Annotated in this window: 55 protein-coding genes and 1 tRNA gene; 40 read left to right on the forward strand and 16 right to left on the reverse strand. The window is 70.9% G+C overall.

Annotated features, from left to right (window positions below):
- Positions 1-98: 98 nt before the first annotated feature.
- Entirely contained in the window at positions 99-1,280 is a 1,182-nt protein-coding gene (locus tag N538_RS0120295) for a lytic transglycosylase domain-containing protein (RefSeq protein WP_028638821.1), read from the reverse strand.
- Between the two features lie 254 nt (positions 1,281-1,534).
- On the opposite strand from N538_RS0120295, the gene hemL reads away from it, so the two are divergent.
- Genes hemL through ccsB form a run of 6 tightly spaced genes read left to right on the forward strand, consistent with a single transcriptional unit; the run spans position 1,535 to position 7,516 of the window.
- Positions 1,535-2,875, forward strand: coding sequence for a glutamate-1-semialdehyde 2,1-aminomutase (gene hemL / locus N538_RS0120300; protein ID WP_028638822.1), 1,341 nt, complete (start codon positions 1,535-1,537; stop codon positions 2,873-2,875).
- Complete coding sequence (locus N538_RS0120305; protein WP_028638823.1) at positions 2,872-3,552, forward strand: histidine phosphatase family protein; 681 nt, start codon at positions 2,872-2,874, stop codon at positions 3,550-3,552. Before hemL ends, N538_RS0120305 begins: the two co-directional genes overlap by 4 nt.
- 2 nt (positions 3,553-3,554) lie before the next feature.
- Entirely contained in the window at positions 3,555-4,142 is a 588-nt protein-coding gene (locus tag N538_RS26470; RefSeq protein WP_036571397.1) for a TlpA family protein disulfide reductase, read from the forward strand.
- Positions 4,135-4,896, forward strand: a complete 762-nt coding sequence (locus N538_RS0120315; protein WP_028638824.1) for a cytochrome c biogenesis CcdA family protein — start codon at positions 4,135-4,137, stop codon at positions 4,894-4,896. Before N538_RS26470 ends, N538_RS0120315 begins: the two co-directional genes overlap by 8 nt.
- Positions 4,893-6,494: a cytochrome c biogenesis protein ResB gene (gene resB / locus N538_RS0120320; RefSeq protein WP_028638825.1), complete on the forward strand. Its 1,602-nt coding sequence runs from the start codon at positions 4,893-4,895 to the stop codon at positions 6,492-6,494. The genes N538_RS0120315 and resB overlap by 4 nt, the downstream gene beginning before the upstream one ends.
- Entirely contained in the window at positions 6,491-7,516 is a 1,026-nt protein-coding gene (gene ccsB, locus N538_RS26475) for a c-type cytochrome biogenesis protein CcsB (RefSeq protein ID WP_051549473.1), read from the forward strand. The genes resB and ccsB overlap by 4 nt, the downstream gene beginning before the upstream one ends.
- Here ccsB and N538_RS0120330 read toward each other — a convergent pair.
- Positions 7,513-7,719, reverse strand: a complete 207-nt coding sequence (locus N538_RS0120330; protein ID WP_155992290.1) for a hypothetical protein — start codon at positions 7,717-7,719, stop codon at positions 7,513-7,515. The genes ccsB and N538_RS0120330 overlap by 4 nt on opposite strands.
- A 43-nt stretch (positions 7,720-7,762) precedes the next feature.
- Between N538_RS0120330 and N538_RS0120335 the strand changes: the two genes are divergently transcribed.
- Positions 7,763-8,056 (forward strand): DUF4229 domain-containing protein, encoded by a 294-nt coding sequence (locus N538_RS0120335; RefSeq protein ID WP_028638827.1) that lies wholly within the window; start codon positions 7,763-7,765, stop codon positions 8,054-8,056.
- An 8-nt stretch (positions 8,057-8,064) separates the two neighbouring features.
- On the opposite strand, the gene N538_RS29560 is transcribed toward N538_RS0120335, so the two are convergent.
- The 3 genes from N538_RS29560 to N538_RS0120350 form a co-directional block, all read right to left on the reverse strand.
- Positions 8,065-8,196 carry a hypothetical protein gene (locus tag N538_RS29560; protein ID WP_269320363.1) on the reverse strand — a complete coding sequence of 44 codons (132 nt, stop codon included), beginning with the start codon at positions 8,194-8,196 and terminating at the stop codon, positions 8,065-8,067.
- Between the two features lie 62 nt (positions 8,197-8,258).
- The gene (locus N538_RS0120345; RefSeq protein ID WP_028638828.1) at positions 8,259-9,134 is read right to left on the reverse strand and encodes a 1,4-dihydroxy-2-naphthoate polyprenyltransferase; all 876 of its coding nucleotides are present in this window, start codon (positions 9,132-9,134) and stop codon (positions 8,259-8,261) included.
- A 10-nt stretch (positions 9,135-9,144) separates the two neighbouring features.
- A complete protein-coding gene (locus N538_RS0120350; RefSeq protein ID WP_028638829.1) occupies positions 9,145-10,389 on the reverse strand; it encodes an MFS transporter in 1,245 nt (414 codons plus the stop codon).
- Between the two features lie 36 nt (positions 10,390-10,425).
- Here N538_RS0120350 and N538_RS0120355 point away from each other — a divergent pair, with 36 nt between their 5' ends.
- The 4 genes from N538_RS0120355 to N538_RS0120370 all read left to right on the forward strand — a co-directional run bounded on the left by N538_RS0120355 (position 10,426) and on the right by N538_RS0120370 (position 15,855).
- A complete protein-coding gene (locus N538_RS0120355) occupies positions 10,426-11,406 on the forward strand; it encodes an AMP-binding protein (RefSeq protein WP_028638830.1) in 981 nt (326 codons plus the stop codon).
- Positions 11,403-12,344 carry an o-succinylbenzoate synthase gene (locus N538_RS0120360; protein WP_028638831.1) on the forward strand — a complete coding sequence of 314 codons (942 nt, stop codon included), beginning with the start codon at positions 11,403-11,405 and terminating at the stop codon, positions 12,342-12,344. The genes N538_RS0120355 and N538_RS0120360 overlap by 4 nt, the downstream gene beginning before the upstream one ends.
- Positions 12,341-13,912 carry a 2-succinyl-5-enolpyruvyl-6-hydroxy-3-cyclohexene-1-carboxylic-acid synthase gene (menD, locus tag N538_RS0120365; protein ID WP_028638832.1) on the forward strand — a complete coding sequence of 524 codons (1,572 nt, stop codon included), beginning with the start codon at positions 12,341-12,343 and terminating at the stop codon, positions 13,910-13,912. Before N538_RS0120360 ends, menD begins: the two co-directional genes overlap by 4 nt.
- A 77-nt stretch (positions 13,913-13,989) precedes the next feature.
- Positions 13,990-15,855, forward strand: a complete 1,866-nt coding sequence (locus tag N538_RS0120370; RefSeq protein ID WP_028638833.1) for a Na+/H+ antiporter — start codon at positions 13,990-13,992, stop codon at positions 15,853-15,855.
- Here N538_RS0120370 and N538_RS26480 read toward each other — a convergent pair.
- Positions 15,852-16,352, reverse strand: a complete 501-nt coding sequence (locus N538_RS26480; protein ID WP_051549475.1) for a GNAT family N-acetyltransferase — start codon at positions 16,350-16,352, stop codon at positions 15,852-15,854. The genes N538_RS0120370 and N538_RS26480 overlap by 4 nt on opposite strands.
- A 37-nt stretch (positions 16,353-16,389) precedes the next feature.
- Here N538_RS26480 and N538_RS0120380 point away from each other — a divergent pair, with 37 nt between their 5' ends.
- Positions 16,390-17,025 (forward strand): MBL fold metallo-hydrolase, encoded by a 636-nt coding sequence (locus N538_RS0120380; protein ID WP_028638834.1) that lies wholly within the window; start codon positions 16,390-16,392, stop codon positions 17,023-17,025.
- Between the two features lie 17 nt (positions 17,026-17,042).
- Here N538_RS0120380 and N538_RS0120385 read toward each other — a convergent pair whose 3' ends face one another.
- Positions 17,043-18,260 (reverse strand): isochorismate synthase, encoded by a 1,218-nt coding sequence (locus N538_RS0120385; RefSeq protein ID WP_051549511.1) that lies wholly within the window; start codon positions 18,258-18,260, stop codon positions 17,043-17,045.
- Between the two features lie 71 nt (positions 18,261-18,331).
- On the opposite strand from N538_RS0120385, the gene N538_RS0120390 reads away from it, so the two are divergent.
- Positions 18,332-18,979: a hypothetical protein gene (locus N538_RS0120390; protein WP_028638836.1), complete on the forward strand. Its 648-nt coding sequence runs from the start codon at positions 18,332-18,334 to the stop codon at positions 18,977-18,979.
- On the opposite strand, the gene N538_RS0120395 is transcribed toward N538_RS0120390, so the two are convergent.
- Positions 18,967-19,839 carry a L,D-transpeptidase family protein gene (locus tag N538_RS0120395; RefSeq protein WP_028638837.1) on the reverse strand — a complete coding sequence of 291 codons (873 nt, stop codon included), beginning with the start codon at positions 19,837-19,839 and terminating at the stop codon, positions 18,967-18,969. The genes N538_RS0120390 and N538_RS0120395 overlap by 13 nt on opposite strands.
- 126 nt (positions 19,840-19,965) lie before the next feature.
- Between N538_RS0120395 and N538_RS0120400 the strand changes: the two genes are divergently transcribed.
- The 17 genes from N538_RS0120400 to N538_RS0120480 all read left to right on the forward strand — a co-directional run bounded on the left by N538_RS0120400 (position 19,966) and on the right by N538_RS0120480 (position 37,812).
- A complete protein-coding gene (locus tag N538_RS0120400; RefSeq protein WP_028638838.1) occupies positions 19,966-20,655 on the forward strand; it encodes a demethylmenaquinone methyltransferase in 690 nt (229 codons plus the stop codon).
- A 210-nt stretch (positions 20,656-20,865) separates the two neighbouring features.
- Positions 20,866-21,225 (forward strand): NADH-quinone oxidoreductase subunit A, encoded by a 360-nt coding sequence (locus N538_RS0120405; RefSeq protein ID WP_028638839.1) that lies wholly within the window; start codon positions 20,866-20,868, stop codon positions 21,223-21,225.
- 15 nt (positions 21,226-21,240) lie between these two features.
- Complete coding sequence (locus N538_RS0120410; RefSeq protein ID WP_028638840.1) at positions 21,241-21,795, forward strand: NuoB/complex I 20 kDa subunit family protein; 555 nt, start codon at positions 21,241-21,243, stop codon at positions 21,793-21,795.
- A complete protein-coding gene (locus N538_RS0120415; protein ID WP_028638841.1) occupies positions 21,792-22,520 on the forward strand; it encodes an NADH-quinone oxidoreductase subunit C in 729 nt (242 codons plus the stop codon). The genes N538_RS0120410 and N538_RS0120415 overlap by 4 nt, the downstream gene beginning before the upstream one ends.
- Entirely contained in the window at positions 22,520-23,854 is a 1,335-nt protein-coding gene (locus tag N538_RS0120420; protein WP_036571405.1) for an NADH-quinone oxidoreductase subunit D, read from the forward strand. Before N538_RS0120415 ends, N538_RS0120420 begins: the two co-directional genes overlap by 1 nt.
- On the forward strand, positions 23,854-24,600 hold the full coding sequence (nuoE, locus tag N538_RS26485; RefSeq protein ID WP_036571407.1) for an NADH-quinone oxidoreductase subunit NuoE: 747 nt from the start codon (positions 23,854-23,856) through the stop codon (positions 24,598-24,600). Before N538_RS0120420 ends, nuoE begins: the two co-directional genes overlap by 1 nt.
- Positions 24,597-25,907 (forward strand): NADH-quinone oxidoreductase subunit NuoF, encoded by a 1,311-nt coding sequence (gene nuoF / locus N538_RS0120430; RefSeq protein WP_028638843.1) that lies wholly within the window; start codon positions 24,597-24,599, stop codon positions 25,905-25,907. Before nuoE ends, nuoF begins: the two co-directional genes overlap by 4 nt.
- Positions 25,908-25,974: 67 nt before the next feature.
- Positions 25,975-28,371 carry an NADH-quinone oxidoreductase subunit G gene (locus N538_RS0120435; RefSeq protein WP_028638844.1) on the forward strand — a complete coding sequence of 799 codons (2,397 nt, stop codon included), beginning with the start codon at positions 25,975-25,977 and terminating at the stop codon, positions 28,369-28,371.
- Between the two features lie 5 nt (positions 28,372-28,376).
- Positions 28,377-29,651, forward strand: coding sequence for an NADH-quinone oxidoreductase subunit NuoH (gene nuoH, locus N538_RS26490; RefSeq protein ID WP_051549512.1), 1,275 nt, complete (start codon positions 28,377-28,379; stop codon positions 29,649-29,651).
- The gene (nuoI, locus tag N538_RS0120445) at positions 29,651-30,220 is read left to right on the forward strand and encodes an NADH-quinone oxidoreductase subunit NuoI (protein WP_028638845.1); all 570 of its coding nucleotides are present in this window, start codon (positions 29,651-29,653) and stop codon (positions 30,218-30,220) included. Before nuoH ends, nuoI begins: the two co-directional genes overlap by 1 nt.
- Positions 30,217-31,044, forward strand: coding sequence for an NADH-quinone oxidoreductase subunit J (locus tag N538_RS26495; RefSeq protein ID WP_036571409.1), 828 nt, complete (start codon positions 30,217-30,219; stop codon positions 31,042-31,044). The genes nuoI and N538_RS26495 overlap by 4 nt, the downstream gene beginning before the upstream one ends.
- Positions 31,041-31,340, forward strand: coding sequence for an NADH-quinone oxidoreductase subunit NuoK (nuoK, locus tag N538_RS0120455; RefSeq protein ID WP_028638846.1), 300 nt, complete (start codon positions 31,041-31,043; stop codon positions 31,338-31,340). Before N538_RS26495 ends, nuoK begins: the two co-directional genes overlap by 4 nt.
- Positions 31,341-31,353: 13 nt before the next feature.
- Positions 31,354-33,285: an NADH-quinone oxidoreductase subunit L gene (nuoL, locus tag N538_RS0120460; protein ID WP_028638847.1), complete on the forward strand. Its 1,932-nt coding sequence runs from the start codon at positions 31,354-31,356 to the stop codon at positions 33,283-33,285.
- Positions 33,282-34,811, forward strand: coding sequence for an NADH-quinone oxidoreductase subunit M (locus N538_RS0120465; RefSeq protein WP_028638848.1), 1,530 nt, complete (start codon positions 33,282-33,284; stop codon positions 34,809-34,811). Before nuoL ends, N538_RS0120465 begins: the two co-directional genes overlap by 4 nt.
- Positions 34,811-36,409: an NADH-quinone oxidoreductase subunit NuoN gene (nuoN, locus tag N538_RS0120470; protein WP_028638849.1), complete on the forward strand. Its 1,599-nt coding sequence runs from the start codon at positions 34,811-34,813 to the stop codon at positions 36,407-36,409. The genes N538_RS0120465 and nuoN overlap by 1 nt, the downstream gene beginning before the upstream one ends.
- 68 nt (positions 36,410-36,477) lie before the next feature.
- Complete coding sequence (locus N538_RS0120475) at positions 36,478-37,410, forward strand: polyprenyl synthetase family protein (RefSeq protein ID WP_081790606.1); 933 nt, start codon at positions 36,478-36,480, stop codon at positions 37,408-37,410.
- A 42-nt stretch (positions 37,411-37,452) separates the two neighbouring features.
- On the forward strand, positions 37,453-37,812 hold the full coding sequence (locus N538_RS0120480; RefSeq protein ID WP_155992292.1) for a hypothetical protein: 360 nt from the start codon (positions 37,453-37,455) through the stop codon (positions 37,810-37,812).
- 4 nt (positions 37,813-37,816) lie between these two features.
- Here the strand turns inward: N538_RS0120480 and N538_RS0120485 are convergent, their stop codons facing one another.
- The 4 genes from N538_RS0120485 to N538_RS0120500 all read right to left on the reverse strand — a co-directional run bounded on the left by N538_RS0120485 (position 37,817) and on the right by N538_RS0120500 (position 42,981).
- The gene (locus tag N538_RS0120485) at positions 37,817-38,860 is read right to left on the reverse strand and encodes an LLM class flavin-dependent oxidoreductase (protein WP_028638852.1); all 1,044 of its coding nucleotides are present in this window, start codon (positions 38,858-38,860) and stop codon (positions 37,817-37,819) included.
- 40 nt (positions 38,861-38,900) lie between these two features.
- On the reverse strand, positions 38,901-39,812 hold the full coding sequence (rarD, locus tag N538_RS26500; RefSeq protein ID WP_036571626.1) for an EamA family transporter RarD: 912 nt from the start codon (positions 39,810-39,812) through the stop codon (positions 38,901-38,903).
- A 146-nt stretch (positions 39,813-39,958) separates the two neighbouring features.
- Positions 39,959-41,059, reverse strand: a complete 1,101-nt coding sequence (locus tag N538_RS0120495; protein WP_028638853.1) for a 2-oxoacid:ferredoxin oxidoreductase subunit beta — start codon at positions 41,057-41,059, stop codon at positions 39,959-39,961.
- Positions 41,056-42,981: a 2-oxoacid:acceptor oxidoreductase subunit alpha gene (locus N538_RS0120500; RefSeq protein ID WP_028638854.1), complete on the reverse strand. Its 1,926-nt coding sequence runs from the start codon at positions 42,979-42,981 to the stop codon at positions 41,056-41,058. The genes N538_RS0120495 and N538_RS0120500 overlap by 4 nt, the downstream gene beginning before the upstream one ends.
- A 287-nt stretch (positions 42,982-43,268) precedes the next feature.
- Here N538_RS0120500 and N538_RS0120505 point away from each other — a divergent pair, with 287 nt between their 5' ends.
- Genes N538_RS0120505 through N538_RS0120520 form a run of 4 tightly spaced genes read left to right on the forward strand, consistent with a single transcriptional unit; the run spans position 43,269 to position 46,969 of the window.
- Positions 43,269-44,294 (forward strand): sulfate ABC transporter substrate-binding protein, encoded by a 1,026-nt coding sequence (locus tag N538_RS0120505; RefSeq protein WP_028638855.1) that lies wholly within the window; start codon positions 43,269-43,271, stop codon positions 44,292-44,294.
- A 2-nt stretch (positions 44,295-44,296) separates the two neighbouring features.
- On the forward strand, positions 44,297-45,160 hold the full coding sequence (gene cysT / locus N538_RS0120510) for a sulfate ABC transporter permease subunit CysT (protein ID WP_028638856.1): 864 nt from the start codon (positions 44,297-44,299) through the stop codon (positions 45,158-45,160).
- Complete coding sequence (locus N538_RS0120515; protein WP_231496282.1) at positions 45,153-45,992, forward strand: sulfate ABC transporter permease; 840 nt, start codon at positions 45,153-45,155, stop codon at positions 45,990-45,992. Before cysT ends, N538_RS0120515 begins: the two co-directional genes overlap by 8 nt.
- A complete protein-coding gene (locus N538_RS0120520) occupies positions 45,989-46,969 on the forward strand; it encodes a sulfate/molybdate ABC transporter ATP-binding protein (protein WP_028638858.1) in 981 nt (326 codons plus the stop codon). Before N538_RS0120515 ends, N538_RS0120520 begins: the two co-directional genes overlap by 4 nt.
- Before the next feature lie 216 nt (positions 46,970-47,185).
- Here N538_RS0120520 and N538_RS0120525 read toward each other — a convergent pair whose 3' ends face one another.
- Both N538_RS0120525 and N538_RS0120535 read right to left on the reverse strand, forming a co-directional pair.
- Positions 47,186-47,659 (reverse strand): hypothetical protein, encoded by a 474-nt coding sequence (locus tag N538_RS0120525; protein ID WP_155992294.1) that lies wholly within the window; start codon positions 47,657-47,659, stop codon positions 47,186-47,188.
- A gap of 276 nt (positions 47,660-47,935) precedes the next feature.
- Positions 47,936-48,427, reverse strand: a complete 492-nt coding sequence (locus tag N538_RS0120535; protein ID WP_028638860.1) for a YajQ family cyclic di-GMP-binding protein — start codon at positions 48,425-48,427, stop codon at positions 47,936-47,938.
- A 95-nt stretch (positions 48,428-48,522) separates the two neighbouring features.
- Between N538_RS0120535 and N538_RS0120540 the strand changes: the two genes are divergently transcribed.
- The 4 genes from N538_RS0120540 (at position 48,523) to N538_RS28120 (ending at position 52,018) form a co-directional block, all read left to right on the forward strand.
- Positions 48,523-48,604 (forward strand) — tRNA-Tyr (locus N538_RS0120540).
- 350 nt (positions 48,605-48,954) lie between these two features.
- Positions 48,955-49,371: a hypothetical protein gene (locus N538_RS0120545; protein WP_028638861.1), complete on the forward strand. Its 417-nt coding sequence runs from the start codon at positions 48,955-48,957 to the stop codon at positions 49,369-49,371.
- Positions 49,368-51,563: a site-specific integrase gene (locus N538_RS0120550; protein ID WP_028638862.1), complete on the forward strand. Its 2,196-nt coding sequence runs from the start codon at positions 49,368-49,370 to the stop codon at positions 51,561-51,563. Before N538_RS0120545 ends, N538_RS0120550 begins: the two co-directional genes overlap by 4 nt.
- Before the next feature lie 128 nt (positions 51,564-51,691).
- The gene (locus N538_RS28120; RefSeq protein ID WP_197025408.1) at positions 51,692-52,018 is read left to right on the forward strand and encodes a TA system antitoxin ParD family protein; all 327 of its coding nucleotides are present in this window, start codon (positions 51,692-51,694) and stop codon (positions 52,016-52,018) included.
- A 50-nt stretch (positions 52,019-52,068) separates the two neighbouring features.
- Here N538_RS28120 and N538_RS0120560 read toward each other — a convergent pair whose 3' ends face one another.
- Complete coding sequence (locus N538_RS0120560; protein WP_155992296.1) at positions 52,069-52,707, reverse strand: HAD domain-containing protein; 639 nt, start codon at positions 52,705-52,707, stop codon at positions 52,069-52,071.
- Between the two features lie 151 nt (positions 52,708-52,858).
- Positions 52,859-53,317, reverse strand: a complete 459-nt coding sequence (locus N538_RS0120565; RefSeq protein WP_028638865.1) for a hypothetical protein — start codon at positions 53,315-53,317, stop codon at positions 52,859-52,861.
- An 817-nt stretch (positions 53,318-54,134) separates the two neighbouring features.
- Between N538_RS0120565 and N538_RS26510 the strand changes: the two genes are divergently transcribed.
- Positions 54,135-55,478: a 3'-5' exonuclease gene (locus N538_RS26510; RefSeq protein WP_051549476.1), complete on the forward strand. Its 1,344-nt coding sequence runs from the start codon at positions 54,135-54,137 to the stop codon at positions 55,476-55,478.
- 323 nt (positions 55,479-55,801) lie between these two features.
- Positions 55,802-56,302, forward strand: a complete 501-nt coding sequence (locus N538_RS0120580; protein WP_155992298.1) for a hypothetical protein — start codon at positions 55,802-55,804, stop codon at positions 56,300-56,302.
- Positions 56,303-56,410: the final 108 nt, after the last annotated feature.

The following is a 56,410-nucleotide window of genomic DNA, read 5'->3' on the forward strand; positions in this document are numbered from 1 at the left end:
GGTTGGCCGGGCCTCGTTGGCGCTCGCTACTCGACCACCGAGCGGTTGGCCGGGCCTCGCTGGCGCTCGCTACTCGACCACCGGTTTCGCCGGGGCGGTCAGTTGTGCGTGTAGTCGTACACGCACTGGTCGAACGGGTCGTCGTCGCGCAGGATGTTGTCGACGAACCCGTCGAGCGTGCACTGGACGACGGCCTGGGCGTGGGTGAGCAGGTCGTCCACCGGCGGGATCGAGGTCGAGGGCAGCGGCGGGACGCTCGGGGTGGGCACCTGGACGCCACCGCCACCGGTGCCGCCCGTGCCGCCGCCGGTGCCCGGTGCGGCGGGCGTGGTCGGCTGCTCGCTCGGCTGCTCGGCCGGGGTGCTGCTCGGGCCGGACCCGCCGTTCTGCTGGCCGTGCGCGTGGCTGGTGTGGTGGTGCTTCTTCGGGCCGTGCTCGGCCGGCTGGTGCTCGGCCGGGACCAGGTAGCCCGCGGACGTGGTGCCGTTGGGGACCGACGTGAACTCGCCCTGCAGGTAGGCGTTCATGATCGAGAGGACCAGGTCGACGTACGACGTCGAGTGGTTGTAGCGGTAGACCGCGGAGTGCTGCCCGGCCGCGCTCGACAGGTCGTCGTCGCCGGAGCACAGGTAGACCGCCGTGGCGAGCGCCGCGTCGTCGATGTCCTGCGGGTTGCGCTGGCCGTCGCCGTCGGCGTCCACGCCGACCACGGACCAGGTCGAGGGGATGAACTGCATCGGTCCGATCGCGCGGTCGAACTTCGCGTCGTCGTCGTACTGCCCGGCGTCGGTGTCGGCGATCCGGGTGGTGCCGTCGGTGCCGTCGAGCGCGGGGCCGTAGATGCCCGGCTGGGCGACGCCGTCCGCGTCGAGGCTGTTGCCGTTGGTCCGGCCGTGGTCGGACTCGACCCGGCCGATCGCCGCGATCAGCTGCCAGGAGAGGTGGCAGCTCTTGTCCGCGGAGTTGATGACGGTCTCGGCGCGCTGGTACGCCGCCAGCGCTGCGGCCGGGATGCCCGAGGTCGATGCCGTCGCGACGACGGTGCCGGGGTCGCCGTGCACGCCGGGTGCCACGCCGCCGGAGGTGGAGACGCTCGCGGGTGCCTTGATCGCCTGGGTCGGGACGGTCGAGCCGTCCGGCAGGCGGAGCTCGGGCTGGGTGTCGGCGCTCGCGGTGCTCGCACCCACACCGGCGATGCTCGCCGTCCAGGCGGCTGACAGCACGGCCAGCGGCACCAGGGCCATGGCCTTCTGGCCGCGACCGAATCGCGCATTCGACATCGTTGCTCTCCCTGTTCCCACGACGAACGCATGTCCCTCGGCACGCGCTGCCCGATCCAACGAACGTGTTACCCACCGGTTACGGTTCGGTGCGCGTCGATGTCTCGGGCCCTCGTTCACGGGACGACCATTCCCGCAGGTCATGACGGTGAAACTCGTTCTCATCCGGTCTGGACGTGGTCCCGGCCACGTTCGACGAGCGCGGGCGGCACCCTCGGGTCGGGCCGGTTGGGCCGCTCGGGGACAATGACCCGGTGACCGCTCCGTCGTCCGCAGGGCCCGCCCGCTCCGCCGCGCTGTTCGAGCGCGCCCGCGCGGTCACGCCCGGAGGGGTGAACTCACCGGTCCGCGCATTCAACGCGGTCGGCGGCACACCCCGGTTCATCCGCTCCGCTCAGGGCGCCTGGCTGACCGACGTGGACGGCAACGAGTACGTCGACCTGATCTGCTCGTGGGGTCCGATGCTGCTGGGCCACGCGCACCCCGAGGTGCAGTCCGCGGTGCTGGAGGCGGTCCGGCGTGGGACGTCGTACGGCACGCCCACGGAGCCCGAGGTCGAGCTCGCCGAGGAGGTCGTGTCCCGAGCGCCCGTCGAGCGGGTCCGGTTCGTGTCCAGCGGCACCGAGGCGACCATGTCGGCGATCCGTCTCGCGCGCGGCTTCACCGGCCGCGACGTGGTCGTGAAGTTCGCCGGCTGCTACCACGGGCACGTGGACTCGCTGCTCGCCGCCGCCGGCTCCGGGGTCGCCACCTTCGCGCTCCCCGGGACGCCCGGTGTCCCGGAGTCCTCCACCGCGCTGACGCTGGTGCTGCCCTACAACGACCGGTCGGCGGTCGAGAAGGCCTTCGCCGAGCACGGCGACCGGATCGCGTGCCTGATCACCGAGGCCGCGCCCGGCAACATGGGCGTGGTCCCTCCCGAGCCCGGCTTCAACCAGTTCCTGGCGGAGACCTGCCGCGCGCACGGCGCGCTGTTCGTCAGTGACGAGGTGATGACCGGGTTCCGCGCCTCGCGCCTGGGCCAGTGGGGTCTGGACGGCGCCGTCGAGGGCTGGCGGCCCGACCTGGTGACCTTCGGCAAGGTGATGGGCGGCGGCTTCCCGGCCGCGGCGTTCGGCGGTCGCGCCGACGTGATGTCGCGGCTGGCGCCCGACGGCCCCGTCTACCAGGCCGGCACCCTGTCCGGGAACCCGATCGCCACCACCGCCGGCCTCGCCACGCTGCGCCTCGCGACCGAGGAGGTGTACGCCCACATCGGCTCCGTCGCCGACACCGTGAAGACGGCGGCGTCGGACGAGCTGACCAGGGCCGGGGTCCCGCACGTCGTCCAGGCCACCGGCACCATGTTCTCGGTGTTCCTGGCCGACGGCGCCGTCCGCGACTTCGACGACGCGTCGCGGACCGACCAGGCGGCGTACGCCGCGTTCTTCCACGCGATGCTCGACCGCGGTGTCTACCTGCCGCCGTCGGCGTACGAGGCGTGGTTCCTCTCCTCCGCGCACGACGACCGCGCCGTGCAGACCGTCCTCGATGCCCTGCCCCACGCCGCGCGCGCCGCGGCCGCAGCCCAGGAGACCCCGGGAGCCCAGCAGTGACCCAGACGCCCGACACGATCGTCCACCTGCTGCGCCACGGCGAGGTGCACAACCCCGACGGCGTCCTCTACGGCCGTCGCGACGGCTTCCACCTCTCCGACCTCGGCCGCCAGATGGCTGAGAAGGTCGCGGACTCGATCAAGGACCGGGACATCACCCACCTGCGGGTCTCGCCGCTCGAGCGGGCCCAGGAGACCGCACAGCCGTTGGCGACCGCCCGCGGGCTGGACATGGTCACCGACGACCGGGTCATCGAGTCGACCAACATCTTCGAGGGCAAGCGGTTCGCCGGTGGCGAGAACGCGCTGCGCGACCCGCGCACCTGGCGACACCTCTGGAACCCGGTCAAGCCGTCCTGGGGTGAGCCGTACAAGCAGGTGGTGAAGCGGATGATGGCCGCGGTGCACGACGCCCGCGAGGCCGCCGCCGGTCACGAGGCCGTGATCGTGTCGCACCAGCTGCCGATCTGGATCACGCGGTTGCACGTGGAGCACCGGTCGTTCCTCCACGACCCGCGCAAGCGCCAGTGCACCCTCTGCTCGCTGACCTCGTTCCACTTCGTCGGGGACCGGCTGACCCAGGTCAGCTACTCCGAGCCCGCCGGCGACCTGATCCCGGTGAAGGACAAGAAGGCGCCGTTCTCGGCCGGCAACGCGCCCGAGGAGAAGAGGCCCTGATCTTGCGCTCCCTCCCGGCAGCCGTCCTCGGCTGCCTGCTCCTCGCCGTCGGGGCCACCGGGTGCTCGTCGCTCTCCGGCTCCGGGGACAAGGGCTTCTACACCGGGCCCGGCGACGTGAACGTCGTCGAGGCCGGGAGCCGTGGCGACCCCGTCGACCTCCAGGGCGAGGATCTCGACGGCAAGCCGATCGACCTCGCCGACTACCGCGGTGAGCCCGTCGTCGTCGTGGTGTGGGGCTCGTGGTGCGGGCCGTGCCGCGGTGAGGCGCCGGACGTGGTGGCCGCCGCGAACCAGGTGGGCGACCGGGCGCAGTTCGTCGGCATCAACCTGCGCGACGCCTCCACGTCCACCGGTCAGGCGTTCGTGCGGCGCTTCGACGTGCCGTACCCGTCGGTGTTCTCGCCCGACGGCAAGGCGATGCTGCAGTTCCGCGGCACGCTGAGCCCGAACTCCATCCCGTCGTTCGTCGTCCTCGACGACGAGGGCCGGGTCGCCGCCAGCATCCTCGGGGCGCTGCCGTCGACGCGGACCCTGGTCGACCTCGTGGACGACACCGCGAGCGAGTCCACGGACGCCGTCGATGGGTGAGTGGTTCCACGACCAGGCCGCCTCCGGGTCGCTCGTCCTCGCCGTCCCGGTCGCGCTGGTCGCCGGCCTGGTCTCGTTCTTCTCCCCGTGCGTGATCCCGCTGCTGCCCGGCTACCTCTCGTACGCCACCGGGCTGTCCGGCGCCGACCTGGCGAACGGCGTGGCCGGCTCGCGGCGTGGCCGGATGTTCCTGGGGTCCCTGCTGTTCGTGCTCGGCTTCACGGTCGTCTTCGTGATCCTCGGTACGGCGTCCGGCGCGCTCGGCGCCTGGCTGGTGACCTGGAGCCGCCAGCTCGCCGTCACCCTGGGCATCCTGATGATCGTGCTCGGCCTGGCCTTCGGCGGCTGGCTGCCGTTCCTGAACCGGGAGTGGCGCGTGCACACCGTCCCGGCGGTCGGGCTCGCGGCCGCGCCCGTCCTGGGCTTCCTGTTCGGGCTCGGCTGGACGCCGTGCATCGGACCGACCCTGGCCGCGATCAGCACCCTCGCGATCAGCGAGGGCACCGCCGCGCGCGGCGCGTTCCTCTCGGCGGTCTATGCGCTCGGGCTCGGCCTGCCGTTCATCGCTGCCGGCCTGGCCTACGAGAAGGCGCTCTCCGCGATCGGCTGGGTCCGCCGGCACCAGGTGTGGGTGATGCGGGCCGGCGGGCTGATGCTGGTCGCGGTCGGCATCCTGCTGATCACGGGCTGGTGGGCCGAGGCGGTGAGCTGGGTGCAGGTCAGGCTCGTGCAGGACTCGGGGACGGTCGTATGAGCGCCCCGCCGCAGACGTCGCTGAGCACCCGTCCGCCGGAGGACGACCGCCGCCCCGGCGAGCTGGGCGTGCGCGAGCTGCTGCGCTGGACCTGGCGACAGGTCACGTCGATGCGGACGGCGCTGATCCTGCTGCTGCTGCTGGCGCTCGCCGCGATCCCGGGCTCGATCATCCCGCAGGAGGGCGTCGACTCCCTCAAGACCTCTAACTGGCAGTCGGCCCACCCGCAGCTGACGCCGGTCTACGAGCGGCTCGGGCTGTTCTCCGTCTACGACTCGCCCTGGTTCTCGGCGATCTACATCCTGCTGATGCTCTCGCTGGTCGGCTGCATCGTGCCGCGCACGTTCCACTACTGGCGCGGGCTGCGGGCGAAGCCGCCGGCGGCACCGCGCAACCTGACGCGGCTGCCGGAGCACGCGACGTACGTGATCTCCGAGCCGCCGGACGAGCTCCTCGAGCGGGCCCGGCGCGCGCTGAGGAAGCGCCGGTACCGCCTGACCCTCGACGGCGACGCGGTCTCCGCCGAGCGTGGCTACCTCCGGGAGGCCGGGAACCTGGTCTTCCACCTGTCCGTGCTGGTGGTGCTGGTCGGCTTCGCGCTCGGCAGCCTGTTCGGCTACAAGGGTGGCGTGATCCTGCTGGTCGGGGACCAGTACGGCTTCTCCAACAACCTCACCCAGTACGACGACTTCGATCCCGGCAGCCTCTTCCGCGCCGAGGACATGGAGCCGTTCTCGTTCAAGATCGACGACTTCGACGTCGACTGGCTGACGACCGGCCCGCGGGCGGGCATGGCCCGCGGCTTCAAGTCGCACCTGACCTACCAGGAGTCACCCGACGCGCCGGAGAAGACCTACGACCTCCAGGTGAACCACCCGCTGAGCATCGGAAACACCGAGGTGTTCCTCATCGGGCACGGGTACGCGCCGGTCATCACCATCACCGACGCCGACGGTCACCGCTCCGGGGGCCCCGCGGTCTTCCTGCCCGTGAACGAGAGCTTCCAGTCGATCGGCGTGGTGAAGGCGCCGGACGCCGAGCCCACCCAGATCGGGCTGGAGGGCGAGTTCTACCCGACCGTGGCGTTCTCCAAGCAGACTGGCAGCTACTTCTCGCTGCTCGGCAAGCCGCTGGACCCGATGATCTCGATGCTCGTCTACACCGGCGACCTGGGCATGGACACGGGGCAGCCGCAGTCGGTGTACGCGCTCGACAAGTCGCACACCACGATGCTGACCAAGAAGAACGGCGCGCCGTACCGCGTCGACCTGCGGCCGGGCCAGTCCGTCAAGCTGCCGAACGGCCTCGGCACCGTCACCTTCCAGGGGCTGAAGGAGTGGAACAAGATCCAGATCAGCCAGACGCCCGGCAAGTGGATCGCCCTGAGCGGCGTCGTGCTGGCCCTGCTCGGGCTGCTCGGCTCGCTGTTCATCCGGCCGCGAAGGGTCTGGGTTCGCGCCCGGCGCGATGGTGACGGCACACTGGTCGAGGTGGCCGCGCTCGACCGGTCCGGCGGCGGCGACATGGCCGCGGTCGTGGACGAGGTCGTGGCTGTGCTCCAGGACCATCGAGAGGGCAACCGAGAGGACGAGTCGTGACCGACGCCGCGTGGGAGAGTCTCAGCAACCAGGCCGTCGCGGCCTGCGGGCTGGTGTACTTCCTGGCCCTGCTCGCGCACCTCGTGGAGTGGGCCTCGTTGCGCAACGTGCCGGTGACCGCGGCCGCGGCGAACGCCTCGTCCGGCGGGGTCGCCGTGGCGACCGGCCCCGGTGAGTCGGTCGCGGACGAGTCGGCCGCCCGGCGTACCGCACTCTTCGGGCGGCTCGGGTTCCTGGTCACCTGGCTCGCCGTCGCGATCCACTTCGTCGGCCTCCTGGCGCGCGGCATGGCCGCGGACCCGAACCGGGTGCCCTGGGGCAACATGTACGAGTTCACGCTGACCGGCACCTTCGTGGTCGCGTTCCTGTACGTCGCGCTCCGCGGACGGCTCAAGCTCGCCTGGATGGCGCCGATCGTGCTGGCGTTCGTGCTGACCGTGCTGATGGTGGCGGTGACCTGGCTCTACGCGCCGGTCGCGCCGCTGACCGAGGCGCTGTCGTCGTACTGGCTGGTCATCCACGTCGTGTCGGCGATCATCGCCACCGGTGCGTTCACCCTCGGCGGCATCACGTCGGCGCTGTACCTGGTGAAGTCCCGCGCGCTCAGCAGACAGGGGCAGCGGACGACCGGGTACGTCGCGCGGCTGCCGAAGCCCGAGGTCCTCGACCGGGTGTCCTACCGGCTGCACGCCTTCGGGTTCCCGGTGTGGACGTTCGCGGTGCTGATCACCGGGCCGATCTGGGCGCACCAGGCCTGGTCGTCGTACTGGAACTGGGACCCGAAGGAGGTGTGGGCCTTCATCACCTGGGTCGTCTACGCGGCGTACCTGCACGCCCGCACCACGGCGGGCTGGAAGGGCCGCAACGCCGCGATCCTCGCGCTCGTGGGGGTGGCCACGCTGTGGTTCAACTTCATCGGGATCAACTACTTCTCGACCACGTCGCAGCACTCGTACGCCGGCGCTCCGGCGCTGGTGACGGCTGAGCGGTCGACGGTGCCGTCCGGCGGGACCGCCGGCTAGGCCTCGGGATCCTCGGGGTGCCGGCGCTTCCGGTCCAGGTCGCGCAGGAAGTCCGGGTCGTCGTCCGGACCGACCACGCGGGGCGGCCGCTGCGTCGGTCGCGGGCGGCGCGGGGTCGGCAGGTCGCCGCGGCGCTGGATCGCCCGCGTCGCCAGGTAGACGGCGACCGCGATCAGGATCACGACCAGCAGGAACTTCAGCACACCCCCAGAGTAGGCACCCCGTGGTCACGCCTACCCTGAATCCGTGAAGGAGTTCTGGATCTACACCGCCCTGCGCCTGGTGCTGTTCGCCGCGTCCTTCGGGATCGTCGTCGGACTGTGGTTCGTGTTCACCGACTCGGTGCCGATCCTGTGGGCCCTCGTGATCGCGCTCGTCGTCAGCGGCGTGGGCTCCTACGTCGTGCTCAACCGGCAGCGCGAGGCGCTGGCGCGGCGGGTGCAGGTCCGCGCGGAGGCGATGACCGCGAAGATCGAGGAGATGAAGGCCAAGGAGGACGCCGAGGACGACACCTCGGCCCCGCCCTCGGCCTCGTCCTAGCCCTCGTCCTAGTCCTTGCGCCGGTCGAGCTGGCGGCGTACCCGCGCCTCGTCCTGCCCGAGCACCTTCGCGAGCAGCGGGACGCGGAACCGGTAGGCGAGCACGCCCACCACCACGACCAGCAGGATGATCCACAGCATGCGGCGAGCCTACGTTGCCGCTGGCTGGGTCCCCGTGGTGAGGCACCCCGCCTTATATGGGGTCAGCGGCCGACGACCAGGCCGACGGCGACGAGGACCGCCCAGACGAGCTCGGCGAGGCCGGTGGACTGGAGGACGGGGATCAGGCCGGGCCCGACGGCTCCGGAGACGACGGTGCGGGCGGCGGGCGCGGCCAGCACCAGGAAGCCGATGCCGATCAGCACCCACCACGACGTGGCCAGGGCGACCAGCAGGACCGCGAGCGCGGCGACCGCGACCAGCGCGACGTACAGCAGCCGGGTCCGCCGGTCCCCCAGCAGTACGGCGAGGGTGCGCTTGCCGGCGAGCGTGTCGGTGGGGATGTCGCGCAGGTTGTTCGCGACCAGGATCGCGCAGGCGAGCGACCCGACGCCGATCGCGGCCCCCAGCGCCGCCCACTCCCACGTCTCGGTCTGGACGTACGTCGTGCCGATCACGGCGACCAGCCCGAAGAAGACGAACACCATCACCTCGCCCAGCCCGAGGTAGCCGTACGGGCGCGAGCCGCCGGTGTAGAACCAGGCGGCGAGCGCCGAGACCAGGCCGACGAGCACCAGCCACCAGGCCGTCGTCGCGGCCAGCGCGAGCCCGGCCACGCCGGCGACGCCGAACGCCAGGAAGGCCGCGCGCTTCACCGCGCCCGCGGACGCCGCACCGGACCCGACCAGCCGCATCGGGCCGACCCGGTCGGCGTCGGTGCCGCGGATGCCGTCGGAGTAGTCGTTCGCGTAGTTGACCGCGACCTGGAGCGCCAGCGCGACCACGAGCGCGAGCAGCGCCTTCCACCAGATGAAGGAGTCCTCGTACGCCGCGACGCCGGTGCCGGCGACCACGGGCGCGACGGCGGCCGGGAGGGTGCGCGGCCTGGCGCCGGCCAGCCACTGTGCGGGAGTTGCCACGAGGGGAGATTCAAGCAGTCACGGGTCGTCGGGCGCGCGCCAGGTACCGCTCGGCCGCCCGCGAGGTGGGTCCCATGGCGAGGACGGCGAGCACGACGATCCCGGCGATGGTCACCCAGCCGGCCGCGCCCCAGGACAGCGCGAGGAAGGTGTACGCCGCGGGTGCCCAGACGTTGCCGAGCGTGTCGCCGAGCTGGGCCACGCCCTGGTACTCCCCGCGCCGGTCCGGGTCGGACAGCTCGGCGAGGAAGCCCCACCGGCCGGCGGACTGGAACAGCTCCGCGCCGGTGACGGTGACGTGGCCGAGCCAGACCAGCAGGATCGTGGTCCACCCGAGGGTGTCGTGGGTGACCAGGACGATGCAGCACGACAGCACGAAGAACGCCGCGCTGATCCGGGCCGCGCGCAGCGACGTGCGCACCGAGTTCACGCCGCGGGCGGCCGGGACCTGGAGCAGCACCGCCATCACCGTGTTGGTGCCGACGAGCCATGCCAGCAGCACCCGCGGGGCGTCGGTCTCCTGCACGAGCCACAGCGGGATCACGATGTTGAGGAGCACCTGGTTGGTGCTCAGCACCCCGTCGAAGACGTTCAGCAGCAGGAAGCCGCGGTTCCGCAGGGGGCTCCCGCCGAGCGCCTTCTCGGCCGGCAGCTCGTCGACCTTGTCGTGGGTCGCGTCCGGGAGCCGGGTGATGAAGAGCGCGTTCACGAACAGGATCGCCGACGTCAGCCACGGCACGACGCGGACGACGTCGTTGTTGTCGAACGCCAGCGCGATGCCGCCGATCGCCGCCCCGACGGTGAACCCGATGTTGAGCGCCGCCCGCATGAACGCCATCGACCGGACCCGCTCCTCGCGGGGGAACACGTCGATCGTGTACGCGCCCCGGCCGGACCAGCCGGCGTTCGCCACGAGCTGGAGCACCACCACCATCGCGACGTACGCCGGGAAGCTCCCGATGAACGGCCACACCAGGTAGAGCGCGGCGCTCAGGAACGCGCCCGCCGCCCACTGCCGCTTGGGGCCGACCCGGTCCGCGAGCCTGCCGAGGGGGACGGCGAACGAGAACGCGAACACGCCCGCCACCGTCAGGCCGACACCGACCTGGGCGGCGGTCAGGCCGACCACCTGGGTGAAGAACACCGCCGAGCCGGTCATGAACGCGCCCTCGCCGGTCGCGAACATCACCGACTGCAGCGACAACCGTCGCGCCAGCGGGGTCGGCGGCAGGAACCGGTCGAGGCGGGAGGGCACGGAGGGATCCCATCACGCGCCACTAGGGTCGGTCGCGTGAATTCCGTGGTCCGCGAGCTCGACGCCTGGCTGGCCGCCGACGACCCCGACCCGTGGGTCGTCGAGACCTCGGGCTCGACCGGGACGCCGAAGCGGGTCCTGCTGTCCAGGCCCGCGGTCCTCGCGTCCGTGCGCGCCTCGGCGCGCCGGGTCGGCGGCTCGGGCCGCTGGCTGCTCGCGCTGCCGCCGACGTACGTCGCCGGGCTCCAGGTCGTGTGCCGCTCCCTGGTCGCCGGTCACGAGCCGGTGGTGCTCGAGGACGACTTCGGGGCCGCGACCGAGGCGCTCGGCGAGGTGGACCGCTTCGTCTCGCTGGTGCCGACGCAGCTGCACCGGCTGCTCGACACTGACGCGGACGCGCTGCGGACCTTCCACACCGTGCTGCTCGGCGGCGGCCCGATCGACGCCGCGCTGCGGCGCCGCGCGGCCGACGCCGGCGTGCGGGTCGTCGGGACCTACGGCTCGGCGGAGACCGCCGGCGGCTGCGTCTACGACGGGCTGCCCCTCGACGGCGTCGGCGTCGCGATCGGGGACGACGGCCGGGTGCGGATCGGGGGGCCGGTGCTCTTCGACGGGTACGACGGCGACCCGGCGCGCACCGCCGAGGTGCTCGTGGACGGCTGGTTCCTCACGTCCGACGCCGGTCGGCTCGACGAGGACGGCCGGCTCCAGGTGCTCGGGCGCCTCGACGACATGGTCGTGAGCGGCGGGGTGAACGTGCCCGCGGCCGCGGTCGCGGCCCGGCTGCGCGAGCACCCGGACGTCCGGGCGGCCGAGGTGCTCGGCGTACCCGACGAGGAGTGGGGCAACCGGGTCGTCGCGTTCGTCGTCGGCGAGCTGAGCGCAGCGGCGGCGCGCGCCTGGGTGGCGGAGACGCACCCGCGCTCCTGGGCGCCGCGGCAGCTGGTCCGGCTCGACGCGATCCCGCTGCTCGACAACGGCAAGCCCGACCGGCTACGGCTCCGGGGCCTCGCGTGAACGTCTTCAGCCTTCCGATGCGGACCCGCTTCCGCGGCATCACCGTGCGTGAGGGCGTGCTGCTCCGGGGCGCCGCCGGCTGGGGCGAGTGGAGCCCGTTCCTGGAGTACGACGCGGTCGTCGCCGAGCCGTGGCTGCGCTGCGCCGAGGAGGCGGCCGCGGGCGACTGGCCGGCGCCCGTGCGGTCCCGCGTGCCCGTCAACGTCACCGTGCCCGCGGTCGGGGCCGAGCACGCGCGCCGGATCGTCGCCGACGGGGGCTGCCGCACCGCCAAGGTCAAGGTCGCCGAGCCGGGCCAGTCGCTGGCCGACGACCAGGCGCGGCTGGAGGCGGTGCGTGACGCCCTCGGCCCCGACGGGCGGGTGCGGATCGACGCCAACGGCGGCTGGGACGTGGACACCGCGGTCGCGGCGATCCGGCTGCTGGACCGCGCGGCCGGTGGTCTGGAGTACGTCGAGCAGCCCTGCGCGAGCGTCGAGGAGCTCGCCGCCGTACGACGCGCGGTCGACGTGCCGGTCGCGGCCGACGAGTCGATCCGCCGGGCCGCCGATCCCTACCGGGTCCGCGAGCTCGACGCGGCGGACGTCGCCGTGCTCAAGGTGCAGCCGCTGGGCGGCGTGCGCGCGTGCCTGCGGATCGCCGAGGACATCGGGCTGCCGGTCGTCGTGTCGTCGGCACTGGAGACCAGCGTCGGGATCGCCGCCGGCGTGGCGCTGGCGGCGGCCCTGCCCGAGCTGCCCTACGCGTGCGGGCTCGCGACCGTGCAGCTGCTCGAGCGCGACGTCGTCACGGACCCGCTGCTGCCGGTCGACGGTGAGCTGCCCGTGCGGGTGCCGATCGTCGACGAGGCGCGGCCGGCGGCGGCGCCCGACCGGGTCGCGCACTGGGAGGCCCGGCTCGCCGAGGTCCGCGCGGTGCGGCAGGATCGACGCCCGTGACCTCCACCGAGCTCGCACGGTCCGTGATCGCCCGTCTCGTCGAGGCGGGCGTGACCGAGATCGTGGTCGCGCCCGGGTCGCGGAACGCGCCGCTCTCGTTCGCGGCCTACGACGCTGCCGCCGCCGGGCTGGTGCGGCTGCACACCCGGATCGACGAGCGCACGGCGGGGTTCCTCGGCCTCGGGCTGTCTCGCAACCACCGTCGCGCGGCGGTGGTCTGCACCTCCGGCACCGGTGTCGCGAACCTGCACCCCGCCGTCCTCGAGGCCGCCCATTCGGGCGTGGACGTGGTCGTCGTGACGGCGGACCGGCCGGCCCGGCTTCGCGGCACCAGCGCCAACCAGACGACCGACCAGGTCGGCATCTTCGGCCCGCTCGTGCCGACCCAGGACGCGACCGGCGACTACGACCTGCTCGTCGCGGGCCCCGTGCACCTGAACGTGCCGCTCGAGGAGCCGCTGGTGCCGGCGGACCGGTGGGTGCCCGAGGTGACGCCGGGCCCGCCCGTGCAGCGCGCCCGTCCGATGATCCACCTGACGATCCCGACCGGCCCGCGCACGGTGGTCGTGGCCGGCGACGACGCCGGCCCGCCCGCGCGGGGCCTCGCCGAGAGCGCCGGCTGGCCGCTGCTCGCCGAGCCCTCGAGCGGATCACGCACCGGCGACAACGCGATCCGCACCTACCGGCTGCTGCTCGGCTCGGACCTCGGCGACCGGATCGAGCGGGTGGTGGTCTGCGGCCACCCGACGCTGTCTCGCCCGGTCAGCCGGCTGCTCGCGCGCCCGGAGGTCCGGGTGGTCGACACCCCGGCGTACGGCGTATGGACCGATCGACCGTTCCCGGTCGACGAGCGACTGGTCGTGGTGCCAGCGGTCGCCGAGCCGGACGACCCCTCCTGGCTCGCGGAGTGGCGCGCGGCGGACCGCGACGTGTCCCGGCGGCTCGACGCGTTGCTCGCCGCCGAGCCCGAGCTGACGCCGCACGAGGTCGCCGGCGCGGTCGCCCGGCACCTGCCCGAGGGCGGCCTGCTCGTCGTCGGGGCGTCGAGTCCGATCCGCGACCTCGACCTGATGGTGCCCCGCTACGACGTCGGCCGGAGGCGCAAGGTGCTCGCCAACCGCGGCCTGTCCGGCATCGACGGCACCGTGTCGACGGCCATCGGCGCCGCGCTCGCGCGGCCCTCGAGCACCCGCGCGCTGGCGCTGATGGGCGACGTGACCTTCCTGCACGACGCCAACGGCCTGGTGATCGGGCCCGGCGAGCCGGTCCCCGACCTGACGATCGTGGTCGTCAACGACGACGGCGGCTCGATCTTCACGATGCTGGAGCAGGGGGCGGGGGAGTACGCCGAGCAGTACGAGCGGCTCTTCGGCACCCCGCACGGCGTCGACCTCGCGAGCCTCTGTGCCGCGACCCGCACCCCGCACCTGCGGGTCACCAGCCTGCCGGAGCTCGAGCAGGCGCTCGCCAGCCCGAACGGCGGGATCGAGGTGGTCGAGGTGGCCGTACGACGCGACAACCGCCGCGAGCTCGACGCGCGGATCCGGGCGCTGCGTCCACAATCCTGATCCCGCGGGCGCCAGCGGGGCGACCCAAGACCTGGGCGGCACAGCTCGTCTGACCGCTGATCGGGAAGGATGGGTGCGTGGACGTCGCCCTCTTCCTGGTCGCGCTCGCCGTCGGCGTGCTGGCGGGGGTCGTGGTCGCGCGCTGGCTCGGCGTGCCCGCGCCCCTCCTGCTCGTGGTCGCCGGCGCCGGCGCGTCGTTCCTGCCGTTCGTGCCGCAGGTGCACCTCGAGTCCGAGGTGGTGCTCCTCGGACTGCTCCCGCCGCTGCTCTACTCGGCCGCCGTCAGCTCCTCGCTCGTGGACTTCAACGCCCACCGGCGGGCGATCCTGACCCTGTCGGTGGGTGCGGTGCTCGTCACGACCGCCGGCGTCGGCTGGATCGTGCACATGATGGTGCCGGACGTCTCGTGGGCCATCGCCTTCGCCCTCGGCGCTGTCGTCGCCCCGCCCGACGCCGTCGCCGCGACGGCCATCGGTCGCAACATCGGCCTGCCGCGGCGGATCGTCACGATCCTCGAGGGCGAGTCGCTGTTCAACGACGCCACGGCGCTGGTCTCCCTGCGGACGGCGATCGCGGCCGCCGGGGTCGGCGTCGAGCTGTGGCGGGTCGGCGTCGACTTCCTCGTCGCCTCGGTCGGTGGCGTGCTGCTCGGCATCGCCGTCTTCATGCTCGTCGCCAAGCTGCGGCGGCGGATCACCGACCCGGTACTCGACGTCGGCCTCTCGTTCGTGATCCCGTTCGCCTGCTTCCTGGCGGCCGAGGAGCTGCACTCCTCGGGAGTGGTGGCCGTCGTGGTCGCCGGCCTGCTGCTCGGCCACAAGGCGCCGATCCTCCAGACGGCGCAGTCGCGGATCGCCGAGCGGATCAACTGGCGCACGATCGCCTTCCTGCTGGAGAACGCGGTGTTCGGCCTGATCGGCCTGCAGGCGCAGTGGATCTTCCAGGACCTCGCGGACAGCTCGCTGTCCGCCGTCCGCATCGTCGCCGTGTGCGCCGCCACGCTCGCGGCGTGCATCGTGCTCCGCCTGGTCTGCGTCCTCGCCTCGCGGTGGACGCTGGTCCGTCCCGGGCCGGATCCGCTGACGGGGCAGCGACAGCCGCTGGGCCAGACCTTCCTGGTCGGCTGGGCAGGCATGCGCGGCGTCGTCACCCTCGCGGCGGCGTTCCTGATCCCGAAGGACACCGAGCACCGCGAGGTGCTGCTCGTCGCCGCCTTCACCGTCGTGGCCGGGACGCTGCTGATCCAGGGCCTGTCGCTGCCGTGGTTCGCGCGCCGGCTGCACGTGCCCTCGCCGGATCCCCTCGACGACGCACTCGCCCGCGCGACCCTGCTGCAGCAGGCGTCCAAGGCCGCGCTCGACGAGCTCGAGCAGATCGAGCAGGAGGACCAGGCGGGCGTGTACGACCTGATCCGCCAGCGGCTCGACCAGCGCAACTTCGCCGCCTGGGAGCGGCTGGCCACGACGGCCGACCAGGAGTCGCCGGCCGCCACGTACTACCGGGTCCGCACCCAGCTGATCGACGCCGAACGGCGCCGGATCCTCGACATCCGCAAGTCCGGCACCGTGCCGTCCGAGGTGATCGCCGACGTGCTGGCGAGCCTCGACGTGGAGGAGTCGATGCTCGACAGCGCCGAGCAGGAGCGCGACGACACCGCCCAGTACGCGCGCCGCCGCTGGGCGGTCGGCGAGGCCTGCGCGGACCTCGAGCACTACCCGACCGTGGCCGCAGAGCCCGCGACCTTCTGCCAGGCCTGCATCGACGAGGGCACGTACTGGGTGGCCCTGCGCCGGTGCCTCGAGTGCGGCAACGTCGCCTGCTGCGACTCCTCGCCGCGGCAGCACGCGACCCGGCACTTCCACGACTCGCAGCACCCGGTCATGCAGTCGGGCGAGCCCGTCGAGGACTGGCGGTGGTGCTACGTGCACCACCTGACGGCCTAGCGACCGCGCACCATCCTGATCTCCGACGCGTCCAGCCCGGCATAGTGCTCGCGGGCCCCGTCGGGCTCGAACCCGTTGCGCCGGTAGAAGCCCTGGGCGCGCGCGTTGGCCTCCAGGACCCACAGCGAGCAGGGCTCGTCCGGGCGTACGGCGTCCCAGAGCAGCTGCCCGAGGCCGGTGCCCCAGTACGCGGCGCGGGTGTAGATCGCGTAGAGCTCCGTGGGCGTGGCCGCGTCCTCGTCACGGGTCGGGCCGACGACCGAGAAGCCGATCAGGTCGCCGCTCGTCTCGGCGAGCACCCGGGGCGGGCCGTCGACCAGGTGCCGGGTCCACGCCGCGACCCAGCGGGCGGTGTCGGCCAGCCGCTCCTCGAGCAGCGCGGCGTCGACGTACGGCCCGTAGGCCTCGCGCCAGCAGGCCGCGTGCATGGTCGCGCCCGCGACCGCATCGGCCGGCACGGCGGTCCTGAGCCTGAGGTCGGACAAGGGATCGGTCACGCGAGCATCGTAGAAAGGGCGGGCTACCGTGAGGCGCATGCGGATCACGAAGTTCGGCCACGCCTGCGTCCGGGTCGAGCACGACGGCACGACCGTGGTCCTCGACCCGGGAGTGTTCACCGATCCGTCGGCCGTCGACAGCGCCGATGCCGTGCTGATCACCCACGAGCACGCCGACCACTACCTGCCCGACCACCTGCTCGCCGCGGGGGCGCCGGTGTTCACGATCGAGGCGGTCGCGGCGAAGATCCGGGAGGAGGCGCCGGCCGTCGCCGAGCGGCTCACGGTCGTGGCCCCCGGCTCGACGTTCGACGTCGGGGTCCCGGTGCGCGCGGTGGGCGAGCTGCACGCCGTGATCCACCCGGAGTTCCCGCGGATCACCAACAGTGGCTACGTCCTGACGCTCGGGGACGCGAAGGTCTACCACCCCGGTGACGCGCTCACCGAGCCCGGCGAGGCGGTCGAGGTGCTCCTGGTGCCGTCGTCGGCGCCGTGGCTGAAGGCGTCCGAGGCGGTGGAGTTCGCGCGCGCCGTCAAGGCACCCCGGAACCTCGCCATCCACGACCGCATCTACACCGAGGCCGCACACGGCATCCTCGAGCAGCACATGAACGCGTTCCTGCCGAAGGAAGGGCTGGAGTACGTGCGCCGCGCCGACGGCGAGGACCTGTAGGCCGCGCCAGCCGGACGCTAGTCCGCGGTGAGCGCGTCCCTGACCGGCACGAACTTCGCCTGTGCCTCGGCCAGCTCGGCCTCGGGGTCGGACGACGCCACGATGCCGCAGCCCGCGAACAGCCGCACGGTCGAGCCGGAGACGCGTGCCGAGCGGAGCGCGATGCCCCACTCACCGTCGCCGGCGGCGTCCATCCAGCCGACCGGCCCGGCGTACCGGTCCCGGTCCATGCCCTCGATCCGGGCGATCAGGTCGGTGGCGACCGCGGTCGGGGTGCCGCCCACGGCAGCGGAAGGATGCAGCGCCTCCGCGAGCTGGAGGGACGAGACGGTGGCCGCGTCGTGCACCACTCCCGCGACGTCGGTCGCGAGGTGCATGACGTTCGGCAGGTGCAGGACGAACGGCGCCTCGGGCACGTTCATCGAGGAGCAGTGCGGCTCGAGCGCGTCGGCGACCGAGCGCACGGCGTACTCGTGCTCCTCGAGGTCCTTGGACGAGCGGGCCAGGGTGGCGGCGAGCGCCAGGTCGCGCTCGTCGTCCCCGGTACGCCGGATGGTGCCGGCCAGCACCCGCGAGGTGACCAGGCCGCGCTCGCGGCGCACCAGCATCTCGGGCGTCGCGCCGAACATGCCGTCGACGTGGAACGTCCAGCACATCGGGTAGACCTCCGCCAGCCGTCCCAGCGGCCAGCGCACGTCGATCGGCTCGTCGGCGGTGGCGACCAGGTCCCGGGCCAGGACGACCTTCTCCAGGTCTCCGCGCCCGATCCGCGCGACGGCGTCGGCGACCACCGACATCCACTGCTCGCCGTTGAGGGCTCCGTCGGCGAAGCTCACGCCCGACGGCGCCGCCGGCGGCTCGGTCGCCACGAGCTCCGGCGCCGGCTCGTCCACGGTGGTCAGCCAGGCGACGTCGCCCCGGCGGCCGACGACCACGCGGGGCACGACCAGCACCGAGTCGCCCGGCTCGTCTGCGAACGCGAACGTCCCGAACGACACCAGCCCGGACCCGGGCTCGTTGACGTCGTCGCGCACGACGGCACGGGCGGTCAGCTCGCTCCACCACTTGCCGGCGTCCGCGAACCGGGTGTCCCCGTGCGTGCGCACCTCGGCGGCCACGCCCCAGCCCACGAGGCCGTCGCCACGCCGCAACCAGGTCACCGGACGGTCGGCCGGGACCAGGTCGAGGAGTCGCGTGGCCTCCTCGAGGTCGAGGCGGACGGTGCGGACGGTCATCGTCACGCAGCCGAGAGTACTCACGGACCCGGCCTCGGACCCCGTCGGGCGTGCGGGTAGCGTCGCAGGACGTGAGCGCCAGCACTTCGAACAGCCGCACGTCCACCTGGGTCGGCATCGCCGTCGGCCTCGTCCTCCTCGGCCTGGTGGCGGCGTTCGCGATCGGCCTGCCCAAGGCGTCCGGTGCGGACGAGCCCGAGGCCGCGCCCGCGATCGACATCGTGCTGCCCGCGACGCTCCCGGGCGGCTACGCCGCCGCCGACGACCCCGACTCCTTCGCCGACAGCCAGCTCGCCCAGCAGGCCGACCAGATCGCGCAGCAGCAGGCGGCCAGCACCAAGTACGGCAACGAGGTCCTGCCCGCCGTGCTCGGGACCCCTGCCGCGACGCGCAGCTACGTCGTCGACGGCACCAAGGCCGTGTTCATCCAGGTCTTCCAGGCCCGGGGTGGCGCCTTCGCACCGACCGTGCTCACCGATCCGGCGACGACCAACGGCGCCGGCGGCACCACGATGGACAACGTCGGGGACGGCGTCTGCATCCTCACCTACGGCCAGAGCCAGGACGGTTCGACGGGGGACCCGTCCGCCGTGCAGTGCCAGGTCTCCCACGGCGAGCTCACCGCCCAGATCCAGTCGTCGACGGTGCCGGCCGAGGATCTGGTCAAGGTCGCCGGCGCGCTGCTCGACGACCTGCAGGACACCGGTCAGGACCAGTAGACGACCACGGCGTCGCCGACGCGCACCTGGCCGAAGAGCTTCGCCAGGCCGTCGTAGTCGCGCACGTTGACGCAGCCGTGCGACGCCCCGGCGTACCCGACGGTGGCGAAGTCCGACGAGTAGTGGACCGCCTGGCCCCCGGAGAAGAACATCGAGAGCGGCATCGACGAGCCGTACAGGTGCGACACGTGGTCGGCGTCCTTGAGGTACACGTGGAAGACGCCCTCGCGCGTCGGCGTCGTGGACGCACCGAACCGCACGTCGAGCGTCTGCAGCACCGTGCCGTCGACGACCCAGCGCAGGGTGCTGCTGGTCTTGTCGACGCACAGCACCCGGCCGGTGCGGCAGCGCGGGTCCAGTGCGCCGGGCTGGTTCGCTCGGTTGTGCAGCTCCGCCACGGTCGGCTCCGAGGTCATCGCGAGCAGCCGGTCGAGAGTGCGCCGGTCGACGTCGCCGGTGACGGGGATCTGCCGCTTGCCCTGGAACCCGCGCACGGCTTCGGTCGTCACGTCGCCGTACACGCCGGTGACGTCGGCGGCGAACCAGTAGATCTGCTTCAGCCGGGCCTGGAGCTCGCGGACCCGGGGGCCCTCGTCGCCGGGACCGAGCAGCGGTACGCCGGCCGTGGCGCTCGGCCGCGGCGTCTCGACGCTGACCGGCGCGGTGGTCGGGGCGGCAGTCGGCGGTGGCGTGCGGGTCGGCGTGCGGGTCGGCGTGGGTGCCGGCGTGGGGGCCTCGACGGCGCCCGTGCCGGCGGCGGTCGGGCTCGCCGCCGGGCCGTCGTCGGTGGTGTAGCCCGCCAGGAAGGCACCCGCGACCAGCACGGCCGCGACGGCGAGGACGGACAGCAGACGACGCATGAGCTCTCCCGGGGAAGTGAAGTGAGCCGGACACGAGGGTGACGCCTGGAGCGCCCGATCGGTTGCACGTCGACCGGCGAGCCCCGCCGCCGTGACCAACCTGTGACCGGAAGTAGTCTTCGCCGCGTGGTCCGCGCAGAGCTCGACAAGCAGCCGTCCGACGTCCGCACCATGTTCGACGCGGTCGCCCGCCGGTACGACGTCACCAACGACGTGCTGTCGCTCGGCCAGGACCGCCAGTGGCGGCGTGCGGTGCTCGCTGCCGTCGATCCCCGGCCGGGCGAGCGGATCCTCGACCTCGCGGCGGGCACCGGGACGTCGAGCCAGCCGTTCGCCGAGCGCGGCGCGCGCGTCGTCCCGTGCGACTTCTCGCTCGGCATGCTCCAGGTCGGCAAGGCCGCGCGGCCGCAGCTGCCCTTCACCGCCGGCGACGGGACCCGGCTGCCGTTCGCGGACGACACCTTCGACGCGGTGACGATCTCGTTCGGCCTGCGCAACATCGTCGACCCCCGCGCCGGGCTGGCGGAGATGCGCCGCGTCACGCGCCCCGGTGGCCGGCTCGTGGTGTGCGAGTTCAGCCACCCCACCTGGGCGCCCTTCCGCACGGTCTACCTCGAGTACCTGATGCGCGCGCTGCCGCCGATCGCCCGCGCGGTCTCGTCCTCCCCGGACGCCTACGTGTACCTGGCGGAGTCCATCCGGGCCTGGCCCGACCAGCGCGGCCTGGCGGCGCTGATCGGGGAGGCCGGCTGGCACGCACCGCAGTGGCGGAACCTCTCCGGGGGGATCGTCGCCCTGCACCGCGCCACCGGCTGAGAATTAGGGCACGATCCTGTTCCGTAATTCCGCAGGTCAGGCTCGTTCTCGGGTCGGTCGCGGGCCGTCGCGGGCAGTTGCCGACCCCCGGGTGCGAGGGCGTTTCCCGAGTGGTTAGATGTGTCTCAGCCCACTTCGTGATTCAGTTCACAAAGTCACAAGGCGGCTCTGCGAAACGGCTCGGCAGCGAGTCCGGAAGAGAGGCGAGACATGGAGCTCTACACGCCGGTCCTGGCCCTGGCGGCCCTGGCCGCGGCGTTCGCGGTGTTCTCCGTGATCATGAGCACCGCCGTCGGCCCGCGGCGCTACAACCGGGCCCGTCTGGACTCCTACGAGTGCGGGATCGAGCCGACCCCGCAGCCGGTCGGCGGTGGCCGGTTCCCGGTGAAGTACTACATCACCGCGATGCTGTTCATCGTCTTCGACATCGAGACCATCTTCCTGTACCCGTGGGCGGTCTACTTCGACTCGCTCAAGATGTTCGGGCTCGCCGAGATGGTCGTGTTCATCGCCACCGTGTTCATCGCGTACGCCTACGTGTGGCGACGCGGCGGCCTGGAATGGGATTGAGAAGCGAGGACTGACGTGGGTATCGAGGAGAAGCTCCCCAGCGGCGTCCTGCTGACGACCGTCGAGGGCGTCGCCGGCTACATGCGCAAGGCGTCCTTCTGGCCGGCCACGTTCGGCCTCGCGTGCTGCGCCATCGAGATGATGACGACCGGCGGTCCGAAGTACGACCTGGCCCGGTTCGGCATGGAGGTGTTCCGTGCCAGCCCGCGCCAGGCCGACCTGATGATCGTCGCCGGCCGGGTCAGCCAGAAGATGGCGCCGGTGCTGCGCCAGATCTACGACCAGATGCCGAACCCCAAGTGGGTGCTGGCGATGGGCGTCTGCGCGAGCAGCGGCGGCATGTTCAACAACTACGCCGTCGTCCAGGGAGTCGACCACGTCGTGCCCGTCGACATGTACCTCCCCGGCTGCCCGCCGCGCCCGGAGATGCTCATCGACGCGATCCTCAAGCTGCACGACCAGGTCCAGCACGCGAAGCTCGGCGGCAATCGCGCGAACGAGATCGTCGAGCTCGAGTCCGCGGCGCTCACCGCGCTCCCGACGTCGCAGATGAAGGGACAGCTGCGATGACGGAGCGCGACCACACGGACCGGACGCCGGAGAACGTCCCGGCTCCCGCCGGCGAGGTGCACCAGGTCGGCGTCCGGCACGGCATGTTCGGCACCCACGGCACCGGCGACACCAGCGGGTACGGCGGCCTGGTCCAGGCGATCGCCTTCCCCGGTGACGCCCAGCGCCCGTACGGCGGCTGGTACGACGAGGTGGCGGACGCCCTCGAGTCCGCGCTGGTCGAGAGCCGGGCGGGCGACGCCGCCGTCGAGATCGCCGTACCCCGGGTCGTCATCCACCGCGGCGAGATCACCTTCCACGTGCGCCGGGAGGACCTGGTGGCCGTGGCGCAGGTGCTCCGCGACGACGAGCGGCTGCGCTTCGAGTTCTGCTCGGGCGTCAGCGGGGTGCACTACCCCGAGGACACCGGGCGCGAGCTGCACGCCGTGTACCACCTGCTCTCGATGACCCACAACCGGCGGATCCGCCTCGAGGTGACCGCGCCCGACGCCGACCCGCACATCCCGTCGATCGTCTCGGTGTACCCCACCAACGACTGGCACGAGCGCGAGACCTTCGACATGTTCGGCATCGTGTTCGATGGCCACCCGGCCCTCACGCGCATCCTGATGCCGGACGACTGGCCCGGCCATCCGCAGCGCAAGGACTACCCGCTGGGCGGCATCCCCGTCGAGTACAAGGGCGCCACCGTCCCGCCGCCCGACCAGCGCAGGAGCTACAACTGATGAGCCAGGACATGTACGCCGGAGCCAGCGAGACCACCGAGGGCAGGGTCTTCACCGTCAGCGGCCAGGACTGGGACTCCATCGTCGACGGCCTCGGCGAGGAGGCGGACGAGCGGGTCGTCGTCAACATGGGCCCGCAGCACCCGTCGACCCACGGCGTGCTCAGGCTGATCCTCGAGCTCGAGGGCGAGACCGTGACCGAGGCCCGCTGCGGCATCGGCTACCTGCACACCGGCATCGAGAAGAACATGGAGTTCCGCTCCTGGACGCAGGGCGTCACGTTCTGCACCCGGATGGACTACCTCTCGCCCTTCTACAACGAGATGACCTACGTGCTCGGCGTCGAGCGACTCCTCGACATCGAGGACGACGTGCCCGAGAAGGCCCAGGTCATGCGGGTCCTGCTCATGGAGCTGAACCGGATCTCCTCGCACCTGGTCTGCATCGCGACCGGCGGCATGGAGATCGGCGCCCTGACCGTGATGACCGTCGGCTTCCGCGAGCGGGAGCTGGTGCTCGACCTGTTCGAGCTGATCACCGGCCTGCGGATGAACCACGCGTTCATCCGCCCGGGCGGGGTCGCGCAGGACCTGCCGCCGGGTGCGCTCGACGAGATCCGCGGCTTCATCGCCCTGATGCGCAAGCGTCTCAAGGAGTACGCCGACCTCTGCAACGCGAACCCGATCTTCAAGGCCAGGCTGGAGGGCGTCGGCCACCTCGACCTCGCCGGCTGCCTCGCGCTCGGGCTGTCCGGTCCGGTGCTGCGCAGCACCGGCTACCCGTGGGACCTCCGCAAGACCCAGCCGTACTCGGGCTACGAGACCTACGACTTCGACGTGCAGACCTGGGACACCGCCGACTCCTACGGCCGGTTCCGGGTCCGTCTCAACGAGATGTGGGAGTCCCTGCGCATCGTCGAGCAGGCCGCCGACCGGCTGGCGAGGCTCGACGGCGCGCCGGTCATGGTCGCGGACAAGAAGATCGCCTGGCCGAGCCAGCTCGCGATCGGCAGCGACGGCATGGGCAACTCCCTCGACCACATCCGGCACATCATGGGTGAGTCGATGGAGGCCCTGATCCACCACTTCAAGCTGGTCACCGAGGGCTTCCGGGTCCCGCCCGGCCAGGCCTACGTGCCGATCGAGTCGCCGCGCGGCGAGCTCGGTGCGCACGTCGTCTCCGACGGCGGCACGCGCCCGTTCCGGGCGCACTTCCGCGACCCGTCGTTCACGAACCTCCAGGCCACGAGCGTGATGAGCGAGGGCGGCATGGTCGCCGACGTCATCGTCGCGATCGCGTCCATCGACCCGGTGATGGGAGGCGTCGACCGCTGATGCTCGACGACAAGACGTACGGCGAGCTGCGCGAGATCGCGGCCCGCTACCCGGAGCCGCGCTCGGGGCTGCTGCCGATGCTGCACCTCGTGCAGTCGGTCGAGGGCCGGGTGACCCCCGAGGGCATCGAGGCCTGCGCCGAGATCCTGGACATCTCGGCCGCCGACGTCAGCGGCGTCGCGACGTTCTACACGATGTACAAGCGCCGCCCGGTGGGCGACTACCACGTCGGCGTCTGCACCAACACGCTGTGCGCGGTGATGGGCGGCGACCTGATCTTCGAGCGGCTCAAGGGCCACCTGGACGTCGGCAACGACGAGACCACCGAGGACGGCAAGATCACCCTCGAGCACGTCGAGTGCAACGCGGCCTGCGACTACGCGCCGGTGATGATGGTCAACTGGGAGTTCATGGACAACATGACTCCGGAGTCCGCGGTCCAGCTCGTCGACGACCTCCGCGCCGGGGCCGAGGTCACCTCGACCCGCGGTCCGCGGGTCGTCACCTGGCGGGAGGCCGAGCGCGTGCTCGCGGGCTTCCCCGACGACCTCGCCGACGCCGGCCCGGCCGCCGGCCCGGCGTCCCTGGTCGGCCTCGGCATCGCCCGCGACCGCGGCTGGAGCGCCCCGCACCCGGAGAGCGACGCCGGCGACAGCAGCACCGCCGGCTCGAAGACCGAGGCGGTCGAGCAGGCCGATACGTCGCGTGCCGAGACGGAGACCAAGCAGGAGGAGGGCAAGGAATGACGGACACCCTCACCCCCGTCCTCACGGACAACTGGGGCGACGACCGCGCGTGGACGCTCGCGGCGTACGCAGCACGCGGCGGCTACCGGGCGCTCGACAAGGCGTTCGCGATGGCGCCCGACGCCGTGATCGAGGAGGTCAAGGAGTCCGGCCTGCGCGGCCGCGGCGGCGCCGGCTTCCCGACCGGCATGAAGTGGGGCTTCATCCCGCAGGACAACCCGAAGCCGAAGTACCTCGTCGTCAACGCCGACGAGTCCGAGCCGGGCACCTGCAAGGACATCCCGCTGATGATGGCCAGCCCGCACACGCTGGTCGAGGGCGTCATCATCAGCAGCTACGCGATCCGCGCGAACAAGGCGTTCATCTACATCCGCGGTGAGGTCCTGCACGTGGTCCGCCGGGTGCAGCGCGCCGTGGCGGAGGCCTACGCGGCCGGCCACCTCGGCACGGACATCCACGGCTCCGGGTTCGACCTCGACGTCGTCGTGCACGCCGGAGCCGGCGCCTACATCTGCGGTGAGGAGACGGCTCTCCTGGAGGGCCTCGAGGGACGCCGCGGGCAGCCGCGGCTGCGTCCCCCGTTCCCGGCGGTCGCCGGCCTGTACGCCAGCCCGACGGTTATCAACAACGTCGAGTCGATCGCCTCGGTGCCGAGCATCATCGAGCACGGCCACGGCTGGTTCGGCTCGATGGGCACCGAGAAGTCCAAGGGCTTCGGCATCTTCTCGCTGTCCGGCCACGTGCAGCGGCCGGGGCAGTACGAAGCGCCGCTCGGCATCACGCTGCGCACGCTCATCGACCTCGCGGGCGGCGTCCGCGAGGGCCACGAGCTGAAGTTCTGGACGCCCGGCGGGTCCAGCACGCCGCTGCTCACCGCCGAGCACCTCGACGTACCCCTCGACTTCGAGGGCGTCGGCGCCGCGGGCTCGATGCTCGGCACCCGTGCGCTGCAGATCTTCGACGACACCACGTGCGTGGTGCGCGCGACGCTGCGGTGGACGGAGTTCTACAAGCACGAGTCCTGCGGCAAGTGCACGCCCTGCCGCGAGGGCACCTGGTGGCTCGTGCAGACCCTCTCCGCGCTGGAGAAGGGCCAGGGCAGCGAGGCCGACCTCGACCTCCTGCTCGACCAGTGCGACAACATCCTCGGTCGCTCGTTCTGCGCGCTCGCCGACGGTGCGGTCAGCCCGATCCAGAGCTCGATCCAGTACTTCCGCGACGAGTACCTCGCCCACCTGAGCAACGGCGGGTGCCCGTTCGACCCGGCCGCCGCCACCCTCTTCGCGCCCGAGGGAGCCACAGCATGAGCACCCCACGAAGTTCTTCGCTTCCCCCCCTTCGCTCCTCCATCGAACAACTTCGCGAGGACCCCGCATGACGACCACCCCGGAGAAGACCGACCTGGTCAGCGTGACCATCGACGGCATCCAGGTCAGCGTCCCCAAGGACACGCTCGTGATCCGCGCCGCCGAGCAGGTCGGCGTGCAGGTGCCGCGGTTCTGCGACCACCCGCTGCTCGCGCCGGTCGGCGCCTGCCGCCAGTGCCTGGTCGACGTGCCGGACGCGGGCAACGGCCGCGGCTTCCCGAAGCCGCAGGCCTCCTGCACGCTGCCGGTCGCCGAGGGCATGGTCGTGAACACCCAGGCCACCAGCGAGGTCGCCGACAAGGCCCAGCAGGGGATCATGGAGTTCCTGCTGATCAACCACCCGCTGGACTGCCCGGTCTGCGACAAGGGCGGCGAGTGCCCGCTGCAGAACCAGGCGATGTCCAACGGTCGCGGCGAGTCCCGCTTCCACGGCCTGAAGCGGACCTACCCGAAGCCGATCAACATCTCCGCCCAGGTGCTGCTCGACCGCGAGCGCTGCGTGCTCTGCGCGCGCTGCACCAGGTTCTCCGAGCAGATCGCCGGCGACCCCTTCATCGCCCTCATCGAGCGCGGTGCCCTGCAGCAGGTCGGCATCTACGAGCGCGAGCCGTTCGACTCCTACTTCTCCGGCAACACCATCCAGATCTGCCCGGTGGGTGCGCTGACCAGCGCCGACTACCGCTTCCGCTCCCGCCCGTTCGACCTCGTCTCCACTCCGAGCGTCGCCGAGCACGACGCCTGCGGTGCCGCGATCCGCGTCGACCACCGCCGGGGGAAGGTGATGCGCCGCCTGGCCGGCAACGACCCCGAGGTCAACGAGGAGTGGATCACCGACAAGGACCGGTTCGCGTTCCACTACGCGACCGAGGCCGACCGGCTGGCCTACCCGCAGGTCCGCGACGAGGACGGCTCCCTGCGACCGGCGTCGTGGCCGGAGGCCTTCGCCGTCGCGGCCCGCGGCCTGCAGGCAGCGGGCGCGTCCGCCGTGCTCACCGGCGGCCGGGTCACCGCCGAGGACGCCTACGCGTACAGCAAGTTCGCGCGCGTCGCGCTCGGCACCAACGACATCGACTTCCGGGCCCGCCCGCACTCGGCCGAGGAGGCGGCGTTCCTCGCGAGCGAGGTCGTCCTCCGCAGCACCGTCACGTACGCCGACCTGGAGTCGGCCTCGACGGTGCTGCTCGCGGGCCTCGAGCCCGAGGACGAGGCGGCCACGATCTTCCTGCGCCTGCGCAAGGCGTCGAGCCCCGGCCGCCCCGGTGGCGGGACCCGGGTGGTCTCGATCGCGCCGTACGCCTCCCGTGGCCTGGCCAAGATGCACGGCCACCTGGTCCGCACCGCGCCCGGTGCCGAGGCCGCGGCTCTCGACGCGATGGTCGAGCACGCCGAGCACGGCATCGACAAGCGGTCCGTGATCCTGGTCGGCGAGCGGTTGGCGACCGTCCCCGGCGCCCTGACCGCCGCGGCCGGCCTGTCCGCCAGGACCGGCGCCCGGCTGGCCTGGGTGCCCCGCCGCGCCGGCGACCGCGGGGCCGTCGAGACCGGCTGCCTCCCGAACCTGCTCCCCGGCGGGCGTCCCGTCACCGACCCGGCCGCCCGCGTCGACGCGGCGACCGCGTGGGGCGTCGACCGGCTGCCGGAGGCACCCGGCCGGGACGCCGACGCCATCGTCGCGGCGCTCGCCTCGGGTGAGCTCCGCGGCCTGGTCGTCAGCGGCGTCGACCCCGACGACACCAGCGACCCGGCCGCCACGCGCGCGGCGATCGAGGCGGCGTCGTTCGTCGTCGCCCTCGAGCTCCGCGAGACCGAGGTGACCCGGGCCGCCGACGTGGTCTTCCCCGTCGCGCCGGTCGTGGACAAGGCCGGCATGTTCGTCACCTGGGAGGGCCGCCCGCGGACCTTCGAGGCCGTGTTCTCCAGCCCGACCTCGCTGCCCGACCTGCGCATCCTGGCCGGCATCGCCGAGGAGCTCGACACGCCGCTGGGCTTCCGGACGGTCGCCGAGGCCCGTGCGCAGATGGAGGACATGGGGCCGTGGGACGGCGAGCGCGCCGGTCTCGACGGGTCGCCTCGTTCCTCGGCCGCGACTCGGCCAGCGACCGGGGACTTCGCCCTGGCGACCTGGAAGCTGCTGGTCGACAACGGTTCCATGCAGGACGGCGACAAGGCCTACCGCGCCACCGGCCGGGCTCCGGTCGCGCGGCTCAGCCGGGCGGCGTACGACGCGCACGGCCCGACGGTCACCCTCACCGGTGACCGCGGCTCGGTCACGCTGCCGGCCGAGGTGGCCGACCTCGACGACGACGTCGTGTGGGTCCCGGCCAACTCGTTCGGCAACGGCGTGCTGGCCGACCTGGCCTCGCCCGGCAGCCGCGTGACCGTCACGAAGGGAGCTGACCAGTGATCGTCATGGCCGACGACCTGTCGATGTTCGGGCAGGACGCGTGGTGGGTGATCGGGCTCAAGGCCGTGTTCATCTTCCTGATCCTGGTGCTGCTGACGCTCTTCAACATCTGGTGGGAGCGCCGCGTCGTGGCCCGGATGCAGCACCGCATCGGCCCGAACGTGCACGGCCCGTTCGGCCTGCTGCAGTCGCTGGCCGACGGCGTGAAGCTGGCGCTGAAGGAGGACATCGTCCCGAAGGCCGCGGACAAGGTGGTCTTCGTCCTGGCGCCGGTGATCTCCGCGACGGCCGCGTTCGTGACGTTCGCGGTGATCCCGTTCGGCCCGGTGGTGAACTTCTTCGGCCAGGAGACGCCGCTCCAGCTGACCGACATGCCGGTGGCGGTGCTGTTCGTGCTGGCGATCGCCTCGGTCGGCATCTACGGCATCGTCCTCGGCGGCTGGTCCAGCGGCTCGACGTACTCCCTGCTCGGCGGCCTGCGCTCGAGCGCCCAGATGATCTCCTACGAGGTCGCGATGGGCCTCGCGCTGGTGGCGGTGTTCCTGTACGCCGGCTCGATGTCGACCTCCGAGATCGTGGCGGCCCAGGACGACCTGTGGTTCGGCCTGATCCTGGTGCCGTCGTTCGTGATCTACATGATCGCCATGGTCGGCGAGACCAACCGGGCGCCGTTCGACCTCCCGGAGGCCGAGGGCGAGCTGGTCGGCGGCTTCCACACCGAGTACAGCTCGCTGAAGTTCGCCCTGTTCTTCCTTGCCGAGTACATCAACATGGCGACGGTCTCCGCGCTCGCGACGACGCTGTTCCTCGGCGGCTGGCACGCGCCGTTCTGGATCGACCACGCGTGGGCGGGCGCCAACGAGGGCTACTGGCCGCTGTTGTGGTTCTTCGGCAAGATCATGTTCTTCATCTTCCTGTTCATCTGGCTCCGCGGCTCGCTGCCGCGGCTCCGGTACGACCAGTTCATGGCGTTCGGCTGGAAGCGGCTGATCCCGATCGCGCTGGTCTGGATCGTCGCGGTGGCGACCATCCGGGCGATCTCGCTCGACGGCGGTCTCGACCGGCGCTACCTGATGATCGGCATCGGCATCCTCGCGGTGTTCTTCCTGGTCCTGTTCTTCATCGGCGACCGGGCCGAGGCCGAGGACACCACCGAGCCGGCAGCGGCCACCCCGGGTGGGTTCCCGGTCCCGCCGATGCCGACCGGCGGCCCGGTCCGCGGCGCTGCGCAGCCGCTCACGTTCCGCACGAGCTCCACCGTCACGGGAGGCGACGCCTGATGGCCGACGAATCGTCCAAGAGCCTCAAGGAGCAGTTCTGGGATCCGGTCGCCGGCTTCGGCGTCACGTTCCGGACCATGTTCAAGAAGGTCGTCACCGAGCAGTACCCGTTCGAGAAGACGCCGACCGCGCCACGCTTCCACGGCCGGCACCAGCTCAACCGCTGGCCCGACGGCCTCGAGAAGTGCATCGGCTGCGAGCTGTGCGCGTGGGCCTGCCCGGCGGACGCGATCTACGTGGAGGGCGCCTCGAACACCGACGACCCCGACGGTCGGTTCAGCCCTGGTGAGCGGTACGGCCGCGTCTACCAGATCAACTACCTGCGCTGCATCCTGTGCGGCCTGTGCATCGAGGCCTGCCCCACCCGCGCGCTGACGATGACCAACGAGTACGAGCTCGCCGACGACAACCGCGCGGACCTCATCTACGAGAAGCAGGACCTCCTCGCCCCGCTGCTGCCAGGGATGGAGCAGCCGCCGCACCCGATGCGGCTCGGTGACGACGAGGGCGCGTACTACCGCGGCGAGTTCGCGGCGCCGGCGCCGACCGGACGGGAGGCGGGCAAGTGATCGCCTTCTGGATCCTCGCGCCGATCATGACGATCGCGGCGCTGGGCATCCTGTTCGTCCGCAAGGCCGTGCACGCGGCCCTGCTGCTGGCCGTGGTGATGATCAGCCTCGCGATCCTGTACGCCGCGCTCGACGCGCCGTTCCTGTTCGCGGTGCAGATCATCGTCTACACCGGCGCGATCCTGATGCTGTTCCTGTTCGTGCTGATGCTGGTCGGCGTCGACGCCTCGGACTCGGTGGTGGAGACGATCCGCGGCCAGCGGGTGGCGGCGATGATCGGCGGCCTGCTGCTCGGGCTGGTGCTCGTGATCGGTCTCGGCCAGATCTCGCTGGGCACTGCGGTCGGCCTCGACGAGGCGAACGACGCCGGCAACATCCAGGCGCTCGCGAACATCCTGTTCTCCCACTACGTCTTCGGCTTCGAGGTGACCAGCGCCCTGCTGATCACGGCGGCGGTCGGGGCGATGGTGCTCGCCCACCGCGAGCGCTTGACGCCCAAGTCGACGCAGACCAGCCTGGCGGCGCAGCGCGTCCGCGACTACGCCGAGAAGGGCACCCACCTCGGCCCGCTGCCGACTCCGGGCGTCTACGCCCGCCACAACGCGGTCGACACCCCGGCGCTGCTCCCGGACGGCACCCCGTCCGAGGCGTCGATCTCCCGGGTGCTCGTCGCCCGGGGCACGGTGCGGTCCGCGCCGGCGCTGGCCGACGACATCACCGTGATCGAGGGCCAGATCGGCGGCGCCCCCCACGCCGGCCGGCAGAGCGAGGCACCCGCGACGACGACCGAGACCACGCCCGCGACCGGAGGTGACCACCAGTGAACATCACGGCGTACGTCGTCCTCTCCGGGATCCTGTTCACGATCGGCTGCGTGGGCGTGCTGACGCGGCGCAACGCGATCGTCGTGTTCATGTGCATCGAGCTGATGCTCAACGCCACGAACCTCGCACTCGTCGCCTTCGCCAAGCAGCACGGCAACCTCGACGGCCAGATCGCCGCCTTCTTCGTGATGGTGGTGGCCGCGGCCGAGGTCGTCGTCGGGCTCGCGATCATCATGACCATCTTCCGCACCCGTCGCTCGGCCTCCGTCGACGACGCCAGCCTCCTGAAGTACTGAGAGGTACGCCCAGATGTACGCACTCCAAGGAGGCGAGTCGATCCCGGTCGTCGACCCGTCGTCGGCCGACGGGGTCTTCGCGCTGCTCTGGCTGGTGGTCGCGCTGCCGCTCGCCGGCGCCGCGATCCTGCTGGTCGGCGGGAAGTACACCGACAGGTGGGGTCACCTGCTCGGCACCCTGCTGCCGATCGGCTCGTTCGTGATCTCGCTGGTCATGTTCATCTCGGTCCTCGGCCGGGACGACAGCGACCGCCAGGTGATGCAGCACCTCTACACCTGGATCGAGGCCGGCCACCTGAACGTCGGGATGGACCTGCTCTACGACCCCTTGTCGGCGCTGTTCCTGCTGCTGATCACCGGCGTCGGCTCGCTGATCCACATCTACTCGATCGGCTACATGGCGCACGACCCGCGCCGGCGCCGCTTCTTCGGGTACCTCAACCTGTTCGTCGCGGCGATGCTGATGCTGGTGCTGTCCGAGAACTACCTCGGGCTGTTCCTCGGCTGGGAGGGCGTCGGCCTGGCGTCGTACCTCCTGATCGGCTTCTGGCAGCACAAGCCGTCCGCCGCCGCCGCGGCCAAGAAGGCGTTCGTGATCAACCGCGTGGGCGACATGGGTCTCTCGCTGGCGATCATGATGTTCTTCGTCCTCTTCGGCTCGACGAGCTTCTCGGTCATCAGCTCGGCCGCCGGCAACGCGTCCGAGACCCAGATGACGGTCCTCGGCCTGCTGCTCCTGCTGGCCGCGTGCGGCAAGTCCGCGCAGTTCCCGCTGCAGGCCTGGCTGCTCGACGCGATGGAGGGCCCCACGCCGGTCTCGGCGCTCATCCACGCGGCGACCATGGTGACCGCCGGCGTCTACCTGATCGTCCGGTCGAACTTCGTCTTCGAGCTCGCACCGAACGCCCAGACGGTGGTCATCGTGATCGCGGGGATCTCGATCCTCTGGGGTGCCTGGATCGGCTGCGCGAAGGACGACATCAAGAAGGCGCTGGCCGGCTCCACGATGAGCCAGATCGGCTACATGATGCTCGGCGCTGGCCTCGGCGTCGCCGGCTACGCGTTCGCGATCTTCCACCTGCTGACCCACGGCTTCTTCAAGGCCAACATGTTCCTCGGCGCCGGCTCGGTCATGCACGGCATGGACGACGACGTCGACATGCGCCACTACGGGGCGATCCGCAAGGCCATGCCGATCACGTTCCTCACCTTTGCGATGGGCTACCTCGCGATCATCGGCTTCCCCGGCTTCTCCGGGTTCTGGTCGAAGGACAAGATCATCGAGGTCGCGCTCACCCAGAACATCGTGGTCGGCCTGGTCGCCCTCCTCGGTGCCGGCGTCACGGGCTTCTACATGACGCGGCTGATGCTGATGACGTTCTTCACCGAGAAGCGCTGGTCCAAGGGCGTCCACCCGCACGAGTCGCCCGCGGTGATGACCGGTCCGCTCGTCGTGCTCGCGGCCCTCTCGGTCCTCGGCGGCATCATGCTGGCCGGCGAGTGGATCGTGGACTTCCTCCAGCCCGTCACCGGTGTTTCCGAGCACGAGGACCCACCGATCCCCGTGCTCGCGGTCAGCGCCATCGCGGTCGTCGTGGTCGCGATCGGGGTCGCCGTCGCCTGGTTCGTCTTCGGCCGGCACGCGGTGCCGCGCGAGGCCCCGCGGGACGTCTCCTTCGTGACCCGCGCGGGCCGCGAGGAGGTCTACGGCAACCAGATCAACGACACCCTGGTCGTGAATCCGAGCCGGCACCTGACCTCGGGGCTGCTCGTCACCGACAAGCGGGTCGTCGACGGTGTCCTCACCGGCGGCCCGGTCGCGATCGGCGCGATCGCGACGATCGCCCGGCGCGCGCAGAACGGCTTCGTCCGCTCCTACGCCCTGTCCCTCCTCGGCGGCGCACTGATCGTCGTCCTGGCCCTCCTGGCGGTGAACCTCACATGAGCGACTTCCCCTGGCTCACCGTCCTCTGGGCGGTGCCGTTCGTCGGCGCGGTCGTGACGGCGTTCGTGCCGCGGACGCGCGGCGAGCTGCTGCCCAAGCAGGTCGGGCTCGCGGTCTCGGTGCTGACGCTCGCCGTCGGTGTCGCGATCGCGGTGCAGTACGACGCCGGTACCGGCATGCAGATGACCGAGACCCACGACTGGATCTCGGCGTTCGGCGTGCACTACGCGCTCGGTGTCGACGGCCTCGGCCTGCTGCTGATCCTGCTGACCGTCGCGCTCGTCCCGGTCGTCTTCGTCGCGTCCTGGCACGAGGCCGACGGCCGCGACCCGGCGTCGTTCTTCGCCTGGGCACTCGCGCTCGAGGCGTTCGCGCTCGTGGTCTTCGCCGCCACCGACGTGTTCCTCTTCTACGTCGTCTTCGAGGCCACGCTGATCCCGGCGTACTTCCTCATCGGCCGCTTCGGCCGCGAGGGCCGGGCGTTCGCGGCGCTGAAGTTCCTGATGTACCAGCTCGGCGGCGGCCTGGTCCTGCTGGCCGCGGTGATCGGGCTGTACGTCGTGTCCGCGCAGGCCGGCAGCCCGTCGTACCTGCTCTCGGACCTCCAGAACGTCGACATGAGCCAGACGTGGGAGCGATGGCTGTTCGTCGGCTTCATGATCGCGTTCGCCGTGAAGGCGCCGCTGTTCCCGCTGCACACCTGGCTCGCGGACACCACCGAGAAGGCCACCCCCGGCACGTCTGTGCTGCTGGTCTGCATCCTCGACAAGATCGGCACCTTCGGGATGCTGCGGTTCTGCCTCGGCCTGTTCCCGGAGGCCTCGCAGTGGGCGACACCGGTGGTGGTGACGCTCGCGCTGATCTCGATCGTGTACGGCGCGTTAATGGCGATCGGGCAGGACGACATCCTGCGCCTGATCGGACTGACCTCGCTGAGCCACTTCGGCTTCATCACGCTCGGCATCTTCGCGCTCACCACGCAGGGCGGGTCCGGCTCGATCCTCTACATGGTCAACCACGGTGTCGGCACGGCCGCGCTGTTCCTGATCGCCGGCTTCCTGATCCGGCGCAAGGGCACGTCCCTCATCAGCGAGATCACCGGCGTCGAGAGCAGGGCGCCCGTGCTCGCCGGGCTGTTCCTGGTGGCGGGCCTGGCGACGCTCGGCCTGCCCGGCCTGAGCCAGTTCGTCTCCGAGATCATGGTGATGATCGCCGCGTTCGACTACCACTGGTGGGTGGGCGCCGTCTCGGTCACCGGCACCGTGCTGGCGGCGGTGTACGTGCTCTGGCTCTACCAGCGCACGATGACCGGTCCGCCCACGCCGGGTGACGCCGTGATGACCGACCTGAACCGGCGCGAGCTGGTCGCCGTCGTACCCTTGGTCGCCGCGCTGGTCCTCTTCGGCTTCTACCCGATGCCGCTGCTGAACGCTGCGAACCCGACCGTCGAGTCCCTGCTGCATCACGTCGGCGTCTCCGACGACGACCCGATGGTTCCGGTCAACGCCGAGGAAGGTGCTCACTGATGGACTTCGTGAAGCCCACGATCGAGTACAGCCAGCTGTGGCCGATGCTGGTCGTGTACGGCGTGGCCTGCGCCGGTGTGGTGATCGAGGCGTTCGTGCCGCGTGCGCTGCGGTTCGGGGTGCAGACCGTGCTGGCGGCGCTGGGCCTGGTGGTCGCTCTGGGCGGCACCATCTGGGTCGGCAGCAACCTCGACGAGCTCGGCGGCGGGGTGGCCCGCGGCGCGATCGACGTGGAGGGCACGATCGTCGTCGACGGCCCGACCGTCTTCCTCTGGGGCATCATCCTGGTCTTCGCGATCGGCGGCGTGCTGCTCTTCGCGGAGCGCCGGCTCGAGGGCGGGGTGTCGGCGTTCGCCGGCCAGGCCGCCGCGCTGCCCGGCACCGAGGCCGAGCGCCTGGCGTCGACCCGCGGCCTCGAGCACACCGAGGTCTACCCGCTGATGATGTTCGCGGTCGGCGGCATGATGCTGTTCCCCGCCGCGAACGACCTGCTGACGCTGTTCGTGGCCCTCGAGGTCCTCTCGCTGCCGCTCTACCTCCTCTGCGGCCTGGCGCGCCGGCGCCGGCTGCTCAGCCAGGAGGCGGCCCTCAAGTACTTCCTGCTCGGTGCATTCTCCTCGGCCTTCTTCGCCTACGGCGTCGCGCTGGTCTACGGCTTCGCGGGCTCGATGGGCTTCGCCGAGATCAACGAGGCGGTGCGCAACGACACCGACAACGGCGTCCTGCTGCTGATCGGCCTCGGGATGGTCTCGGTAGGCCTGCTCTTCAAGGTCGGCGCGGCGCCGTTCCACAGCTGGACGCCCGACGTCTACCAGGGCGCCCCGACCCCGGTCACGGCGTTCATGGCGGCCGGCACCAAGATCGCGGCGTTCGGCGCGATGCTGCGGCTCTACTACGTGGCCTTCGGGTCGGACCGCTGGTCGTGGCAGCCGATGCTCTGGGTGATCGCGATCCTGACGATGGTCGTGGGCGCCGTACTGGCGGTCGTGCAGACCGACATGAAGCGGCTGCTGGCGTACTCGTCGGTGGCGCACACCGGCTTCCTGCTCACCGGCGTCCTCGGCGTCCAGCAGGCCTCGGAGCTCTCCGACGGGCAGGTCACCTCGCTGCAGGCGGTGCTGTTCTACCTGGCGACGTACGGCTTCGCGATCATCGGCGCGTTCGCGGTGGTCACGCTCGTGCGCGACTCGGGCGGCGAGGCGACGACGTTCGCCCGCTGGCAGGGCCTCGGCCGGCGGTCACCGCTGGTGGCCGGCCTGTTCGCGTTCTTCCTGCTCTCGATGGCGGGCATCCCGCTGACGGCCGGGTTCGTCGGCAAGTGGGCGGTCTTCACCGTCGCCCTGTCGGCCGGCGCGTGGCCGGTCGTGATCGCCGCGATCGTGTGCAGCATCATCGCGGTGTTCTTCTACGTGCGGGTGATCGTGCTGATGTTCTTCGTGGACGGCGACGCCGCTGACGGCGAGCTCGCGGTCGTCACCAGGCCGTCCCTGCTGACGTCCGGCACCATCCTCGTCGGCGTCGCCGCGACGCTGGTCCTGGGCATCGTTCCCGGCCCGGTGCTCGATCTCGCGGCGAATGCGGGACAATTCGTCAGGTGACCACGAGTTCAGCTGCTCTGGCCCTGCCCGTCGCGGACGCGGCGCTCGCCCTACGCCTGCGGGAGCGGATGGCGGAGGTCGAGGCGGCGCTGGCCGGTCACGTGCGCAGCCGGGCCGGTTTCGTGAGCGAGACCGCGAGCCACCTGATGGAGGCCGGCGGGAAGCGGTTCCGGCCGCTGCTGGTGCTGCTCGCCGCGGAGGCGGGCGACCGGCCCGACTCCCACGAGGTCGTCACCGCGGCCTGCGTGGTGGAGCTGACCCACCTCGCGTCGCTGTACCACGACGACGTCATGGACGAGGCCGAGCTGCGCCGTGGCGCCGACACGGCGCACTCACGCTGGGGCAACCACGTCGCGATCCTCACCGGGGACTTCCTGTTCTCGAAGTCCTCGGAGCTGACCGCCGAGCTCGGCGCGGAGGCCGTCCGCATCCAGGCGAAGACCTTCACCCGGCTCGTCGAGGGCCAGATCCTCGAGACGGTCGCGCCGCAGGAGGGCGAGGACCCGCTCGCCCACTACCTCGACGTCGTCGCGGGCAAGACCGGGTCGCTGATCGCGACGTCGGCCAGGTACGGCGCGCGCTTCGGCGGTGCCACGCAGGAGGTCGAGGAGGCGCTCACGTCGTACGGCGAGATCGTCGGCTCGGCGTTCCAGCTCTCCGACGACATCCTCGACATCGCCTCCGACTCCGGGGAGTCCGGCAAGACGCCCGGCACCGACCTGCGCGAGGGCGTCCCCACGCTGCCGGTCCTGATGGCTCGGGCGGCGAACGACCCCGCCGACGCCCGCCTCATCGAGCTGCTCGACGGGGACCTCACCGATGACGACCGGCACGCGGAGGCGCTGGACCTGCTCCGCAAGCACCCCGCCCTCGACGAGGCCCGCGCGTACGTCGTGGCCCGCGCCCGGGAGGCCAAGGACCACCTCGCCGTCGTACCGCACGGCCCCGTGCGCGACGCCCTCGAGGCCTTCGCCGACATCGTCGCCGTCCGCTCCACCTAGCCGTCGAGTCGGAACTCCCGATTCAACCCGGGGGACGACCGCATGCGGGACACCCCCTGGGGGTACTGGCGGGGTGTCGGTCGGGCGAAAGGGGTCGTGATGGTGGCGGTGTCGTTCAACGCGCGGGAGAGGCGCCTGGTCGTCGACGGGCCGTGCTGGGCCACGGACGCCGGTGCGGTGGCGGATGCGATCCGCAGCTCCGCCGAGCCGATGCGCGGCCTCGTGATCGACCTCACCCGGCTCGCCGGGCTCCCCGACGAGGTGGCCGCCGCGGTCCACCGCGCCCGGTGTGCCGCCGAGGCGGCCGGCTGCGGGATCACGGTGTGGACGCTGCCGGGCAGCGCCACCGAGAGCGACCTCGGCACCGCGGCTCGCGGGCCGTCGCTGAGCTCCGCCTCCTGAGCACTCACCGCAGCAGCGGCAGCAGCTCCCTGCCCTGGCGCTCGATCTCGCGCAGGTACGGCGTGTCCGACAGGACGAAGTGCGTGATCCCGAGGTCCGCGTAGCGCCGCAGCGACTTCGCGACGTCCTGCGCCGAGCCGACCAGCCACGTGGTGCCGGCCCCGCCACCGCCGTACCTGCCGGGAGCGGTGTAGAGGTTGTCGTCCAGGACGTCCCCCCGGGCCGCGAGGTCGAGCAGGCGCTGCTGGCCGACCGCGGTGCCGCGGTGCCGGTCGGCGAAGAAGTCCGCGCGCCCGGCCGCCATCTCGGCGACCTTCGCCTCCGCGTCCGCCCAGGCCTGCTCGGTGGTGTCGCGGACGAAGGTCGTGATCCGCAGCCCGAACTCCAGCGGCGCGTGCTCCCGGCCCAGCTCCTCGGTCAGCGACCTGAGCCGGGCGATCCGCTCCGCGACGCCGTCCAGGGGCTCGCCCCAGAACAGCTGCACGTCCGCCTCGGCGGCGGCGACGCGCTCGGCAGCGGCGGACGCACCGCCGAAGTAGAGCCGCGGGGGAGTGTCGATCCGCGGGAGGACGGTCGAGCCCGTCACCGAGAAGTGCTCGCCGGCGTACGTCACGTCCTCCTCGGTCCAGAGCCGCCGCACCAGCTGCATGAACTCCCGGGTCCGGGCATAGCGGTGCGTCTGGTCGCCCTCGGCGTCGCCGTACGCCGCGAGGTCGTCCTTGCCGGACACGATGTTCACCAGCAGCCGTCCGCCGGTCAGGTGCTGCAGCGTCGCCGCGGAGGACGCGAAGTGCGCCGGGCGCCAGTAGCCGGGCCGGATCGCGACCAGCGGCCGGAACGTCGACGTGCGGGCCGCGAGCGCGGTGGCCACGGTGAACGTGTCGGGGCGGCCCCAGCCGGTGCCCAGCAGTGCGCCGTCCCAGCCGTGGTCCTCGAGGAGGCGGGCGTGCTCCGTCAGCGCGTCCAGGCTGTTGTGGCCGGGAGAGGTGTCGTCGTCGCCGCGGTGCCCGGCGCGGACCTGGTTCGGGATGTACCAGAGAAGCTCCATGACCTGAAGATAACAAAGACTACTGAATTACGTGACTATCTCAGGCCGCGGTCGTCGTCTCGACGGTGAGCCGGAGCTGGCGGCGCTGGTGGTTGACCGCCTCGACGGTGAAGATCGCCAGCGCGGACCAGACCAGCACGAAGCCGGCCCACCGCCCGGCGGTCATGTCCTCGTGGAAGTACAGGACGCCGAGCGCGAACTGCAGGATCGGCGCCAGGTACTGCAGCAGCCCGAGCGTCACCATCGACACCCTGGTCGCGGCGGCGCCGAAGCAGATCAGCGGTACGGCGGTCACGAGGCCGGTGGACACGAACAGCAGTGCATGGTCCGCGCCGTGACTCGCGAAGTTGGAGCCGCCGGTGAGGCCCAGCCAGGCCAGGTACGCCGCCGCGAACGGCGCGGTGACCGCCGTCTCATACGCCAGGCTCTCGGTCGCCCCGACGTTCGCCGTCTTCTTGCAGAGTCCGTAGCTGCCGAACGAGAACGCCAGCGCCAGCGCCACCCACGGCAGGCGCCCGTAGTCGACCGTCAGGACCACCACGGCTGCCGAGGCGATCCCCAGGGCGACCCACTGCAGCGGGCGCAGGTGCTCGTCGAGGATCAGCACCCCCATCAGGACGGTGACCAGCGGGTTGATGAAGTAGCCCAGCGACGTCTCGAGCACGTGGCCGTTGTTGACACCCCAGATGAAGGTCGTCCAGTTGATCGCGATCGCGACCGCGGCCAGGGTCAGGATCACCCGGACCCGTCGGTCCCGGACGATGGCCCGGAACTGGCCGCTGCGCCGCAGCGCGAGGACCAGGACGCCCATCGTCAGGCACGACCAGAGGGCTCGGTGGGCGAGGATCTCGACCGCCCCGGCCGGCTCGAGGAGTGGCCAGTACAGCGGGAACGCGCCCCACATGACGTAGGCCGCTACGCCCAGCAGCAGTCCTCGTCGGGCGTCCGGCACCGGCACAGTCTAGGTGGGCCCGCGAGCGGGTCTCACGGGAGAACGGCGTGGGGATGGTCCGACGCGACGGGCGCCGCAGCGGGCTCCTGCGTTCTCGGAGGGAGACCGGAGCGTCCGCACGTCTGGAAGACGGACGTGACCCGCTGCTAGACCACGGTCCAGGTGTCGCCGCCCCCGATGAGCGCCGCCAGACGGTCCGACCGCTCGCCGGGTGCGGCCTCCTGGGCGGTCGCCACCTGGGCCCGGGCCTGGTCGTCGTACGACGGGCGCTCGACCTGGCGGAAGATGCCGATCGGCGCCTGGTGCAGGTAGTCGGCCGCCGTGAGCCGCGAGATCGCGAACGCCGTGGTGGGGTCGGGGTTGTGGGCGTCGTGCACGAGGATCGAGTCCTCCCCGACGTCCGCGACCTCGACGACCTTCACGCCGCCGGTCTCGGAGTCCCGGATCAGGCCCTTCGTGCCCTGCCCAGAGCTGTCCGGGGAGCCGAACCGGATCGGCTCGCCGTGCACCAGCGGGATGATCGCGTCGGCCTTGGTGTCGTTGCTCTTGATCGCGTCGAACGCCCCGTCGTTGAAGATCGGGCAGTTCTGGTAGATCTCCACGAACGACGTGCCGCGGTGTGCGGCGGCCGCGGAGAGCACGGCGGTGAGGTGCTTGCGGTCGGAGTCGATGGTGCGCGCCACGAACGAGCCCTCGGCACCCAGCGCCAGCGAGACCGGGTTGAACGGGTGGTCGACCGAGCCCATCGGGGTGGACTTGGTGACCTTGCCCGTCTCGGACGTGGGGGAGTACTGGCCCTTGGTCAGGCCGTAGATCCGGTTGTTGAACAGCAGGATCGTCATGTTCACGTTGCGGCGCAGCGCGTGGATCAGGTGGTTCCCGCCGATCGAGAGGGCGTCGCCGTCACCGGTGACGACCCACACCGACAGGTCCTCACGGGCGGTGGCGAGCCCGGTCGCGATCGACGGCGCCCGGCCGTGGATCGAGTGCATGCCGTAGGTGTCCAGGTAGTACGGGAACCGCGACGAGCAGCCGATGCCGGAGACGAACACGATGTTCTCGCGGCGCAGGCCGAGGTCGGGCAGGAAGCCCTGCACGGCCTTGAGCACGGCGTAGTCACCGCAGCCGGGGCACCAGCGCACCTCCTGGTCGCTGGTGAAGTCCTTGCCGGTCTGCTGCTGGTCGGTCGTCGGGACGAGCTCGATACCGGAGTGGAGACCGGGGAACGGAAGCTCGGTGGTGCTCACTTGATCGCCTCCTCGGCGGGAGTGGTCAGGTCGACGTGCACGCCCTCGGCGTCGGCGACCAGGCCGCCGATGGCCTCGGCGAGCTCGGCCGCCTTCAGCGGCAGGCCGCGGACCTGGTTGTAGCCGACCGCGTCGACGAGGTACTTGGCGCGGACCAGCAGCGAGAGCTGGCCGAGGTTCATCTCGGGGACCAGGACCTTGTCGTACCGGGCGAGGATCTCGCCCAGGTCCTTCGGGAACGGGTTGAGGTGGCGCAGGTGCACCTGCGCGACGTGGTAGCCGGCCTTGCGCACCCGGCGTACGCCGGCGCCGATCGGCCCGTACGTCGAGCCCCAGCCCAGCACGACCACCTTGGCCTCACCGGAGGGGTCGTCCACGTGCAGCGGCGGCAGCGACTCGGCGATCCGGTCGACCTTGGCCTGGCGGGTCCGCACCATGAAGTCGTGGTTGGCCGGGTCGTAGGAGATGTTGCCGGTGATGTCGGCCTTCTCCAGCCCGCCGATCCGGTGCTCGAGCCCCGCCACGCCCGGCGGCGCCCACGGGCGGGCGAGCGTCTCGGGGTCGCGGGCGTACGGCTCGAAGGTCGGAACGGCGCCGTCCGGTCCCGCGACCGGGGGCTTCGCGAAGTCGGGGTCGATGGTCGGCAGGTCCGCGATCTCCGGGATCCGCCAGGGCTCGGAGCCGTTGGCCAGGTAGCCGTCGGAGAGCAGCATCACCGGGGTCCGGTAGGTGACCGCGATCCGCACGGCCTCGATGGCGGCGTCGAAGCAGTCGCCCGGTGACTGCGGCGCGACGATCGGGACCGGCGCCTCGCCGTTGCGGCCGAACATCGCCTGCAGCAGGTCGGCCTGCTCGGTCTTGGTCGGCAGGCCGGTCGACGGGCCGCCGCGCTGCACGTCGACGACGATCAGGGGGAGCTCGGTCATCACCGCCAGGCCGATCGCCTCGGACTTCAGTGCGATGCCGGGCCCGGACGTGGTGGTGACGCCGAGCGCACCGCCGAAGGACGCGCCGATCGCCGCGCCGATGCCCGCGATCTCGTCCTCGGCCTGGAACGTCGTGACACCGAACGCCTTGTGCTTGCTCAGCTCGTGGAGGATGTCGGAGGCCGGCGTGATCGGGTAGGACCCGAGGAACACCGGCAGCCCGGACTGCACGCCGCCGGCGACCAGGCCGTAGGCGAGGGCGAGGTTGCCGGTGATGTTGCGGTAGGTGCCCGCCGCCATCGGGGCGGGCTTGATCTCGTACTGGACCACGAACGTCTCGGTGGTCTCGCCGAAGTTCCAGCCGGCCTTGAACGCCGTGATGTTCGCGTCGCGGATGTCGGCGACCTTCGCGAACCGCTTCTCGAGGAACGCGATCGTCGGGTCGGTCGGGCGGCCGTACATCCAGGACAGCAGGCCGAGGGCGAACATGTTCTTGGCCCGCGCCGCGTCCTTGCGGGACAGCCCGAACTCCTTGACCGCCTCGACCGTCATCCCGGTCAGGTCGACCGGCTGCACGTTGAACTCGCCGAGAGCGTCGTTCGCGTCGCCGAGCGAGTCGAGCGGGTTGGCGTCGTACCCGGCCTTGGTCAGGTTGCGGGCGGTGAAGTCGTGGGTGTCGACGATGATCGTGGCGCCGCGAGGGAGGTCGCCGAGGTTCGCCTTGAGGGCCGCGGGGTTCATCGCGACCAGGACGTCGGGCGCGTCGCCGGCGGTGAGGATGTCGTGGTCGGCGAAGTGGACCTGGAACGACGAGACGCCGGGCAGGGTCCCCTGGGGCGCCCTGATCTCGGCCGGGAAGTTCGGCAGCGTCACGAGGTCGTTGCCGAAGACCGCCGACTCCTGCGTGAACCGGTCGCCGGTGAGCTGCATGCCGTCACCGGAGTCGCCCGCGAACCGGATGATCACCCGGTCGAGCTGCTTGACCTGCTTCGACACCTCGCGCCCACTCCCTCGTCGTGTACTGCGGCACCGGAATCGTACTCGCGGTACGGCGGGAACTGGAACACGTTCCAGTTCGCCGGACCTCGGCACCGGCACGGTTGTCCACGATAGTCCGGCGGCCGGAAGGGCCGAAGGCGTCTCTCCTTGCGGATGTGTGAGCCGCGACACGAAGAATTTTGTGTATATATTGCGGATCGAGTGGGGTAAGTCGACTAGTCTGCTCGACACTACGAAGAAAGGCGCCTTCCAGCGGGGCAGGTGCGCGAACAGGAAGAGACACGATGAACAGGACGCTCAAGGTTGCGGCAGCCCTCTCGGCTGCCGGGGTGCTGGCCTTGACGGGGTGCTCCGGCGACTCGTCCGCGGACAGCGGTAACACCATCAACGTCGTCGGGTACTCGGTGCTCGAGCAGGCCAACGAGAACGTGATCAAGGCGTTCAACGACACCGACGCGGGCAAGGACGTCACGATCAAGGGCGCGTACGGCGCCTCCGGTGACCAGAGCCGCGCCGTGGCGGCCGGGCTCGACGCCGACGAGGTCCACCTGTCGCTCGAGCCCGACGTGACCCGTCTGGTCGACGCGGGCCTGGTGGCCAAGGACTGGAAGGACAACGACACCAACGGCATCTGCACGCAGTCCGTGGTGGTGTTCGTCGTCAAGCCGGGCAACCCGAAGGGCATCGAGGACTGGTCCGACCTGGTCAAGCCCGGCGTCGGCATCGTCACCCCGAACCCGGCCTCGTCCGGCTCCGCGAAGTGGAACCTGCTCGCGGCGTACGGCTCGGTGATCTCCGGCGGTGGCGACGAGGCTGCCGCGAAGGACTACATGACCTCCTTCTTCGACAACGTCGTGGCGCTGCCCGACAGCGGCCGGGACGCGACCACCGCGTTCACCGGCGGCACCGGTGACGTGCTCCTCTCCTACGAGAACGAGGCGATCCTCGCCCGCCAGAGCGGCACCGACTTCGACTACATCGTCCCGGACACCACGCTCCGCATCGACAACCCGTGCGCGCTGACCGAGGGCGCCTCCGACGACGCGCAGGCGTTCCTCGACTTCCAGAAGAGCACCGACGGCCAGAAGTTGTACGCCGAGACGGGCTACCGCCCGCTCACCGACGTGGGCGACGTGACGGTCGAGGGTGCCAACGACCCGGGCAACGCGTTCCCGGAGCCGAAGACCCTCCTCAACATCGACGACGACTTCGAGGGCTGGGACGTCGCCAACGGGAAGTACTTCGGCGACGGCACCGACGGCGCGCCGATGGGCATCCTCACCCAGATCCAGGCCGACGCGGGCCAGTAGCGATGACCACCGCACCCGTTGCGGTCGACAGCCGGCCGGCGCGCAAGCGCCGGTCGGCGTCGTCGTCCCGGAGATCGGGAACCGCACTGACTCCCGCGTCCGGCCTCGGCCTGGGCGTCTCCATGATCTGGTTCAGCCTGCTGGTCCTGATCCCGCTGTCCGCGATCGTCGTCAAGGCGAGCGGGGGTGGCTGGTCGACGTACGAGGCGGTCCTGACCAGTGAGAACACCCGCGCCGCCCTGCAGCTGACCGTCGTCTCCGCCCTCCTGATCACGCTGGTCAACATGGTGATGGGCACGATCATCGCGTGGGTCCTGGTCCGCGACCGGTTCCACGGCAAGGCGATCCTCGACCTGGTCATCGACATCCCGTTCGCGATGCCGACGATCGTGGCGGGCCTGGTCCTGCTGTCGCTGTACGGGCCGCAGAGCCCGATCGGCGTCCAGGTGAACGGCACCCGCTGGTCGGTCCTGCTCGCGATGGCGTTCGTGACGCTGCCGTTCGTGGTCCGGACGGTCCAACCCGTGCTCGAGGAGCTCGACACCGACGTCGAGGACGCCGCGGCATCGCTCGGCTCAAGCCGGTTCACGACGTTCCGCCGGGTCGTGCTTCCGGCGCTGGTCCCCGCGATCTTCGCCGGCGCCGCGCTGGCGTTCGCACGCGGCATCAGCGAGTACGGCGCGCTCGTGCTGATCTCCGGCAACCTGCCGCGCAAGACCGAGGTCGTCTCGGTGCGGCTGTTCTCCTTCCTCGAGGGCGGCAACACCGAGGCCGCAGCGGCGGTGGCGACCATCATGCTGTTCGTCGCCCTGCTCGCGATCGTGGCGCTCGACATGATCCAGAGGCGGGTGGCGCGCCGTGGCTAGCACCAGCAGCACCGCGGTGGGCAACGGCTCGCCGGTCGTGAAGTGGGTGTTGCGCCTGCTGGTGGTCGGCTACCTCCTGATGCTGGTGATCTGGCCGACGGCGTACGTCGTCAGGCACACGTTCGCCGACGGGCTCACCGGCATCCAGGAGGCGCTCGCCGACCCCGACGTCGTGCACGCGCTGAAGCTGACCGTCGAGGTCGCGGTGATCTCGGTCCTGATCAACACCGTGTTCGGCGTGGGCATGTCCCTGCTGCTGGTGCGCTACACGTTCATCGGCAAGCGCGCGCTCTCCGTGCTGATCGACCTGCCGCTGTCGGTGTCGCCGGTCGTGGTGGGCCTCGCGCTGATCCTCGTCTACAACGGCCGGTTCGGCTGGTTCGGGCCCTGGCTCGAGGACCACGGCCTGCAGGTCGTGTTCGCGAGACCCGGGATGGTGATGGCCACCTGCTTCGTGATCCTGCCGCTGGTGATCCGCGAGATCGTGCCCGTGCTCGAGGAGCTGGGCGACGACCAGGAGCAGGCCGCGCGCAGCCTCGGGGCGAACGGGTGGCAGAGCTTCTGGCGGGTGACCCTGCCCGGCATCAAGTGGGCGGTCGTGTACGGCGTGGTGCTGAGCCTCGCCCGTGCGCTCGGCGAGTTCGGCGCGATCAAGGTCGTGGCCGGCAACGTCGGTGGGGACACCCAGGTCGCCACTGTCCTCGTCCAGCAGAAATATCAGAACTTCGAGCAGCAGACGGCGTACTCGGTGGCGTTCATGCTGGTCTTCGCGGCCGTGCTCTGCCTGGTCGTCGTCGCGCTGCTCCGCCCGAAGGAGGGCAAGGAAAGATGAGTATCGAGGTCAAGGGAGTCAGCAAGCGGTTCGGTGACTTCGTCGCGCTCGACGACGTCAACGTCTCGCTGCCGACCGGTCAGCTCACCGCGCTGCTCGGTCCGTCGGGCGGCGGGAAGTCCACGCTGCTGCGCATCATCGCGGGGCTCGACTCCGCCGACACCGGCACGGTCACGATCGCGGGGACCGAGGCGACCCACCTGCCCCCGCAGAAGCGCAACGTCGGCTTCGTGTTCCAGCACTACGCGGTCTTCAAGCACATGACGGTCGCCAAGAACGTCGCGTTCGGGCTGGAGATCCGCAAGCGCCCCAAGGCCGAGATCGCGGCGAAGGTCGATGAGCTGCTCAGGCTCGTGCACCTGTCGCAGTTCGCCCACCGGCTGCCCTCGCAGCTCTCCGGCGGCCAGCGGCAGCGGATGGCGCTGGCGCGCGCCCTCGCGGTCGAGCCGACCGTCCTCCTGCTCGACGAGCCGTTCGGCGCCCTCGACGCCAAGGTCCGCAAGGAGCTGCGTGAGTGGCTGCGCCGGCTGCACGACGAGGTGCACGTCACCACGGTGTTCGTGACCCACGACCAGGAGGAGGCCATGGAGGTCGCCGACGAGATCGTGGTGATCAACGAGGGCCGGGTCGAGCAGGTCGGTACGCCCGACGAGCTGTACGACGAGCCGGCCAACGACTTCGTCATGGGCTTCCTCGGCGACACCACCGTGCTGAACGGCGTCCGGCTGCGGCCGCACGACGTGCACCTCTCGCGCGCACCCGAGCTCGCCGGCGCCGCGGAGGGCGTGATCTCCCGGTTGCTGCGGGTCGGCTTCGAGGTGCGGGCGACCGTGCTCACTGACGACGGCGAGGAGGTGCACGTCGTCCTCACCAGGACGCACGCGCGCCAGCTCGAGCTCCGTGAGGGCGACCGGGTCTGGGTGACACCCGCCTCCGGCGCCGCGAGCGTGCCGCCCATGGTGGCGACGGCGGGCTGAGTCAGCGCGCCGGGAGGCGGACCGAGTCGACGAACCGTCGTACGACGTCCGCCTCCTGGCGCCACATCCGTGGCGTCGCGCTCCACGTCACCTGGAGGCCGTCGCGTGCCCGGGTGTGAGCCCCCGCGGCGCATCCGCTCATCGTCGATGAGCGGTCGATCTCCCGACTTCGCGATCCGGCCAGCTCGCGCTTGGCCCGGCTCGGCACGTGCTGCCCTACTGCTTCTTCCACGTTTCGGCGGTCAGCAGGGTGCTGGCCACGCGGTCGGGACACCCGGCCCTGACGGTTGATATTCGGAGGTCATGTCCCACCAGCGACCATGAGTACTCGCTGGACACGTAGGTGTAGGGGGCGGGACCGCTCGTTGAGGCGCATTCCTCGTGGCCGAGCATGAGGCGGTTTCCGTCGACTTCCAGGTCGGGCTCCTCCAGCGATCCGAGCTCGTCGTTGATGATCACCAAGGCGGGCCCGCCGCTCGGCCCACCCGACGAGAGAATCTTCATCGTCCAGTGCATGGCATGGTCGGTGAGCTCAGGCGGTGGCGACGGTGGGATGTCGGACGGCTTGAGGGACATCGTGTAGGTCCCGAGCAGGCTCGCGGGAATTGGAGGCGGCGCCGCCGCCGGCGTTGGTGAGGAGCCATCACTTCCCCCGCAGGACCCCATCCCAGCCGTCGCCGCGAGCGCCATCACCGCACCCCTCGAGCGTCGCCATCTGGCTGGTCGACTCGCCATGGCCCTCCCTCGTGGAACGGGGCATGTCGCGCATCATCTCCGTACCGACTCCGGCACTCTCGCACGTGAGAAACCTTCGAGGAAGGGCTGCCACGGCCACAGGGCCGAGTGCACCCGGAGTTCCGGCATCCTCCGAGCGGCTGATGAGCAAGCCCGCCGCACTCTCATGGCACCGCGCTCCGCGGAGGATTCGCCCGCGAGGGGGCGCTCCCACGCTCAGATTCGCGGGAATCAGCGATAGTTCGTGAACTGCACCGCGAAGTCGTAGTCCTGCGCCTTGACGAGGGCCTGGACGGCCTGCAGGTCGTCGCGCTTCTTGGAGGAGACGCGCAGCTCGTCGCCCTGGATCTGCGCCTTCACGCCCTTCGGACCCTCGTCCCGGATCAGCTTGGAGACCTTCTTGGCGTCCTCGGAGCTGATGCCCTCCTTGAGGGTGATCGAGATCTTGCTCTGCTGGCCGGACTGGCGCGGCTCCGAGGCGTCCAGGATCTTGAGGCTCTGCTGGCGCTTGACCAGCTTGTCCTTGAAGACGTCGAGCACGGCGTTCGCCCGGTCGTCGGCCGATGCCGAGATCTCGATCGCGTGCTCGCCCTGCCACTCGATGGTCGCGCCGGTGCCCTTGAAGTCGAATCGCGTGGCGATCTCCCGGGCCGCCTGGCCGAGTGCGTTGTCGACCTCCTGGCGGTCGATCTTGCTGACGATGTCGAACGACGAGTCGGCCATCTTCACTCCTCAGGTCTGGTTTTCGCGTGCCGCGCGGGCTGCGCTATTCTTTCGCCTTGTTGTCGCGGGGCCAAACGGCCCCTGCTCAACGCCCCGGCAGGTTGCCCGAGCGGCCAATGGGAGCGGACTGTAAATCCGTCGGCTTTGCCTTCGAAGGTTCGAATCCTTCACCTGCCACTGGATGGAACCTCCACCAGGCGCCTGACCCCCACTTCGTGTGGGGGTCTCGTGCATTTCGGAGAAGAATCGGCGCAGATCGTCCGCCCTCGCCGGACGATTGCTACCCACCCCGCGCCAATGTCGGGGCCAATGTCGGGAAACCGGGGCGCGTGACCCAGGTCGCCGCAGGTGCGCCCAGGTCCGCCCAGATCCACCGCGCGAGCATGGCCGCGCCCGGCGTCGGGCCGCTCACGACCGAGCCCACGCAGCCATCCTGCGGGCGACTTGCGGCGACCTGCGGCAACCTGGGGCGCAAGTCACGGGGTGCACGATTGGCGACCCCGTCCCGCCCCGGACGGTCCCCGGCCATGACACTCACCCAAGAGGGCCCCGACGCCCCACAGCTCACCACCCACACCCTGCTGACGGTCCGTCAGATCTGCGACATCACCGGACGCGACCGCAAGACCATCAACACCTGGATCAACGCCACCCCCAGCCGGTACCCGAACGCGGTCCAGGAGACGGGCGGACGCAAGGGCTGGACCGTGCCGGTCCAGGACCTCGTCGACGCCGGGGACCTCGACCCCGCCCAGGTCGTCGAGGTCGCCGCGACGCTCGAGGCGCTGCGCGAGACCAGGCAGGTCGCCGAGCTCCGCGACCGCGTCGTCGTGCTCGAGGCCGAGCTCGCGACCACCGCAGCCCTCGCCTCCGAGCGGGAGAAGAACGTCGAGTTCCTCCAGCAGCTGCTCACCCGTGCCCTCCCGGCAGGAGGAGCCCGATGAGCAAGCCACGCACCGGCAGCATCAACAGGACCCGAGCGGGCTCTTTCGAGGCCAGCCTGCCGGTCGCCATCGGTGAGCGGCGCCGCAAGTCCCACACCTTCGCCAGCAAGGCCGGGGCCCAGCGTTGGGTCAACGCCGGCATCGCGGCCCTCGACGCCGGCCAGCCGTTGCCCCCTCCGGACCCGGCCGACCTGAGCCGCAGCGCGCACGCCTTCTCGGGAGTTGCCACAGGCACCGGTTTCCTCACGGTGGGTGAGGCCTGGATCCAGGAGACCTACGTCGAGGACAGAAAGGGTGACGTCGACCGTGAGGGCCAGGTCCGCGGCTACATCGCGGCCATCGACACCTATCTCCAGTCGCAGGGCCTGCGCACCGAGACCACCACACGCAAGGCGGCACGGAAGATGTTCTGGGCCATGCTGCGCAGTGAGTCCGACCAGAACAGCGCGGACGTCCCGCACGACCTGGATGCGGATGCTCTCGTCACGATGACCGAGGCTCTCGAGCTCCTGGCCGAGAACGGTCTTCCAATCTCCGTGTCCACCTTCAAGCGGGGGCGTCAACGTGGTGAGCTGCTCCCGGCCGACACGTCGCGCCGTGCGCACCAGTTCCGTGTCGGGGACGTCTTCAGCTTCGCGGCGGGCCGCCCGGGCCGCCGGACTGCGGGCAGGTACAGCCACAGCACCCTGCAAGCGGTCCGCAGCACCTTCCGGGCAGTCCTCGACTACGCCGAGGGGGAGGGGATCGTCCTCCAGCCCGGCGTCCGCAAGGCCGGTCTACCGAAAAACACGACTCCGAAGCGCAAGACGCGCGCCCTCACACTCGCCGAGACAGAGAGGGTGGCCGCCCGGCTCCACGTCGTGCACCAGGTCGTCCTCTGGATCCTGCGCTGCCTGGGCCTGCGGCCTTCCGAGGCGTTCGGGCTCCTGGTCGAGGACGTCATCGATGCCGGCCCGGGTCAGCCCGGCATAGTCACCGTGCAGTCGCAGGGCGGCCGGAAGTTCCGCCGGCGCCAGCACGATGGCAGCGTCCTGGTTCTCGACCACGTCGACGAGACCAAGCGCGACTCCTACCGCATCCTGGTCGCGCCAGCGCCGCTAATGGACCTGATCCGCCTTGTGATCGACGTCTTCCACACGGACCCCGATGGCGGGGTCGACACCAAGGCCCGGCTTGTCCCAGGCCTGAAGAAGCGGAACCGAGGCGGACAGTCCACCTTCCGCAACGCCCTCGAACGGGCTGCCCGCAAGGAAGGGCTCAACCTGGTCGCCGACATCAGGCGGCGTGGGACGCACGGCGACGGTCGCCTGGTCATCATTCCCACGCCGAAGTCGATGAGAAAGGCGTTCTCCACCGCGCTCCAGGCGGACCGGGAGACGATCGAGGACATCCGCGCCGCTCTCGGCCACCGTCGGGGCGCGGAGGTCATCCACGAGCACTATCTCGTCGAGGACCCCGCGATGAAGCCGCAACGGCGGATCGCGAAGGCGCTCACCAAGCAGATCGCTACCGAGACCTCCGGAACGCTGATGGTCCCGACCGCGATCTCATGCACGACCGCTCGTCAGCCGGCCCTGGCCACCGACGCTGCCCGCATCGAGGACCTACTGGCCGTGGCGGGCTGGCGAGTGGTGGAACAACGCCCGGACGGCGATTGGATCACGGTCGCCACGGCTGCCCAGTTGCGCGGTGTCGTCACCGCCCAGATCCAGGCAGACATCCGCGCCGGTCACCTGCGAGCGATCCTGGTCGATCGACCGGACCAGGGCGGCAGCCACTACCTCGTCGACGAGACCGAGGTGCTCGCCATGGCCGACCGCCTCGGAGCCGGGTCCGGGATGCGCCAGCTCGCCGACGAGTTGGGCGAGCCCTACGACAAGGTCCGCCAGTACATCCGACGCCACCCCGACCTCACTTGTGAGCCCCTCGGGGGACGTGACTACAGCGTGCCCGACGAGGTCGCCGACCACGTCCGTGCCTACTTCCGTGAGCAGCAGGCGCTCGAGCTCCGGGCTGCCCGGATGCCCGATGTGGCCAAGGAGCTCGGCATCAGCGTGGCCGCGATCAAGACGCTCGTCAGGCAAGGCCGGCTCGTGGAGGACCTCCGCTTCCACGGAGGCGTCCAGTCGATCACGCGACCGAGCCTGGATGCGTACCGCGTCCGCCCGACCCGCGGCCGTCGACGCGCCTGACAGCTTGACCAGGGCGCCGGCATGGCTGGGTGCCCCACCCACAGCGGCCACGTATTCTGGGGACACGGTGCAATCGGAAGGCGGGGACGATGAGCTCAACGCCGCCGACAGGCAGGACGCCTGTTCCCATGGACGATGACCTGGTGAATGCTGCGCGTGCGGCGGGTGCCACGACGGGCCACGGCGAACAGCAGCAGTTGGGCCATTGGGCTCGTCTCGGGAAGCAGGTCGATCAGGTCCTGGACCGGCAAGCGGTCGCACTGGTTCTCGCGGGACACCGGCGCTACGACGACCTACCCGATCTCGAGCAGGCTGCGGTCCGGGTGGCGTGGGAGTTGGCGATCGAGTACAGGCTCGGGGAGCTCGACTACGAGCCCGCACTCATCGCCGCAGGTGAACCGTGGGTTGAGGCGGACGACGACGGCAACACGGTCGTCCGTCACGGTGACCGGTGACGACGCCGACCGGCGCCCGCTGCCATAGGCGTTCGCATGGCCACACAGACTCACTTGGTTGAGGCCACGATCGGCGAGGTGGCCCAACGTTGCAGCCGATCCAGATCGCGCGGCGTCAGGCCGATCGACGCCCTAGGTGCGATGAGGAGCGGCTTGGGCATGCCCCGAGCTGCCATCCGGCGCTGCACCGCGCCTGGTAGGCCACCGCGGAGGTCGTCGTCACACCACGCGACATCACTGACCTCGGGATGGGAGTCGAGCCACGCCTCCACGGCGGCGAGCTTCCACCAGCCCTGCGACGGAACCCGCGTCGGGTCGGGCTCCGCGACCACGGGCCAATGCCTGCCTGGAAAGAACGACATGGCGGCACGCATCTCGCTGGTCCAACTCGTGAGCCACCAACACGTGACGCCGGGCAGCCGGTGCACTTCGTCGAGCAGGCTGGTCAACGTCGGTGAGACCAGCACTGGACCGAAGACATTTCCCGTGACCGCCTCGTCGTGCCAGGGCAGATTCCCCGGACCCTGTGCGTCCCCGACCGGGGACACAACGCCGTCGACATCGACGATGACAGCCTTGCAGTCACTGCGAGAGGCCGACGGTGGATAGACGGCCGCAGGGTGCGGTACGCACTCGACGGCGGCGGACTGCGCTGCCCCGGCCAGGTCGCCGGCTGGTGTGGTGGTCATCTGCCCCTCATGCTCCGGGCGGTGGTTCGCCCGCGTCCACGGTACGTCGACGCAGGCCCGCGCAGGCCTGTCATTCTGGTAGCCGCCACCGCCAACGCACAGACGCCGGCTGCTTGCTAGCAGCCGGCGCCGGCGGGTGACTCATCAGTACTCAGGACTCGCGCAGGCCCAGTGCCTCGAGGAGGGGAGCGTTCCCTAGCAGCTCTGACGGAGACATCTCGAGGTACTCGGCTGCATCGGCGATCGGGTCTTCGGAGTCCTCATCGGCCCAGGGCCACGACCCCGGCTCGTCCTGATCGAGTCGGTCGATCATCTGTGCGATCCGTGCGAAGCGGTCCAGCGGGACCGCAACGACGAGCTCCTCGCGCCCTTCCTTGTTGCACCATGTGCGAAGGTCGAAGGCCGCGATGATCACGTAAAAGATCGCGGCGTCGTCCTCATAGCCGCGGCCGCGTCCGCTTCCCCACATGTTGCATTGCCACTCGATCTCGTCGGGTGCCACCGCCTTCGCGCTGCTGTTCGACTGCGAGTCGAGCCAGCGAGCTGCGTCGAAGACATCGGTGGCGACCGCGTCGAGGGTGGGGTCGAGGGTGGGCTGCATCTGGTTCATGCTGTTCTCCAAGGTTGGGGGCGCACGTCGCGCCGCTGACCTTCAACGTCCGCCGCGCGCTCTGATCCGCAATCAATCCACGCGACTCGAGCAGTGGTCTCCGTCGCGACGTGGAAGACGGGCTGGTCGCACGAAGGCCCGAATTGGCGCCGACCGTCGGCTCCAGTCCGTGGCAAGGGCAACGGACTGTCCGACCTTGCCTCGATCCGCCGGGCCGTTGCGGGCCGTAGGCCGAGGGAGGTTGTCCCCTGAAGTCAGTGCCGAGCCACCGCCACGTGGAGTCACGAGCGCCGACGACGCCTATCGAAGTTCGAGTGCGCCTGTCGTAGTTGGTCACCGGTCGGCCGGGTACGTGAGCAGCGCGGACGCATTGCGAGGTGACGGTAACGTCGACGCTCGCGGCTCCGGTGGCGTGCATGATGTAGGCGTACCACGAGCCGGGTCGAGTACGGTCGTGTACTTCTCATCCCCGGCGGAGTAGTCATCCTGGCCGCTGCGCGAACGGAACGTCTCGTTCCGGCATCATCGGTCGACGTCTGCAACTACGGTTCCGCGCATGGGTTGGGTGCTGCTTGTCGTCCTCATCAGCGCGGGCCTCGTCGTCGCGACACGAGGTCGCCGAGGACCCGCCCGGTCGGACCCAGCGCAACCTGCACCGCCGCGACACCATGCCCGGACCGTGCCTACATCGGCGACGCGACCTTTGACCTCCACCCGGCCGCGTTCGCCGGTGGCGCCAGCAGCGGCGCGGACTGCGGAGCGGTGGAACTCAGAAGGTCGCGAGATCCCATTCGCCGAGCCGGGGTTCGCGGGCCCAATGTTTCGCTACGGAGGCGCCACGGTCCGAGACGGCGTCGAGCATTTCGGTCCCTACGCGGTCATCGACTTCGAGACCACGGGGTTGTCCCCTCGCCGTGACCGGGTGGTCGAGGTTGCAATAGCACGGGTTGACGCGAATGGCCGGATCGAGGATGAGTTCGCCACGTTGGTCAACCCGGTACGAGACGTTGGCCCGACGTTCATCCACGGCATCACCAACGCGCAGGTCAAGAACGCGCCGGTGTTCGCTGAGGTGGCTCCGGAACTGCTCGCCCGTATGAGCGGCGCGGTCGTCGTCGCTCACAACGCAACCTTCGAAGAGGCGTTCCTGGCAGCCGAGCTGAAGCGAGCCGGTATTGACGTCGTCCCAGTCCCCGCGCTCTGCACCCTGTGGCTGGGTCGCCAGACGTTCGCGACGCCCAACTACAAGCTGGGCACGCTCGCCCGAGCCGGCGGCGTCCCGCTCGTCGACAAGCACGCCGCGCTCGGAGACGTCCGCGCCGTCAGCCGCCTTCTCCCGCAGATGACCGACAGGCTCAGCTCGCCCATGCGGTACTCCGTCAAGACACCAACCTGGCCGCCCACGAACCCGGCCCGCCCGTTGCCAGTGGTCACCCGGGCGGTCGCCCTGCGCAAGGGGACCGACGGCTGGATGCACACGCTGGTCTCCCGCCTGCCCGGGACCGGACTCGCACCCGACGACGCCGCGGCCGAGGCGTACCTTGACGCGCTTGCCGAGGTGCTCTCCGACGGTCGCCTGACGGGCGAGGAGGCCGACGCCCTGGCACACCTCGCCGGCTCCGCGGGCATGGGCGGCGCCCAGGTCATCGGGTTGAACGAACGGTTCCTCGACGGCCTCAAGGCGGCGGCCCTAGAGGACGACCTGCTCACCGCCGCCGAAATCAGGCAGCTGCGCACAGCGGCAAAGGCGCTCAGCCTGCCCGACTACTACGGCGACCTTCAGCCGACCGCCCCAACACCGGCGCCGCAGCCTGCACACGCCTCGGTCACGGCCGAGGGCGGAGCCGGGACGGACAATTCGATGGAAGCGCGCGGAGAGCGCGCGAGCCGAGCCCTGACCATGCAGCGGTCGGGCTCAAGCCGCGCCGAGATCGCCAGCTCCCTCGGCGTCGGCGTCGAGACGGTGAAGGCGCTGCTGCGCGACGCGAAGTTCTCCGAGAACCCAGAGTCCGACCCGTCGCGCCTTTCCCTGGCACGGGACGCTCGCCAAGCACGCGACTCCGGTGTCACTCGAGACGTCTTCCAAAGCGACCTGCGGCTCACCTCCGGCAAGGCCACCGAGGCGTGGCGCGACGCGGCGATGCTCGCCGGTCGGCTCTAACTGGCGTGTCCCTCCGGGCCGGGCCAAGGCCGCCGTCGGGACCGCTGGCCCGACGCCCAGGAGGACCCCGATGACGACGCCGGGGCTGCACCGGTGGCGGCCGGCCTGGCGCTGATGACCGTGCATGGCCGCGACGACCTGACGCTCGTCAAACGGCAAGTCACCTTCGCGTAAGGCGGGTCATGCCCGAGCCGAGGGAGCCGAGGGGAGCCGGAGCCGCAGCGGCGCGCGGCCATGAAGCCACCTCGCAGCCGCGGACGGCGGATAGGGACACCCAGTTTCGAGCGATTGCGCAGCCCACTCTCCGGCGCACCGTCCGGGCCGTGACCAACACATCTCTTGCGGCCGGGCCGCTTCCCACCGCACTCGTCCGCTGCCTTCAGCCCATGGCCTACACGGCGGACGGCCGCCCCGCTCAGGCGGGCATCCTGCTTCAGCACGGGCACGCCTCGACCTCAGCTCGGTTGGCGCCAAGGCCCCTTCGGGGACCGCTGAAGCTCTGCTTCTCCAACTCAACGCGCGCACTGGCTGCCACTGCCGCCGAACGTGGCGGATGGAGGTACTGCGAGGGTTACGCGTACGACCTGACCCAGGACCTCTTGTTTGAGCACGCCTGGCTGCTCGACCCCGACGGGACCGCCTGGGAAACGACATGGACCGACACAACAAACGTTGTCTATCTCGGGATGGCGTTCGATATGGACGAGCTGCTCGAATTGCTCGAAGAGTCCGACGAGCCGCTGCTCTTCGGAGACTGGGACCGTGGTTGGCCTTTGCTGCGCTCCCATTACGAGTGCTGCAGGCGTCTGTCGCCGCCTGAGTGACTCATCTTGCGCGGCGCATTGGCGGCGGTGTGACGCGCCTTCGGGAGCGCGCTCGTCGCGCAAGTCCGGATGTCTTGCCGAACGCCGCTCAGCAAACGACAAGCCATG

The organism is Nocardioides sp. URHA0032, from assembly GCF_000620645.1.
In the GTDB taxonomy this organism is placed as follows: Bacteria; Actinomycetota; Actinomycetes; order Propionibacteriales; family Nocardioidaceae; genus Nocardioides.

Excerpts from the sequence above, each read along its gene's own strand:
- N538_RS0120385 (WP_051549511.1), bottom strand. The coding sequence starts at position 18,260 with ATGACCGTCCGCACCGTCCGCCTCGACCTCGAGGAGGCCACGCGACTC.
- N538_RS0120435 (WP_028638844.1), top strand. The coding sequence starts at position 25,975 with ATGACGACCACCCCGGAGAAGACCGACCTGGTCAGCGTGACCATCGAC.
- N538_RS0120415 (WP_028638841.1), top strand. The coding sequence starts at position 21,792 with ATGACGGAGCGCGACCACACGGACCGGACGCCGGAGAACGTCCCGGCT.
- N538_RS0120405 (WP_028638839.1), top strand. The coding sequence starts at position 20,866 with ATGGAGCTCTACACGCCGGTCCTGGCCCTGGCGGCCCTGGCCGCGGCG.
- resB (WP_028638825.1), top strand. The coding sequence starts at position 4,893 with ATGAGCGCCCCGCCGCAGACGTCGCTGAGCACCCGTCCGCCGGAGGAC.
- N538_RS0120295 (WP_028638821.1), bottom strand. The coding sequence starts at position 1,280 with ATGTCGAATGCGCGATTCGGTCGCGGCCAGAAGGCCATGGCCCTGGTG.
- nuoL (WP_028638847.1), top strand. The coding sequence starts at position 31,354 with ATGTACGCACTCCAAGGAGGCGAGTCGATCCCGGTCGTCGACCCGTCG.
- N538_RS0120315 (WP_028638824.1), top strand. The coding sequence starts at position 4,135 with ATGGGTGAGTGGTTCCACGACCAGGCCGCCTCCGGGTCGCTCGTCCTC.
- N538_RS0120485 (WP_028638852.1), bottom strand. The coding sequence starts at position 38,860 with ATGGAGCTTCTCTGGTACATCCCGAACCAGGTCCGCGCCGGGCACCGC.
- N538_RS0120545 (WP_028638861.1), top strand. The coding sequence starts at position 48,955 with ATGACACTCACCCAAGAGGGCCCCGACGCCCCACAGCTCACCACCCAC.
- nuoI (WP_028638845.1), top strand. The coding sequence starts at position 29,651 with ATGGCCGACGAATCGTCCAAGAGCCTCAAGGAGCAGTTCTGGGATCCG.
- N538_RS0120525 (WP_155992294.1), bottom strand. The coding sequence starts at position 47,659 with ATGGCGCTCGCGGCGACGGCTGGGATGGGGTCCTGCGGGGGAAGTGAT.
- N538_RS0120420 (WP_036571405.1), top strand. The coding sequence starts at position 22,520 with ATGAGCCAGGACATGTACGCCGGAGCCAGCGAGACCACCGAGGGCAGG.
- nuoH (WP_051549512.1), top strand. The coding sequence starts at position 28,377 with ATGGCCGACGACCTGTCGATGTTCGGGCAGGACGCGTGGTGGGTGATC.
- N538_RS0120480 (WP_155992292.1), top strand. The coding sequence starts at position 37,453 with ATGCGGGACACCCCCTGGGGGTACTGGCGGGGTGTCGGTCGGGCGAAA.
- nuoF (WP_028638843.1), top strand. The coding sequence starts at position 24,597 with ATGACGGACACCCTCACCCCCGTCCTCACGGACAACTGGGGCGACGAC.
- cysT (WP_028638856.1), top strand. The coding sequence starts at position 44,297 with ATGACCACCGCACCCGTTGCGGTCGACAGCCGGCCGGCGCGCAAGCGC.
- N538_RS0120560 (WP_155992296.1), bottom strand. The coding sequence starts at position 52,707 with ATGACCACCACACCAGCCGGCGACCTGGCCGGGGCAGCGCAGTCCGCC.
- N538_RS29560 (WP_269320363.1), bottom strand. The coding sequence starts at position 8,196 with ATGCTGTGGATCATCCTGCTGGTCGTGGTGGTGGGCGTGCTCGCCTAC.
- N538_RS0120505 (WP_028638855.1), top strand. The coding sequence starts at position 43,269 with ATGAACAGGACGCTCAAGGTTGCGGCAGCCCTCTCGGCTGCCGGGGTG.
- nuoN (WP_028638849.1), top strand. The coding sequence starts at position 34,811 with ATGGACTTCGTGAAGCCCACGATCGAGTACAGCCAGCTGTGGCCGATG.
- N538_RS0120465 (WP_028638848.1), top strand. The coding sequence starts at position 33,282 with ATGAGCGACTTCCCCTGGCTCACCGTCCTCTGGGCGGTGCCGTTCGTC.
- N538_RS28120 (WP_197025408.1), top strand. The coding sequence starts at position 51,692 with ATGGACGATGACCTGGTGAATGCTGCGCGTGCGGCGGGTGCCACGACG.
- N538_RS26510 (WP_051549476.1), top strand. The coding sequence starts at position 54,135 with ATGTTTCGCTACGGAGGCGCCACGGTCCGAGACGGCGTCGAGCATTTC.
- N538_RS0120565 (WP_028638865.1), bottom strand. The coding sequence starts at position 53,317 with ATGAACCAGATGCAGCCCACCCTCGACCCCACCCTCGACGCGGTCGCC.
- N538_RS0120550 (WP_028638862.1), top strand. The coding sequence starts at position 49,368 with ATGAGCAAGCCACGCACCGGCAGCATCAACAGGACCCGAGCGGGCTCT.
- N538_RS0120380 (WP_028638834.1), top strand. The coding sequence starts at position 16,390 with ATGCGGATCACGAAGTTCGGCCACGCCTGCGTCCGGGTCGAGCACGAC.
- N538_RS0120475 (WP_081790606.1), top strand. The coding sequence starts at position 36,478 with ATGGCGGAGGTCGAGGCGGCGCTGGCCGGTCACGTGCGCAGCCGGGCC.
- N538_RS0120535 (WP_028638860.1), bottom strand. The coding sequence starts at position 48,427 with ATGGCCGACTCGTCGTTCGACATCGTCAGCAAGATCGACCGCCAGGAG.
- N538_RS0120520 (WP_028638858.1), top strand. The coding sequence starts at position 45,989 with ATGAGTATCGAGGTCAAGGGAGTCAGCAAGCGGTTCGGTGACTTCGTC.
- N538_RS0120395 (WP_028638837.1), bottom strand. The coding sequence starts at position 19,839 with ATGCGTCGTCTGCTGTCCGTCCTCGCCGTCGCGGCCGTGCTGGTCGCG.
- nuoE (WP_036571407.1), top strand. The coding sequence starts at position 23,854 with ATGCTCGACGACAAGACGTACGGCGAGCTGCGCGAGATCGCGGCCCGC.